This window comes from Urechidicola sp. KH5 (assembly GCF_054661455.1).
On record NZ_BAAFSW010000002.1, the window covers coordinates 57,672 to 115,342 of the forward strand.

At 34.0% G+C, this 57,671-nt stretch carries 58 protein-coding genes, 1 tRNA gene and 1 pseudogene (2 of these 60 cut by a window edge); 43 read left to right on the forward strand and 17 right to left on the reverse strand.

The window, feature by feature from the left end:
• The 3 genes in view from ACYQ5R_RS04815 to ACYQ5R_RS04825 are tightly spaced (at most 11 nt apart) and all read left to right on the forward strand, a layout consistent with a single transcriptional unit that may run on beyond the window.
• A protein-coding gene (locus ACYQ5R_RS04815) for an RpiB/LacA/LacB family sugar-phosphate isomerase (RefSeq protein ID WP_460189787.1) crosses the window boundary here: on the forward strand, positions 1-211 show its 3' end. 224 nt of this gene lie to the left of the window's left edge; only the last 211 of its 435 coding nucleotides appear in the window; its start codon lies beyond the left edge, outside the window; its stop codon occupies positions 209-211.
• A gap of 4 nt (positions 212-215) precedes the next feature.
• Positions 216-1,139, forward strand: coding sequence for a cation diffusion facilitator family transporter (locus ACYQ5R_RS04820; RefSeq protein WP_460189788.1), 924 nt, complete (start codon positions 216-218; stop codon positions 1,137-1,139).
• Between the two features lie 11 nt (positions 1,140-1,150).
• Positions 1,151-1,588: a GNAT family N-acetyltransferase gene (locus ACYQ5R_RS04825; protein WP_460189789.1), complete on the forward strand. Its 438-nt coding sequence runs from the start codon at positions 1,151-1,153 to the stop codon at positions 1,586-1,588.
• Positions 1,589-1,633: 45 nt separating this feature from the next.
• Here ACYQ5R_RS04825 and ACYQ5R_RS04830 read toward each other — a convergent pair whose 3' ends face one another.
• The 3 genes from ACYQ5R_RS04830 to ACYQ5R_RS04840 form a co-directional block, all read right to left on the reverse strand.
• On the reverse strand, positions 1,634-2,128 hold the full coding sequence (locus ACYQ5R_RS04830; protein WP_460189790.1) for a glycine zipper family protein: 495 nt from the start codon (positions 2,126-2,128) through the stop codon (positions 1,634-1,636).
• Positions 2,129-2,140: 12 nt separating this feature from the next.
• Entirely contained in the window at positions 2,141-2,620 is a 480-nt protein-coding gene (locus tag ACYQ5R_RS04835) for a nuclear transport factor 2 family protein (RefSeq protein WP_460189791.1), read from the reverse strand.
• 142 nt (positions 2,621-2,762) lie between these two features.
• Positions 2,763-3,452, reverse strand: a complete 690-nt coding sequence (locus ACYQ5R_RS04840; protein ID WP_460189792.1) for a T9SS type A sorting domain-containing protein — start codon at positions 3,450-3,452, stop codon at positions 2,763-2,765.
• 206 nt (positions 3,453-3,658) lie between these two features.
• On the opposite strand from ACYQ5R_RS04840, the gene recA reads away from it, so the two are divergent.
• Together recA and ACYQ5R_RS04850 are read left to right on the forward strand one after the other, a co-directional pair.
• The gene (gene recA, locus ACYQ5R_RS04845) at positions 3,659-4,663 is read left to right on the forward strand and encodes a recombinase RecA (RefSeq protein WP_460189793.1); all 1,005 of its coding nucleotides are present in this window, start codon (positions 3,659-3,661) and stop codon (positions 4,661-4,663) included.
• A 20-nt stretch (positions 4,664-4,683) separates the two neighbouring features.
• Positions 4,684-5,631, forward strand: coding sequence for an ABC transporter ATP-binding protein (locus tag ACYQ5R_RS04850; RefSeq protein WP_460189794.1), 948 nt, complete (start codon positions 4,684-4,686; stop codon positions 5,629-5,631).
• Here ACYQ5R_RS04850 and dut read toward each other — a convergent pair.
• Positions 5,615-6,049, reverse strand: coding sequence for a dUTP diphosphatase (gene dut, locus ACYQ5R_RS04855; protein WP_460189795.1), 435 nt, complete (start codon positions 6,047-6,049; stop codon positions 5,615-5,617). The two genes, ACYQ5R_RS04850 and dut, sit on opposite strands and share 17 nt — an antisense overlap.
• Positions 6,046-7,500: an oligosaccharide flippase family protein gene (locus ACYQ5R_RS04860; RefSeq protein WP_460189796.1), complete on the reverse strand. Its 1,455-nt coding sequence runs from the start codon at positions 7,498-7,500 to the stop codon at positions 6,046-6,048. The genes dut and ACYQ5R_RS04860 overlap by 4 nt, the downstream gene beginning before the upstream one ends.
• 89 nt (positions 7,501-7,589) lie before the next feature.
• Between ACYQ5R_RS04860 and ACYQ5R_RS04865 the strand changes: the two genes are divergently transcribed.
• Together ACYQ5R_RS04865 and ACYQ5R_RS04870 are read left to right on the forward strand one after the other, a co-directional pair.
• Positions 7,590-8,585 (forward strand): NAD(P)H-dependent glycerol-3-phosphate dehydrogenase, encoded by a 996-nt coding sequence (locus ACYQ5R_RS04865; RefSeq protein WP_460189797.1) that lies wholly within the window; start codon positions 7,590-7,592, stop codon positions 8,583-8,585.
• Between the two features lie 4 nt (positions 8,586-8,589).
• Entirely contained in the window at positions 8,590-9,435 is an 846-nt protein-coding gene (locus tag ACYQ5R_RS04870; protein WP_460189798.1) for a sulfotransferase, read from the forward strand.
• Here ACYQ5R_RS04870 and ACYQ5R_RS04875 read toward each other — a convergent pair.
• The gene (locus ACYQ5R_RS04875; protein ID WP_460189799.1) at positions 9,427-9,822 is read right to left on the reverse strand and encodes a hypothetical protein; all 396 of its coding nucleotides are present in this window, start codon (positions 9,820-9,822) and stop codon (positions 9,427-9,429) included. The genes ACYQ5R_RS04870 and ACYQ5R_RS04875 overlap by 9 nt on opposite strands.
• Before the next feature lie 35 nt (positions 9,823-9,857).
• A complete protein-coding gene (gene pheS, locus ACYQ5R_RS04880) occupies positions 9,858-10,877 on the reverse strand; it encodes a phenylalanine--tRNA ligase subunit alpha (protein WP_460189800.1) in 1,020 nt (339 codons plus the stop codon).
• 192 nt (positions 10,878-11,069) lie between these two features.
• Here pheS and gdhA point away from each other — a divergent pair, with 192 nt between their 5' ends.
• On the forward strand, positions 11,070-12,413 hold the full coding sequence (gdhA, locus tag ACYQ5R_RS04885; RefSeq protein ID WP_460189801.1) for an NADP-specific glutamate dehydrogenase: 1,344 nt from the start codon (positions 11,070-11,072) through the stop codon (positions 12,411-12,413).
• 64 nt (positions 12,414-12,477) lie between these two features.
• Here gdhA and ACYQ5R_RS04890 read toward each other — a convergent pair whose 3' ends face one another.
• Positions 12,478-12,873 carry a hypothetical protein gene (locus tag ACYQ5R_RS04890; protein ID WP_460189802.1) on the reverse strand — a complete coding sequence of 132 codons (396 nt, stop codon included), beginning with the start codon at positions 12,871-12,873 and terminating at the stop codon, positions 12,478-12,480.
• A gap of 70 nt (positions 12,874-12,943) precedes the next feature.
• Here ACYQ5R_RS04890 and dinB point away from each other — a divergent pair, with 70 nt between their 5' ends.
• The 4 genes from dinB to ACYQ5R_RS04910 are packed head-to-tail and all read left to right on the forward strand — an operon-like array spanning position 12,944 to position 16,038.
• Positions 12,944-14,035: a DNA polymerase IV gene (dinB, locus tag ACYQ5R_RS04895; RefSeq protein ID WP_460189803.1), complete on the forward strand. Its 1,092-nt coding sequence runs from the start codon at positions 12,944-12,946 to the stop codon at positions 14,033-14,035.
• 2 nt (positions 14,036-14,037) lie between these two features.
• Positions 14,038-14,487 (forward strand): GNAT family N-acetyltransferase, encoded by a 450-nt coding sequence (locus tag ACYQ5R_RS04900; protein WP_460189804.1) that lies wholly within the window; start codon positions 14,038-14,040, stop codon positions 14,485-14,487.
• Positions 14,488-15,588, forward strand: coding sequence for an NAD(P)/FAD-dependent oxidoreductase (locus ACYQ5R_RS04905; RefSeq protein ID WP_460189805.1), 1,101 nt, complete (start codon positions 14,488-14,490; stop codon positions 15,586-15,588). It abuts the gene before it with no gap.
• Between the two features lie 3 nt (positions 15,589-15,591).
• A complete protein-coding gene (locus ACYQ5R_RS04910; RefSeq protein WP_460189806.1) occupies positions 15,592-16,038 on the forward strand; it encodes a 3-oxoacyl-ACP synthase in 447 nt (148 codons plus the stop codon).
• A 38-nt stretch (positions 16,039-16,076) separates the two neighbouring features.
• On the opposite strand, the gene ACYQ5R_RS04915 is transcribed toward ACYQ5R_RS04910, so the two are convergent.
• Complete coding sequence (locus tag ACYQ5R_RS04915) at positions 16,077-18,233, reverse strand: prolyl oligopeptidase family serine peptidase (RefSeq protein WP_460189807.1); 2,157 nt, start codon at positions 18,231-18,233, stop codon at positions 16,077-16,079.
• A gap of 123 nt (positions 18,234-18,356) precedes the next feature.
• Here ACYQ5R_RS04915 and trxA point away from each other — a divergent pair, with 123 nt between their 5' ends.
• Positions 18,357-18,716, forward strand: coding sequence for a thioredoxin (gene trxA, locus ACYQ5R_RS04920; RefSeq protein ID WP_460189808.1), 360 nt, complete (start codon positions 18,357-18,359; stop codon positions 18,714-18,716).
• Positions 18,717-18,828: 112 nt separating this feature from the next.
• Positions 18,829-20,100, forward strand: a complete 1,272-nt coding sequence (gene dcm, locus ACYQ5R_RS04925; protein WP_460189809.1) for a DNA (cytosine-5-)-methyltransferase — start codon at positions 18,829-18,831, stop codon at positions 20,098-20,100.
• On the opposite strand, the gene ACYQ5R_RS04930 is transcribed toward dcm, so the two are convergent.
• Positions 20,046-20,756, reverse strand: coding sequence for a PmeII family type II restriction endonuclease (locus tag ACYQ5R_RS04930; protein ID WP_460189810.1), 711 nt, complete (start codon positions 20,754-20,756; stop codon positions 20,046-20,048). The genes dcm and ACYQ5R_RS04930 overlap by 55 nt on opposite strands.
• A gap of 97 nt (positions 20,757-20,853) precedes the next feature.
• Here ACYQ5R_RS04930 and ACYQ5R_RS04935 point away from each other — a divergent pair, with 97 nt between their 5' ends.
• Positions 20,854-22,809 carry a YgiQ family radical SAM protein gene (locus tag ACYQ5R_RS04935; RefSeq protein WP_460189811.1) on the forward strand — a complete coding sequence of 652 codons (1,956 nt, stop codon included), beginning with the start codon at positions 20,854-20,856 and terminating at the stop codon, positions 22,807-22,809.
• 65 nt (positions 22,810-22,874) lie between these two features.
• Here the strand turns inward: ACYQ5R_RS04935 and ACYQ5R_RS04940 are convergent.
• Together ACYQ5R_RS04940 and ACYQ5R_RS04945 are read right to left on the reverse strand one after the other, a co-directional pair.
• Positions 22,875-23,261, reverse strand: a pseudogene (locus ACYQ5R_RS04940) (GNAT family N-acetyltransferase); the annotation flags it as partial.
• Positions 23,262-23,359: 98 nt separating this feature from the next.
• A complete protein-coding gene (locus tag ACYQ5R_RS04945; protein WP_460189812.1) occupies positions 23,360-24,349 on the reverse strand; it encodes an aspartate-semialdehyde dehydrogenase in 990 nt (329 codons plus the stop codon).
• Between the two features lie 206 nt (positions 24,350-24,555).
• Here ACYQ5R_RS04945 and trhO point away from each other — a divergent pair, with 206 nt between their 5' ends.
• From trhO to ACYQ5R_RS04990, 9 genes are all read left to right on the forward strand, one after another.
• Positions 24,556-25,587: an oxygen-dependent tRNA uridine(34) hydroxylase TrhO gene (trhO, locus tag ACYQ5R_RS04950; RefSeq protein WP_460189813.1), complete on the forward strand. Its 1,032-nt coding sequence runs from the start codon at positions 24,556-24,558 to the stop codon at positions 25,585-25,587.
• A gap of 566 nt (positions 25,588-26,153) precedes the next feature.
• Positions 26,154-26,381 carry a ferredoxin gene (locus ACYQ5R_RS04955; protein WP_460189814.1) on the forward strand — a complete coding sequence of 76 codons (228 nt, stop codon included), beginning with the start codon at positions 26,154-26,156 and terminating at the stop codon, positions 26,379-26,381.
• Positions 26,382-26,493: 112 nt separating this feature from the next.
• Positions 26,494-27,810, forward strand: coding sequence for a PSP1 domain-containing protein (locus tag ACYQ5R_RS04960; RefSeq protein WP_460189815.1), 1,317 nt, complete (start codon positions 26,494-26,496; stop codon positions 27,808-27,810).
• 16 nt (positions 27,811-27,826) lie between these two features.
• On the forward strand, positions 27,827-28,285 hold the full coding sequence (locus tag ACYQ5R_RS04965; protein WP_460189816.1) for a gliding motility lipoprotein GldH: 459 nt from the start codon (positions 27,827-27,829) through the stop codon (positions 28,283-28,285).
• A gap of 9 nt (positions 28,286-28,294) precedes the next feature.
• A complete protein-coding gene (locus ACYQ5R_RS04970; RefSeq protein WP_460189817.1) occupies positions 28,295-30,625 on the forward strand; it encodes a transglycosylase domain-containing protein in 2,331 nt (776 codons plus the stop codon).
• Between the two features lie 15 nt (positions 30,626-30,640).
• Positions 30,641-32,455 carry an AMP-binding protein gene (locus ACYQ5R_RS04975; RefSeq protein WP_460189818.1) on the forward strand — a complete coding sequence of 605 codons (1,815 nt, stop codon included), beginning with the start codon at positions 30,641-30,643 and terminating at the stop codon, positions 32,453-32,455.
• Entirely contained in the window at positions 32,452-33,210 is a 759-nt protein-coding gene (locus ACYQ5R_RS04980) for an exodeoxyribonuclease III (protein WP_460189819.1), read from the forward strand. The genes ACYQ5R_RS04975 and ACYQ5R_RS04980 overlap by 4 nt, the downstream gene beginning before the upstream one ends.
• A 9-nt stretch (positions 33,211-33,219) precedes the next feature.
• Positions 33,220-34,764, forward strand: coding sequence for a lytic transglycosylase domain-containing protein (locus ACYQ5R_RS04985; protein ID WP_460189820.1), 1,545 nt, complete (start codon positions 33,220-33,222; stop codon positions 34,762-34,764).
• Between the two features lie 4 nt (positions 34,765-34,768).
• On the forward strand, positions 34,769-35,743 hold the full coding sequence (locus ACYQ5R_RS04990; protein WP_460189821.1) for a DUF4837 family protein: 975 nt from the start codon (positions 34,769-34,771) through the stop codon (positions 35,741-35,743).
• A 50-nt stretch (positions 35,744-35,793) separates the two neighbouring features.
• Here the strand turns inward: ACYQ5R_RS04990 and ACYQ5R_RS04995 are convergent, their stop codons facing one another.
• A complete protein-coding gene (locus ACYQ5R_RS04995) occupies positions 35,794-37,479 on the reverse strand; it encodes a glutamine--tRNA ligase/YqeY domain fusion protein (protein ID WP_460189822.1) in 1,686 nt (561 codons plus the stop codon).
• 90 nt (positions 37,480-37,569) lie between these two features.
• On the opposite strand from ACYQ5R_RS04995, the gene ACYQ5R_RS05000 reads away from it, so the two are divergent.
• The 5 genes from ACYQ5R_RS05000 to ACYQ5R_RS05020 all read left to right on the forward strand — a co-directional run bounded on the left by ACYQ5R_RS05000 (position 37,570) and on the right by ACYQ5R_RS05020 (position 41,066).
• The gene (locus tag ACYQ5R_RS05000; protein WP_460189823.1) at positions 37,570-37,785 is read left to right on the forward strand and encodes a zinc ribbon domain-containing protein; all 216 of its coding nucleotides are present in this window, start codon (positions 37,570-37,572) and stop codon (positions 37,783-37,785) included.
• Between the two features lies 1 nt (position 37,786).
• Positions 37,787-38,149 (forward strand): dihydroneopterin aldolase, encoded by a 363-nt coding sequence (folB, locus tag ACYQ5R_RS05005; protein WP_460189824.1) that lies wholly within the window; start codon positions 37,787-37,789, stop codon positions 38,147-38,149.
• Positions 38,150-38,195: 46 nt separating this feature from the next.
• A tRNA-Cys gene (locus tag ACYQ5R_RS05010) sits at positions 38,196-38,269 on the forward strand.
• 88 nt (positions 38,270-38,357) lie between these two features.
• A complete protein-coding gene (locus ACYQ5R_RS05015) occupies positions 38,358-39,209 on the forward strand; it encodes an MBL fold metallo-hydrolase (RefSeq protein WP_460189825.1) in 852 nt (283 codons plus the stop codon).
• A 12-nt stretch (positions 39,210-39,221) separates the two neighbouring features.
• Entirely contained in the window at positions 39,222-41,066 is a 1,845-nt protein-coding gene (locus tag ACYQ5R_RS05020) for a M1 family metallopeptidase (protein ID WP_460189826.1), read from the forward strand.
• Positions 41,067-41,114: 48 nt separating this feature from the next.
• Here the strand turns inward: ACYQ5R_RS05020 and ACYQ5R_RS05025 are convergent, their stop codons facing one another.
• On the reverse strand, positions 41,115-41,783 hold the full coding sequence (locus ACYQ5R_RS05025; protein ID WP_460189827.1) for a LysE family translocator: 669 nt from the start codon (positions 41,781-41,783) through the stop codon (positions 41,115-41,117).
• 15 nt (positions 41,784-41,798) lie between these two features.
• The gene (locus ACYQ5R_RS05030) at positions 41,799-42,836 is read right to left on the reverse strand and encodes a 2Fe-2S iron-sulfur cluster-binding protein (protein ID WP_460189828.1); all 1,038 of its coding nucleotides are present in this window, start codon (positions 42,834-42,836) and stop codon (positions 41,799-41,801) included.
• 100 nt (positions 42,837-42,936) lie between these two features.
• Here ACYQ5R_RS05030 and ACYQ5R_RS05035 point away from each other — a divergent pair, with 100 nt between their 5' ends.
• From ACYQ5R_RS05035 to ACYQ5R_RS05100, 14 genes are all read left to right on the forward strand, one after another.
• On the forward strand, positions 42,937-44,409 hold the full coding sequence (locus tag ACYQ5R_RS05035; RefSeq protein WP_460189829.1) for a DUF5687 family protein: 1,473 nt from the start codon (positions 42,937-42,939) through the stop codon (positions 44,407-44,409).
• 9 nt (positions 44,410-44,418) lie between these two features.
• Positions 44,419-45,120: an ABC transporter ATP-binding protein gene (locus ACYQ5R_RS05040; RefSeq protein ID WP_460189830.1), complete on the forward strand. Its 702-nt coding sequence runs from the start codon at positions 44,419-44,421 to the stop codon at positions 45,118-45,120.
• Positions 45,121-45,219: 99 nt separating this feature from the next.
• On the forward strand, positions 45,220-47,409 hold the full coding sequence (gene porW, locus ACYQ5R_RS05045; RefSeq protein WP_460189831.1) for a type IX secretion system periplasmic lipoprotein PorW/SprE: 2,190 nt from the start codon (positions 45,220-45,222) through the stop codon (positions 47,407-47,409).
• Between the two features lie 11 nt (positions 47,410-47,420).
• Positions 47,421-47,825 (forward strand): bactofilin family protein, encoded by a 405-nt coding sequence (locus tag ACYQ5R_RS05050; protein ID WP_460189832.1) that lies wholly within the window; start codon positions 47,421-47,423, stop codon positions 47,823-47,825.
• Positions 47,794-48,015, forward strand: a complete 222-nt coding sequence (locus tag ACYQ5R_RS05055; RefSeq protein ID WP_460189833.1) for an AtpZ/AtpI family protein — start codon at positions 47,794-47,796, stop codon at positions 48,013-48,015. The genes ACYQ5R_RS05050 and ACYQ5R_RS05055 overlap by 32 nt, the downstream gene beginning before the upstream one ends.
• A gap of 1 nt (position 48,016) precedes the next feature.
• Complete coding sequence (locus ACYQ5R_RS05060) at positions 48,017-48,442, forward strand: DUF6168 family protein (protein WP_460189834.1); 426 nt, start codon at positions 48,017-48,019, stop codon at positions 48,440-48,442.
• 67 nt (positions 48,443-48,509) lie between these two features.
• The gene (gene atpB, locus ACYQ5R_RS05065; RefSeq protein ID WP_460189835.1) at positions 48,510-49,595 is read left to right on the forward strand and encodes a F0F1 ATP synthase subunit A; all 1,086 of its coding nucleotides are present in this window, start codon (positions 48,510-48,512) and stop codon (positions 49,593-49,595) included.
• Positions 49,596-49,627: 32 nt separating this feature from the next.
• Positions 49,628-49,819, forward strand: coding sequence for an ATP synthase F0 subunit C (gene atpE / locus ACYQ5R_RS05070; protein ID WP_460189836.1), 192 nt, complete (start codon positions 49,628-49,630; stop codon positions 49,817-49,819).
• 85 nt (positions 49,820-49,904) lie between these two features.
• A complete protein-coding gene (locus tag ACYQ5R_RS05075) occupies positions 49,905-50,405 on the forward strand; it encodes a F0F1 ATP synthase subunit B (RefSeq protein WP_460189837.1) in 501 nt (166 codons plus the stop codon).
• Between the two features lie 9 nt (positions 50,406-50,414).
• Entirely contained in the window at positions 50,415-50,948 is a 534-nt protein-coding gene (atpH, locus tag ACYQ5R_RS05080) for an ATP synthase F1 subunit delta (protein WP_460189838.1), read from the forward strand.
• A 40-nt stretch (positions 50,949-50,988) separates the two neighbouring features.
• The gene (atpA, locus tag ACYQ5R_RS05085; RefSeq protein WP_460189839.1) at positions 50,989-52,566 is read left to right on the forward strand and encodes a F0F1 ATP synthase subunit alpha; all 1,578 of its coding nucleotides are present in this window, start codon (positions 50,989-50,991) and stop codon (positions 52,564-52,566) included.
• Positions 52,567-52,619: 53 nt separating this feature from the next.
• Positions 52,620-53,480, forward strand: a complete 861-nt coding sequence (atpG, locus tag ACYQ5R_RS05090) for an ATP synthase F1 subunit gamma (RefSeq protein ID WP_460189840.1) — start codon at positions 52,620-52,622, stop codon at positions 53,478-53,480.
• A 128-nt stretch (positions 53,481-53,608) separates the two neighbouring features.
• Positions 53,609-54,568, forward strand: a complete 960-nt coding sequence (locus ACYQ5R_RS05095) for a hypothetical protein (protein WP_460189841.1) — start codon at positions 53,609-53,611, stop codon at positions 54,566-54,568.
• Positions 54,569-54,697: 129 nt separating this feature from the next.
• Positions 54,698-55,837 carry a DUF5929 domain-containing protein gene (locus tag ACYQ5R_RS05100; protein ID WP_460189842.1) on the forward strand — a complete coding sequence of 380 codons (1,140 nt, stop codon included), beginning with the start codon at positions 54,698-54,700 and terminating at the stop codon, positions 55,835-55,837.
• A gap of 31 nt (positions 55,838-55,868) precedes the next feature.
• On the opposite strand, the gene amaB is transcribed toward ACYQ5R_RS05100, so the two are convergent.
• Positions 55,869-57,404 carry an L-piperidine-6-carboxylate dehydrogenase gene (gene amaB, locus ACYQ5R_RS05105; protein WP_460189843.1) on the reverse strand — a complete coding sequence of 512 codons (1,536 nt, stop codon included), beginning with the start codon at positions 57,402-57,404 and terminating at the stop codon, positions 55,869-55,871.
• Positions 57,405-57,518: 114 nt separating this feature from the next.
• On the reverse strand, positions 57,519-57,671 hold the 3' portion of the coding sequence (locus ACYQ5R_RS05110) for an outer membrane beta-barrel protein (RefSeq protein WP_460189844.1). The gene runs 1,224 nt beyond the window's last position; only the last 153 of its 1,377 coding nucleotides appear in the window; its start codon lies off the right edge, out of view; it ends in the stop codon at positions 57,519-57,521.

Consider the following 57,671-nt stretch of genomic DNA (forward strand, 5'->3'; position numbering starts at 1 on the left):
TAATAAATACCCTAATGTAAGAGCTGGTTTGTGTTGGACAAAAGAGATTGTAGAGTTGATAAGATTACATAATAATGCTAATATATTATGTATACCAGCAAGATTTACTGCAATACCACAAGCTCTAGAAATGGTAAAAACATTTCTGGCAACAGAGTTTGAAGGTGGTAGACATCAAGGACGTGTAGATAAAATTCCGATTAGTTGTTAAAATTATGAGTGCGCAGCATTCACATACTCATCATCATTCGCATGCGCATAATAAATTATCGGGTAAAAAATTATTTTACTCCATTGTTTTAAATATTGTTATTACTGTTTCGCAAGTTATTGGAGGACTTGTTTCAGGTAGTCTTTCTTTACTTTCTGATGCCTTACATAATTTTAGCGATGTACTTTCTTTAATTATAAGTTATATAGCTAATAAATTAGCTAGAAAAGATGCCTCATCAAATAAAACTTTTGGTTATAAACGCGCCGAAATTTTAGCTGCATTTGTAAATGCAGCAACTTTAATGGTCGTAGCAGTATTACTTATTTTTGAAGCTATTAAACGTTTTAAAATTCCAGAAGAAATAGATTCTAATTTAGTTATTTGGTTATCTATTGTTGCAATTATAGGAAACGGAATAAGTGTTTTAATGGTTCGACCAGAAGCTGACAAAAACATGAATATGAAATCAGCTTACCTCCATTTATTTACAGATATGATGGCCAGTGTTGCTGTTTTAATTGGAGGCTTACTTATGAAGTATTATCAAATTTATTTGGTTGATACCATTTTAACAATTGCGATTGTAATTTATTTAGTGGTTGTTGGATATAAATTGTTAATAGATTCCGTGCGTGTTTTAATGCTATTTACTCCAGTTGATTTAGATATTAATAAAATTGTAAGCGCTGTAAATAAAATTAAAGGTGTAAAAAACATGCATCATGTGCATTTATGGCAGTTAAATGAAGAAGAATTGCATTTAGAAGCTCATATTGATTTTGAGTCAGATATTAAATTATCTGAATTTGACACTATTTTGGTTGAAATAGAAAGATTATTATTTAATGATTATGGTATTAATCATAGCAATATTCAACCTGAATATAAAAAGCACGATGAGAAAGATATTATTGTTCAAGATTAAATACATAAACATTGAATTTTAAAGTAAAGAAGTTTAACGAACTAACCATATCAGAATTGTACGATATTTTACGATTAAGAAGTGAAGTATTTGTGATTGAACAAGACTGTGTGTATCAAGATATAGATCATAAAGATCAAAAAGCATTACATGTATTTGCTAAAAAAGATGAAGAGGTAATTGCATATACAAGATTATTTGCTCCAGGAGACTATTTTGATAATGCTAGTATTGGTAGGGTAGTGGTACAAGAAAATTGCAGAAAAGATGGTGCGGGTCATCTTTTGATGCAAGAGAGTATTAAAGCGATTAATGAACATTATAACACCACTAATATTACCATTAGTGCGCAAACCTATCTAGAAAAATTTTATAATTCTCATGGATTTAATCAAATAGGAGATGGGTATTTAGAAGATGGTATTCCGCATATTAGAATGACAACATAAAAAAAGGCGAGTAATTTACTCGCCTTTATATTTCTACATTTAAGTTTATTTAACCGTATACCCTTTACCTTCCATACATACGGAAAATGCCCTAATATAATCAGCTTTTAACTGTGTAGATTTTTGCTCTGCAGCCTGATTATTAGCAGCTTGTTTTTGCGAATCTGAAGCTCTTTTAGCTCTTCTACCTCTAGCTGCACCAACAATAGCTCCAATTGCTGCACCTTCACCAGCATCTCCGGCAATAGCTCCAATTGCTGCACCACCTGCCGCTCCTCTTGCCGCTCCTCTTACAGCACTACCATCTGCAGATGTATCAACTTCAGCAGCTGTAACTTTTGGTGGATTTAAAGGATCGTAATTTGTTTGTTGAATAGCCCATTTATAACAAGCAGATTCATCGAGGTCTTGGGTAGCTTGATCTTGATCGTTAGATGGAAAAATATAAACGTTTAAACTTTTAGCAATACTTTGAGATTGTATAGTTTGAAATCCTAAGAATACGAATACTACTGCTCCAATTATATGTATTTTTTTCATGGTGGTGTTTTTTTAATTAAATGAATAACCTAACTGTTGTAAAATATCAGCCTCATTATAAAACGTATAGCTCTTAGAAATTTTACCATCTTCTATTTGGTAGATAGTATTTGCCCAAACGGTAACTTCACTTTTATCGTTTTTGAAAACAATATTTAGTTGGGCCCAATTTGAAACCCAATCGCCTTGGTTTTCACCATTTGGTACAGTAATACCAACACTTCTAGATTTTTCGTAATTAATACTTTCGTAAATGTTTTGTGAATTGAATTTCCAACTAATTAAAGCATCTGATTTGTTAATTGAGTCATCAATTCTTGGACCATAACCCATGTAGTCATCAGCTAAAAAAGAGGCCATTTTTTCATAATCCATTCCTTCAACTGCTTGTACATAATTGTCAATTAAATTTGTATTGGCAGTATTATTAACAGGCTGATTACAACCAATAATGATAATAACAAAAGCAAAAAGTATAAGTATCTTTTTCATGAGATTAAATTTAATAATGCTACAAGATATTTATTTTATTCAAAGGTAGCAAGAGTTATAATTGGATAATACGTCATGTTATGTCGTAAACAAGCAAAAACAGATCACTTAAAATACGAGGGATTTAATAATTTATAAGAAGTTAGTTTTTAATAAATTTAATGGTTTTATAACCTTCAATTTCTACAAAGTATAATCCTTTAGTTAAATCTTGAATATCTAAATGGTTATTACTATGATCTAAAATTTTATTTTTTACAACTTGACCTGTAACTGTAGATATTTTTGCGTTGGTTTTCTCTTCTAGATTTTTGAAATATATGATACTATTTGTTGGGTTTGGGTATAAGCTTATTTCATATGCTAGTTCTTGATTATTAAGTTGTAATACAAAATTATTCCATAAAGTTAAAACTATTCCACCACCACACCAATTATTCTCAACAACCCATCCAGTCAATGGAACCGATGGAGTATCAGAGGTATTAGAAAAAGCAATTACATTAAAATTAGGGGTAAATACTAACCAACGACCAGTAGCGCCATCAAAATCTGCATCCCAATATATTTGAAAATCTATATCTGGAGCTGATGGTTGCGGTACAAAATCATCAGGGTCTCCTAGAGGAATCAAAATGTCACTTCGCCACAATGAAAAATTATTATCCTTACTCTCATATTGAGGTTTTCCATCTTGAGTTCCATTTTGTTCAAATTCTACAGACCCATTATCGCAATTATTATTGTTAGCATAAGCTAGATATACTTCTTGAGCATTAGTTTCATAAATAAAAATAACCGTAAAAAATAGAAATAGTAGTTTTTTAAGCATAGCATTTAGGATTGAATTAATAACTACAATTTATAAAATATGATGGTTATAAATGTCTGACTTTCAAATAATTTAATAAATTGTAGCTAATACTTAATAAACTGCACCCAACAGTTGAGATAAGTATTGAACTAAAGAAGACTTAGAACAATCTTTTTTGTACCTTTAACCGTTCAAAATTTTAACAATAAAAAGTATAGAGAATAATGGCAGCAGATAAGGAAAAAGCAGCAAAATTGAAGGCGTTACAGCTTACTTTAGACAAACTTGATAAGACATACGGAAAAGGTTCTGTTATGAAAATGGGTGATGTAGCTCATGAACATGTAGAAGCCATATCTTCTGGCTCTTTAGGTTTAGATGTTGCTTTAGGGGTTGGAGGGTATCCAAGAGGTAGAATAATTGAAATTTATGGTCCGGAATCTTCAGGTAAAACCACCTTAACCATACATGCTATTGCAGAAGCTCAAAAAGCTGGAGGTATAGCTGCATTTATTGATGCAGAGCACGCTTTTGATCGTTTTTATGCTGAGAATTTAGGTGTAGATATTGATAACTTAATTATCTCTCAACCAGATTACGGTGAGCAGGCTTTAGAAATTGCAGAGAACCTTATTCGCTCTGGTGCTATTGATATTGTTGTAATTGATTCTGTTGCTGCATTAACTCCAAAAAGTGAGATTGAAGGAGAAATGGGAGACTCAAAAATGGGATTACACGCACGTTTAATGTCTCAAGCTTTAAGAAAATTAACAAGTACTATTGCTAAAACCAACTGTACGGTAATTTTCATAAACCAGTTACGTGAAAAAATTGGGGTTATGTTTGGTAACCCAGAAACTACAACCGGTGGTAACGCTCTTAAATTTTATGCTTCTGTAAGATTGGATATTAGAAGACGTACTCAAATTAAAGATGGAGATCAGGTTATTGGTAACAGTACTAAAGTTAAAATTGTTAAGAACAAAGTGGCGCCTCCTTTCCAAATATGTGAATTTGATATTATGTACGGAGAAGGGATATCTAAATCAGGTGAAATTTTGGATTTAGGAGTTGATTACGGTATTATCAAAAAGAGCGGATCTTGGTTTAGCTATGGCGAAACTAAATTAGGTCAGGGTAGAGATGCTGTAAAAGGCTTGATTAAAGATAATCCAGATCTTGCAGAAGAATTAGAAGAAAAAATAAAAGCTGCGATTGCTGAAAAGTAATAGTTAAACTTCTTTAGAATATGTTAGAGGTACAAAATATTTCCTATTCTTACGAGGCCTCTAAGCAAACTTTATTTGATATAAGCTTTAAAGCAAACAGGGGCGATTATATCGCCCTTGTTGGTGAAAGTGGGTGTGGTAAAAGTACATTACTAGAAATAATATACGGATTAATTCATGTTGAAAAAGGTGAAGTATTTTGGGATAAAACTAAATTATTAGGGCCTAATTTTTACTTAATCCCAGGAGAGCATTTTATGAAATACTTGCCGCAAGATTTTAATTTAATGCCCTATATAACCGTTGAAGAAAATGTAGGAAAACACCTTTCATATCGCGACCCTAAAAGACAATCAAGAATAGATGAGCTTCTCGAAGTTGTTGACATGACGGCTTTTAAAAAAACGAAAGTTAAAAACTTAAGTTATGGTCAGAAGCAACGTATTGCTATAGCAAAAGTACTGGCTAAATTGCCAGAGGTAGTTTTGCTTGATGAACCTTTTAGCAATATTGACAACTTTAGAAAAAACAAGTTAAGACGGAATTTGTTTAATTATTTAAAATCTAAAAATATTCTGACATTTGTGGCTACTCACGACGCTACTGATGCATTGTCTTTTGCAGATCAAATATTAGTAATGAAGGATGGTGAAATAGTTACACAGGACACTCCAAACAATTTATTCTCGGATCCACCTAATGCGTATTCTGCTGCTTTGTTTGATGAGGTAAATAAAGTGCCTTCACAGCTATTAGATAGTAATTCAAAGGAAGAATTATTGTTTTATCCACATCAAATAAAAGTAAATGAGAAAGCAAAGAATAAAGCGACTGTCGTACAAAGTTACTTTAAAGGCACACATTATTTAATTGAAGCCACTTTTAATTCTATGACAATATATTTCAATCATCATAAATCACTGGAAAAGGATGTTGTAGTTGATATAGAATTTATTGCACCCCTGTAGAACCAAATCCACCAGCACCACGTTCAGTTTCATTCAGCGTTTCTACTTCTACCCATTCGGCTCTTTCGTGTTTTGCAATCACCAATTGTGCAATTCGCTCACCATCATTAATTGTAAATGGTTCGTTCGAAAGATTTACTAATATAACACCAACCTCCCCTCTATAATCAGCATCAACAGTACCTGGGGCATTTAGAACCGTAATTCCTTTTTTAGCAGCTAACCCACTTCGAGGCCTCACTTGTGCTTCATAACCTACAGGTAACGCAAAGAACAATCCAGTAGGAATAATAGCTCTTTCAAGAGGGTTTAAAACAACCGCTTTATCAAGATTAGCCTTTAAATCCATTCCGGCAGATGCAATGGTTTCATAGTTTGGTAAAGCGTGCTTAGATTTATTTATGATGCTAATTTTCATGTTTTCAATATCGATTTTAATTCCTTCTTTTCAGAGAGCAAAATAATAATTATAAATACTAATACAGCACCTGATGCAACAATTAAATTATCTCTAAACGCATCCATAAATAATAGTGCACTTAACCCACCAGTAAGCAATAAATATTTTGAAACGCTCAATATGTTATACGGAACTTCATAATACTTTTTTCCTACTAAATAGGAGATAATTGCCATACTACTATAAGCCACTAAAGTGGCCCATGCAGCTACCATATATCCGTATTTTGGCAGTAATAAAATGTTTAAAACAATGGTTATTAAAGCGCCAATAATTGAAAAATACATTCCAAATCTTGTCTTATCTGTAAGCTTATACCATACAGCTACATTATGATAAATACCTAGAAATAAATTAGCCATTAATACAATAGGCACAATAGCTAAAGCATCCCAATAATTGCTATTAATCAAGTGTTTGAACAAGTCTAAATAGCCAACAACGCCAATAATTACAAGACCACCAATAATTACAAAATATTTTAAGATTAGCGCATAAGTTTTTTGAGCGTTTTCCTTTTTAGCGTTATTAAAAAAGAAAGGTTCTGCACCCAATTTAAATGCCATAACATAAAGATTCATAAAGATGGCAATTTTATAGCAGGCTGCATATACCCCCATTTCGTGGTCACCAATAAGTCTTTTGATTAAAAATTTATCTAAATTTTCATTAATAATATAAGCAACTCCAGCTATAGCAATTGGCCATCCATATCGCAACATTCTTTTTAGAAGCGAAATATCAAAAGAGAATTTAAACTTAAATAATAGAGGTAATACAAGTAAGAAACTAAAAGCGCTTCCGAATATGTTAGCAATAAAAATATTGTTTACCAATGGTGTATTTTCATAATGTTCAGAAATCCATGAAGCAACCGTTGCACCAGAATTTATTCTATCTGGGTAATACACAAGCGATAACAATGTTATTGCAACAATTATAGCTACGTTTAATAGTTTTATTACCGCATATTTTATAGGTTGATTAGATGCTCTTAAATATGCAAATGGTATCATAGCTAGCGTATCTAATGCCATAACCCCTAAAAATAGTTTTAACCGCTGCCGATTGTTTCCAAAATCAAAAAGTACCAAAAACTGATCAAAAAATAGAATTGTAACAGTTACAAAAACACCAACAGAAACTAATGTTGTAACAAAAGCAGTACTGATAACAACATCTTTTTTATCGGAATCAGCATAAAATCTAAAAAATGCTGTTTCCATTCCAAAGGTTAACAAAACCGCAAACAAACTTGCCCAAATATAAAAATCGGCATTTACCGCATAACTCGTAGTTTCTAATGCATCGGTATGAACACGTACAAGCAGAAAATTAATGACCCTAGGCAAAACTGCAGCCATCCCATAAATTATGGTGTCTTTAAAAAATCTTTTTAATGTACTCAAGTGATAATATTCAGTAGTTACAAATATATAAATTCACTAAAAGAAACCGTGAAAAATAGTATTTTTGAATTTCAAACAACGAAATAGAAATGAGCAATATTCCAAAAATTGCTGTCTTTGGCGGAGGTAGTTGGGCAACAGCCATTGTAAAAATGCTATGTGAAAACTTAGGTAAAGTTGGTTGGTATATGCGAAGCGAGTCTAGTCTTGAATATATTAAACAAAACCAACACAACCCTAAATACTTGAGTTCTGTCGAATTTGATGTAAATCAGTTATATCTATCAAATGATATAAACGAAATGGTAGTATATGCAGATTATTTAATTATTGTAATTCCATCTGCTTTTGTAAAAGAAGAATTAGATAAAATAACAATTCCACTAGAGAATAAAGTGCTTTTTTCGGCTATTAAAGGAATCATACCGAGTTCAGGTTTGATTGTTGGCGAACACTTTCACGATATAATGAAAGTGTCTTTTGAAAATATTGGTGTTATAACTGGTCCATGCCATGCAGAGGAGGTGGCTTTAGAACGCTTATCATATCTAACACTTGCATGTCAAGACGAATCTAAAGCAACTATTTTAGGCAAATGTCTAAGCTCCAATTACATCAATACAATAACTTCTGATGATATTATTGGAACTGAGTATGCAGCTATGTTAAAAAATATTTATGCTATTGCTGCTGGAATTGCTCATGGTTTAGGATATGGAGACAATTTCCAATCGGTCTTAATGTCAAACGCAATTAGAGAAATGAAGCGCTATATTAAGAAGGTTCATAAGATGAAACGAAATATCAATAATTCGGCTTATCTAGGAGATTTATTGGTAACAGGTTATTCCGTTTTTAGTAGAAATAGAATGTTTGGAAACATGATTGGTAAGGGTTACACTGTTAAATCGGCCAAGTTCGAGATGGTAATGGTAGCTGAAGGATATTATGCAACCAAAAGCGCCTACGAAATCAATAAAAAGAATGGAGCTAGAACGCCAATTATTGATGCCACTTACCGAATATTATACGAAGGAAGAAGACCAAAGGCACAATTCAAAAAATTAACGGAATTACTTGATTAATTAAATGATCGCCCCAAACAACTTTCTTGACATCGAAATTTACTTTCATCTTGGTGTAGAAAGAACAGGTACCAAATACCTTCAAAAATCTATTTTTCCATTTTATGAAGGAATTCACTTCATAAATAAAGATAGATATCATAGAGCCAAAGAAATTATTACGAGGCGAGAATATAAACGTTATCTCGTTTCTATGGAACTCAATCTAAGCCCAATGTTTGAGGAGTATGTTAGTGATTTTGCAAAGAATTTCCCGCATGCCAAATGCATAATGGTCATAAGGCGTCAAGATGAATGGCTACTGTCTCATTATAAAAGAATAATCAAAAATGGTGAACAAAAGACGTTTAAAGAGTTTTTAAATCTCGAAACAGAAGAAAGTGTTTACAAGCGAAATGATTTATTGTATATGGATAAGATTCAAATTTTGGAATCTCATTTTAATAATAAGCCACTATACATACTTTATGACACTTTAGATGCAAACCCTATTGCTTATTTAAAGGAGATTGCAACGTTTGTAAAGGTTCCATTTAACCCTAGAACTGTTGATTTAAAAAAGCGCCACGTTTCTTATAATAAAAAACAGTTAAAAGCTATTAAATGGGTTAGAAAATATGTGAATATTGATCGAAGAAAACCTTCTAATTCAAAAGTGCTAAACTTGTTTCATAGAATTTATGTTGACCTTATAAGATACATTGTAATTTATGGTACTTATTTAATTCCCGGAAAAGCATCAGAAGAGAAGGCGTTAGTTAGTACTAGTGAATTAAAAGAGATCCGTGATTTTTATCAGAAAGATTGGGAAGCAACCAAAAACTACGTAAAGAAATCTAAATTACTTTAAAAGAATTCCTTTTTTATCCAAATCTTTTATCAAGCGTAAAACACTATCTTTAATGGTGTTTTTAGCAAAGACAAACGTTTTATCTTGTAACGCATTATCTGCAAAGAAAGACACTTGAAAAGTGTTATTTAATTTGAATAGCTCAGGCTGTACCAGCTCAACTTTAGCAAAAGAATTAGCAGGTAAATTCTCTATTTTATGACGCATTTTAGATGTTACCGTTTCTCCATCTTGACCATGAGAAACAATCAGTACCATTTCTATTGCAGAGTCTCTATTATTAATTAGATATACATTCCAATCATCTGTTTTATAGATTTCGTTGTATTCTTTTACCATTGCCATGGCTATTCCAGTAACTTCAGGAATTTCAATGTCTTTTTTCATAAACCCTTAAAGACTTTTTAACTTTAGACTTTAGTCTAGAGAACAGATTTAAACTGCTCTAAGAAACGCACGTCGTTTTCATAAAACATTCTAATATCTGGTATTTGATATAATAGCATTGCAATACGCTCTATACCCATACCAAAAGCATAACCAGAATATTTTTCAGGATCTATATTGGCATTCTTTAATACGTTAGGATCTACCATACCACAACCCATAATTTCTAACCAACCAGTACCTTTAGTAATTTTATAATCTACTTCGGTCTCTAAGCCCCAGTAAATATCTACTTCAGCACTTGGTTCAGTAAATGGAAAATAAGACGGACGCAATCTAATTTTAGACTTACCAAACATCTCTTTAGTAAAGTATAATAAAGTCTGCTTTAAATCAGCAAACGAAACATCAGTATCAATATACAATCCTTCAACTTGGTGAAAAATACAATGTGCTCTCGCAGAAATATCTTCATTTCTAAACACACGTCCAGGAGAAATAGTTCTAATAGGAGGCTCATTCGCTTCCATATATCTTACCTGCACAGAGCTAGTATGTGTACGTAATAAAATATCTGGATTTTGTTCAATAAAAAATGTATCCTGCATATCTCGTGCAGGGTGGTATTCTGGTAAGTTTAAAGCAGTAAAATTATGCCAATCATCTTCAATCTCAGGCCCTTCAGAAACAGTAAAACCAATTTTGGAAAACACCTCAATAATACGGTTTCTAACCAAAGATATAGGATGACGAGAACCGAGTTCAATTGGTTCAGAAGGCCTAGTTAAGTCACCATATTTGGCTTCGCTTCCTGCCGTGTCCTCTAAAGACTCGTTTAGAGTTTTAACTTTATCTGTCGCTACAGTACGCAAACGATTTAAAGCTTGCCCTAAATCCTTTTTCATAGAAGCATCTACATTTTTAAATTCAGCAAACAAATCTTTTAAAATTCCTTTGCTACCTAAATATTTAATTCTGAATGCCTCAATCTCTTCTTTAGTGGCAGCATTAAATGCCTGAACATCACCAATTAATTCCGTTACTTTATCTAACATACACCGTTTGAAATTAGACCGCAAATTTACATTTTTTTACTGATTAACATCAATAAACTTTGTATTGAAAATGGTCAAAAAAATAGCTGTAAAAAAGTAGTAATAAAATGGTTCGAAAAGGACCTCAAAATATCAAATTAATTATATTTGCACTATAAATTATAAAAATAGCAAAAAAGCATATTCAATATTATGGAAAAAATAATTTCAGACTTTATGGATGAGGTTCGTGCTCGTAACCAGCACCAACCAGAATTTTTACAAGCTGTGCAAGAAGTTGCAGAAACTGTAATTCCATATATCGCGAAGCACGATATTTATTATGGTAAGAATATTCTATTGAGAATGGTTGAGCCAGAGCGTGCTATTACTTTTCGTGTGCCTTGGGTAGACGATAAAGGAGAGATTCATGTAAACCGTGGTTATAGAATTCAGATGAACTCTGCAATTGGTCCTTATAAAGGAGGATTGCGTTTTCACCCATCTGTAAATATGAGTATCCTAAAATTCTTAGCTTTTGAGCAAGTATTTAAAAATTCTCTAACAACACTACCTATGGGTGGTGGTAAAGGTGGTTCAGATTTTGATCCCAAAGGGAAGTCTGATGACGAAATAATGCGTTTTTGTCACAGCTTTATGGCAGAACTTTGCCGTCATATTGGACCAAATACAGATGTTCCAGCTGGAGATATTGGAGTTGGGGCTCGTGAAATTGGTTTCCTATTTGGTATGTATAAAAAAATGAGAAATGAGTTTACAGGAGTATTAACAGGTAAAGGACGTTCTTGGGGTGGTTCATTAATTCGCCCTGAAGCCACAGGATATGGTACGGTGTATTTTGCACAAAGCATGTTATCGACTAAAAGAGATAGTTTTAAAGGTAAAACAGTGGTTATTTCTGGTTCAGGTAACGTTGCACAATTTGCGGCAGAAAAGGCAACTCAATTAGGAGGTAAGGTAATTACGCTATCTGATTCTTCCGGATATATTATAGATAACGACGGAATTGATGCTGAAAAATTAGCACACGTTATGTATCTAAAGAATGAAAAACGAGCTCGTATTTCTGAATATGTTGAGAAGTATCCGTCAGCAACTTTTGTAAAAGGCGAGAAACCATGGTCTGTTAATTGTGATGTTGCTTTACCATGTGCAACTCAAAACGAGTTAGATGGCGAATCGGCGAAGGCTTTATTAGAACATGGTTGCATTTGTGTCGCAGAAGGAGCGAATATGCCATCGACACCAGAAGCAATTCACGAATTCCATGAAGCAAAAATATTATTTGCACCAGGTAAGGCATCTAATGCTGGTGGTGTTGCAACATCCGGTTTAGAGATGTCTCAAAACTCATTACGTATTTCTTGGACAAGAGAAGAGGTTGATGAAAGGCTTAAGGGAATTATGTCTGATATCCACGATTCTTGTATAGAATTTGGTAAAGAAGAAGACGGATTCATAAACTACGTAAAAGGAGCAAATATTGCTGGCTTCGTAAAAGTAGCAGATGCTATGCTAGCGCAAGGAGTAGTATAAAACTTTTTTAATTCAAATACATCAAAAAAGGCTGATACAAATTAATAGTATCAGCCTTTTGCTTTTATTTTAAACCTACAAGCTTAAGTGCTTTTTCTAAGAGTTCAGGATTGTTTTTAATGTAATCCATTACTTTTTGAACCATTTCGGGGTTATCTTTTACATATTGAATTACCTTATCCATGGCGTTAGGATTATTTTTAATCACCTCAGCCATTTTTTCCTTAGTATCTGGATTTTTTTTAAGATAATCGATTGCTTTTGATCGCAATTCTGGGTTATTCACTATTTGTTCTTTCACCATTTTTTGTACATCGGGTGAATCAAATAGAGCTTTCATTTGTTCTGTATCTGTTTGCTTTGAAAGAGATGAAGAACTAATTTTTGGAATGGATTGGGCATGAGAATTCATAAACCCAAAAGCCATTAAAAAGCAACAAATGAACAGAGTTTTTTTCATAGTTTAAATTTTATAATTAGGTTGTTAAAGATACGAAATAATTGTACACAATTAAATTATCTTTGAATACTTGGATTCAAACAATACATATCGCAAAATAATTCATGTAGATATGGATGCTTTCTATGCCTCTGTTGAGCAATTAGATAATCCAGAGCTTAGAAATAAGCCTTTAGCTGTTGGTGGAGGCAGTGAGCGGGGTGTAGTTTCTGCCGCGAGTTATGAGGCGCGAAAATTTGGTGTACGATCTGCCATGAGCGGAGTGTTAGCAAGAAAGAAATGCCCGCATTTGATTTTTGTAAAACCTAGATTCAATCGATACAAAGAAATTTCTAAACAAATTAGAAGTATTTTTTTTGAGTATACAGATTTAGTGGAGCCTTTATCTTTAGACGAAGCCTATTTAGATGTAACTCAAAACAAAATGGGAAACCCATCAGCATCCTTAATTGCAGAAGAAATTCGAATCAAAATTTTTGACAAATTACAATTGAGAGCCTCTGCGGGAATCTCATATAATAAGTTTTTGGCCAAAATAGCTTCAGACATAAATAAACCTAACGGACAAAAAACGATTCCTCCAGAAGAGGCTTTAGAGTTTTTAGAAAACCTTCCTATTCAAAAGTTTTACGGTATAGGTAAGGTAACCGCCACTAAAATGTATAACCTAGGAATTTTTACAGGTAAAGAGCTCAAAGAAAAGTCAGAAGAGTTTTTAACTGAACACTTTAAAAAGTCTGGTACACATTACTATGAAATCGTTCGAGGTATACATAATAGTAAGGTAAAACCGGATCGTATTCCAAAGTCGGTAGCAGCAGAACATACGTTTCATACCAATCTAACTTCAGAAGTATTTATGTTGGAGCGTTTAGATCAAATTGCAGACGAGCTTGAACGAAGACTTGAGAAATCAAAACTAGCAGGGAAAACAGTGACATTAAAAATTAAATACAGCGATTTTACTACTCAAACAAGAAGTAAAACATTGCCGTATTTTGTAAAAGACAAAAGCATGTTGTTAGATACCGTGAAAGAATTATTGTATCAAGAACGCATGAAAAATTCCGTACGTTTGTTAGGTATTTCGGTTACTAATTTAAATGTAAACACAAAGCAAAAAGAAGAGGTGTTAGACGTGCAATTAAAGTTAGAGTTTTAACAATGATTAGAGTAGAAAGAACAAATTCTAAAAGCGATGACTTTGTAAAACTTGTATCTGAATTAAATGCTCATTTAAAAATTATGGATGGAGATGAGCATGAGTTTTACATGCAATTCAACAACATAGATGTTTTAAACAATGTGGTTGTATTGTACGAAAACTCCAATGTTGTTGCCTGTGGAGCGCTCAAATGGTATAACGATGAAATTGCCGAACTAAAACGCATGTATGTTAAAAAAGATGCACGAAGAAAAGGCTATGCGGGTATGGTATTAAAAGAATTGGAAGTTTGGTCTAAAGAATTGGGGTATAAAAAATGTATGTTAGAAACAGGAAAACGCATGAGCGATGCCGTTGCTTTTTATGTAAGTAACCAATATGTGCGTATACCAAATTTCGGACAGTATAAACACAAAGGCGATAGTATTTGTTTTGAAAAAACGATATAAATGAATTATAGTTATTGGGAAATAAAATCTTGGTTTAGCGATATTGATTTTGCGATTATTGGTAGTGGCATTGTTGGTTTGTCTACAGCATATCAGTTAAAAAAGAAATATCCGAATAGCAACATTATCATTTTAGAAAAAGGTCAATTACCTCAAGGAGCAAGTACAAAAAATGCTGGATTCGCTTGTTTTGGGAGCTTATCTGAAATTGTAAGTGATTTAGAAAACCATTCAATTGCAGAAGTTGTTGATTTGGTTCAAAAACGTTGGGTGGGATTAAATTTGCTAAGAGATACGCTTGGTGATGACGCTCTGAGATTGCAGCAATTTGGAGGATACGAATTGTTTTTGGACTCAGAATCTTTTGATAAGAATAAGGAACAATTAATTGCGATAAACAGCTATTTAAAACCAATTTTTAAATCTGATGTATTTGGTATACAACCTAATAATTTTGGATTTGAAAATATACATGATCAACTTGTTTTTAATCAGTTTGAGGGTCAGTTAGATACTGGCGCAATGATGCAAGCTTTGATTCGAAAAGTACAGTCTTTGGGAGTTAAAATCTTAAACAATGCTGAGGTGAATTATATTGACGATTTTGGAACTGTACAATTGGCAAACGATTTTTCTTTTTACGCTGATAAAATTATACTTGCAACTAATGGGTTTTCTTCTGAATTCTTACCAGAAGATGTGCAACCTGCAAGAGCTCAAGTTTTAATAACTGAACCCATAAAAGATTTAAAAATTAAGGGAACTTTTCATTTGGATGAAGGGTATTATTATTTTAGAAATATTAATAACCGTATTCTATTTGGGGGAGGGAGAAACCTAGACAAAAAAGGTGAAGAAACTTCAGAATTTGGAACAACTCATCTGATTCAAAATAAATTAAAAGAGCTATTAAAAGATGTTATTTTACCTAATCAAGAAGTCGCTATTGAACACACTTGGAGCGGTATTATGGGAGTAGGCAATCAAAAGAGCGCTTTGGTAAAGCAGGTTTCCAATAATGTGTACTGTGGCATTCGATTAGGAGGAATGGGTGTTGCTATTGGCAGTAGCATCGGTAAAGAAGTTGCAGATTTAATTTAATTAATGGAGCTAAAACAACGGTTATATAATTATTGCCAACAGTTTGTTCAAACTAAACTTGATACGCTTGAAAGACGAATAGATTCTCTTAAAGGAGATTTAAATTCGGAAACAAAAAGTTCGGCTGGAGATAAGCACGAAACAGGTAGAGCTATGTTGCAATTAGAAATGGAAAAATCAGGTGCTCAACTTCAAGAAGCTTTACAAATGAAAGGGCAATTAGAGCGCATAAACCTTGAGGCTTCTGAGGTCGTTCGTTTAGGTAGTTTAGTGCAAACTAACACAGCAGCATATTTTATAGCAATCAGTGCAGGTCAAATTGCAGTAGACGGTAATTTATTTTTCGCCGTTTCTGCAAATTCTCCAATAGGTAAAGAACTTCTTGGCAGGGCAGTTAATGATGAATTCTCTTTTGCCGAAAGGAAGATTAGAATTAAAAAGATAGCATAAAAAACCCGCTCATATGAACGGGTTTTTAGTTTCATAATTTATCCTTTTATTTTTTCATTTGATGCTTCTGGTAATTCATCAAACCCCATGTTTTTAAGGGTAAAACTAAAGATGTCTGCATACTGTTCAATGGTTTTAGAAACTGGAGTTCCGGCACCATGACCAGCATCTGTTTCAATTCTAATTAAAGTAGGATTATCGCCACTTTGCTTTGCTTGTAATTCTGCTGCGAATTTAAAACTATGTGCAGGAACTACTCTATCATCATGATCTCCAGTAGTTACCAATGTTGCAGGATATGTCACCCCTTCTTTCACATTATGAACAGGAGAATAGCCTTTTAAATATTCAAACATTTCTTTATTGTCTTCTGCCGTTCCGTAGTCATACGCCCAACCAGCACCAGCGGTAAAGGTGTGGTAGCGCAACATGTCCATAACGCCAACTGCAGGTAAAGCCACCTTCATTAATTCTGGTCTCTGCGTCATGGTTGCCCCAACTAATAAACCTCCATTAGAACCCCCTCTTATAGCTAAGTAATCAGAAGAAGTATAGTTTTCAGCAATTAAATATACAGCCGCCGCTATAAAGTCATCAAATACATTTTGCTTTTGCATTTTTGTTCCAGCAACATGCCATTTTTTACCGTATTCTCCACCTCCTCTAAGATTAGGTACAGCATATACACCTCCCATTTCCATCCAAACAGCATTAGCAATACTAAAGCTAGGGTTCAAACTAACATTAAACCCTCCATAACCATAAAGAATGGTTGGATTTTTTCCATTTAATTCAAGTCCCTTTTTAAAGGTAATTATCATTGGAACTTTTGTTCCGTCTTTTGATGTGTAAAAAACTTGTTTGCTCTCATAATCACTACTTTTAAAGTCAATGGCAGGTTCCCAATACAATTCAGAATCGCCAGTTTCTACATTGTATTTATAAATACTAGACGGGGTACTGTAGTTTGTAAAGGAATAGTAGTCTATTTTCGCATCTTTTTTACCGCCAAAACCACCAGCATTTCCTATTCCAGGTAATTTCACATCTCTTATAAATTTTCCATTGTAATCGTATTGTTTTACTCTAGAAACAGCATCAACCATATATTCAGTAAAAAAGTATCCGCCACCAGTTGAAGGAGAAAGTACATGCTCTGTTTCTGGAATGAAATCAACCCAATTTTCTGGTGTAGGGTTGGCAACATCAACAGTTACTATTCTCATATTTGGAGCATCTAAATCAGTAACGATATAAAGCTTTGACCCTACGTTGTCAATAACATAAGAGTTGTTGTCAGTATTGTTCACTATAGCTTTAAATCCGCTTTTCTTTTTCTTTAAATCTTTAATAAACATTTTAGTGCCATATGTGGATACTCTAGCATATAATAAAAGATATCTATTATCTTCAGTTACGCTTGCTGAAACATATCTATGTTTTTCTGCATCTGTACCACCATAAATCAAAACATCCTTTTTTTGAGATGTGCCTAATTTGTGATAATATACTTTGTGTTGATCTGTTTTAGCAGATAATTCACTTCCCTTAGGTTTGTCATAACTTGAATAGTAGAACCCTTCATTTTTGTACCAAGACACACCGCTAAATTTTACATCTACCAAGGTGTCTTCAACAATTTCTTTAGTTTCGGCATTCATAACAATAATCTTTCGCCAATCAGAGCCCCCTTCTGAAATTGAGTAGGCAGCGAGCTTTCCACTTTTTGAAAACGACAATCCAGCTAGAGATACAGTACCATCTTCTGAAAAAGTATTTGGATCTAGAAACACTTCAGGTTCTTCATCTCCTTTTCTTCGATACACTACATATTGGTTTTGTAGCCCATTGTTTTTGTATGAATAGGTATAATCACCTTCTGTAAATGGCGCACCAATTTTCTCGTAATTCCATAGTTTTTCTAAACGTTCTTTTACTTCATTTCTATATGGAATGTTATCAAGGAAATCAAAAGTCACTTTATTTTGACGTTTGACCCAATTACCCGTTTCTTCAGACATATCGTCTTCTAACCATCTATATGGGTCTTTTACTTTCGTTCCAAAATAATCAGTAACGGTGTCAACTTGCTTAGTTGTAGGGTATTCTATATTGTTCAATTGTTCTTTGTTTTGGTTGGTAGAGCAAGAGATTGTTAAAATCCCTAAGGCCAACATTGGTAAAACTGTTTTCATTTGTTTGAATTTTACTCAAAAATAATGAAAATTATAGAGTAAGTAGTTAGTAACATTCGTGACAATTGGCTCTGTAAGAAAGTAGTATTTTTGTCGTCAAAAGAGTGGTTAAAAAAGACAGATATGACAGAGTTATTGACACAACAAACCTTTTTTGATAAAGTGTTTGACTACAGTAAAAACAAAGATTGGAAATTTGAAGGCGATAAACCTGCAATTGTAGATTTCTATGCAGATTGGTGCGGACCATGTAAAATGATAGCGCCAATTTTAGAAGAACTTTCAGAAGACTATAAAGGCAAAGTTGATATTTACAAAGTAGATACAGAAGCAGAAAGAGAATTGTCTGCGGCATTTGCAATTCGAAGCATTCCTTCTATGTTGTTTATTCCTAAAGACGGTCAGCCACAAATGGCACAAGGCGCTTTACCTAAAGTAGAATTAGAGCGTATTATTAAAGAAGTATTAGGTGTAGAGAAGTAATTCTACAGAATTTAAAGAATTAAAAAAATATCTCTTTTAAAATAATTAAAGGGATATTTTTTTATTAAAAAATTGAGACTATATTTGTAACCATTGTGTAAGGTTGTATAATATGGTTACTAAAGATTATTATTCGTTAAATGAAGTATCTCAAATACTTGGAAAAAGTAAAGAAACTTTAAGACGCTGGGATAGAGAAGGCAAATTTATTGCTGTAAGAGAGCCTATTAGCCAATACCGAATATACAAAAAAGACCAAATAAATGAGTTGTTAAATCAACTTTCAATTGATTATCAAGACACAGTAGATAATTTTGTAAAGCCACTGAAGAAATATTCTGTTTTAGAGTTATTTGCTGGGGCTGGAGGGTTAGCAGTTGGTCTTGAAAAATCAGGAATTGAATGTGTAGCACTAAATGAAATTGATAAATGGGCGTGCCATACCTTAAGAAAGAATAGACCAAAGTGGAATGTTTTAGAAGGAGATATAAGAGATTTTGATTTTTCTAATTATCAAGATAAAGTAGATATTGTTACTGGAGGTTTTCCGTGTCAAGCATTTAGTTATGCTGGTAAAAAGTTAGGGTTAGAAGATGCAAGAGGCACTTTATTTTATGAGTTTGCAAGGGTGGTAAAAGAAGTGAACCCACTAATTTGTGTTGGAGAAAATGTTAAAGGTCTATTATCTCATGATAAAGGAAAAACCTTACAGGGTATGATTTCTATTTTAGATGAAATTGGTTATAATGTTGTTCCTGTTAAAGTTTTGAAAGCATTAAACTATAGGGTACCACAAAAAAGAGAGCGATTGATTTTGGTTGGTGTTAGAAAGGATATAAACCTTATGTATGAATATCCTTTACCACACAATAAAATATATAATTTAAAAGACGCCTTAAAAAAAGGAGAGTTATATGATAAAGATGTTCCAGAATCTTTGGGTTCATCTTATCCAGAGCATAAAAAGAAAGTACTTGATTTGGTGCCTCCAAAAGGTTATTGGAGAGATTTACCCTTAAATATTCAAAAAGACTATATGGGTAAAAGTTTTTATCTGGGAGGAGGTAAAACAGGAATGGCTAGAAGAATTGGTTGGGATGAACCATGCTTAACTTTAACTTGCAGTCCTGCGCAAAAACAAACAGAGAGATGTCATCCAGAAGAAACAAGACCATTTACAGTGAGAGAATATGCTAGAATTCAAACTTTTCCTGATAATTGGATTTTTGAAGGCTCAGTTTCTCAACAGTATAAGCAAATTGGTAATGCTGTTCCTTGTAACCTAGGTCAAGAAATAGGATACTCTTTAATAAAATTTTTAAATGAATATTACTTAAAAGAAAATAAAGTTGAATCTTCTATTTCTTTAGCTAAATCTGTATAACCTTTAATAAAAAAATCTTCAGTATCTAAGTTCAAAATCATTGAATCTAAATTTGAAACGAGTTTATCATAAAAACCAGAATAACCGGTTATTCTATACCAAAACTCTTTACCAATAATTACTGGGTATTGTGAATCTATTTTTTTATAGTGCTGACTCAACTGTTTTTCTTCTCCATACAGCACGCCTAAAATTAAATCTGAATTATTAAGATTCATAGAATTTGTTCTGGCCAAGTTTGTAACTGTTGTAAATTTTTGTAAAATAGGCTTAACATCTTCAGAGTTAATAGTATTTGGTCCAGATTTAAGCTGACACCATTTTTTACGATTGTCTACTTTATCAACAAACTCAATATCCATTCCTTTTATTAAAGAGCCTTCTGCTAAATTTAGCTCGACAAACATATTTTGTATGCGAGTACCAAAAGAAGTGTTTATTGAAGTTCCTAAAATTCTTGGGTAATAAAGAGCTTTTGCGATTCCTAATGCAGTGAAATCATCTTCAAGTATTTTTGACAAATACTTAACTATAATCGGATTTATTTTATACGATTTTAGTTTAGAGTGTATTTTTAAAGAATTGATTTTGTGGTTTTCAAAGATTGACTCTTCAAAATATTTAGTTACAATGTTGATTAGGTCTTTTTCATTCATAATTCAAATATATACTTTTAAATTTTAGGATTTACTAAAAGAAAGGTGCTTATGATTGCGTTGTTTACAGTCCTTAATTATTCCCTACCTTTGCGGCATGCAAACACCTAAGTTATCAGACTGGTTACCTACTACAAATCGCGAAGTAAAAATTCGTGGATGGGAAGAGTTAGATGTGATCCTGTTTAGTGGAGACGCTTATGTAGATCATCCATCTTTCGGTCCTGCTGTAATAGGTAGAATTTTAGAAAGCTATGGCTTACGTGTTGCCATTGTGCCACAACCTAGTGTGCACGATAACCTGCAAGACTTTACCAAACTAGGTACGCCTCGACTGTTTTTTGCAGTTACCGGTGGTTGTATGGACCCAATGGTATCAAACTATACCGCGAGTAAAAAAAGAAGAGATAAAGATGCTTATACTCCTAATGGAGACAAAGGGTTTAGACCAGATTATGCCACATCAGTCTATTCTAAGATTTTAAAAGAAAAGTTTCCTGATGTTCCTGTGGTTATTGGAGGAATTGAGGCTTCTTTGCGAAGAGTTACGCATTACGATTATTGGAGCGATCAATTAAAACCTACCATTTTAAAAGATTCAAATGCTGACTTGTTAGTGTATGGTATGGGAGAGCAACCTCTCAGAGAACTGGTTGAGCTGTTGCAAAAAGGAGTGCCTTTTGAAAGTATTAAAACCATTAAACAAACAGCTGTTTTAATTGATAAGCACGAGAAAGTTCCTAAGAATAAAAAGTGGAAAGATGTAACGATCAATTCTCATGAGGCCTGTTTAGCAGATAAAAAGACCTTTGCCTCAAATTTTAAGGTGATCGAGCAAGAGTCGAATAAACTCTATGCACGTCGAATTTTTCAAGAAGTAGGAGATGAGGTGTTGATGATTAATCCTCCTTTTCCAACAATGACAGAAGAGGAAATTGATGGGTCTTTTGATTTGCCTTATACTCGATTACCACACCCAAAATATGACAAACGTGGACCTATCCCAGCTTTTGAAATGATTAAATTCTCTATTAACATTCATAGAGGATGTTTTGGAGGATGTAGTTTCTGTACCATTTCGGCACATCAAGGAAAATTTATTGCAAGTAGAAGTCAAGAGTCGGTTTTAAAAGAGGTAGATAAGGTGGCCAACATGCCGGATTTTAAAGGTTATTTATCAGATATTGGTGGGCCTTCTGCTAACATGTATAAAATGAAAGGAAAGATTCAATCGATTTGTGATCGTTGTGTAGCTCCTTCTTGTATTTCACCGGTTATTTGTAGTAACCTTGACACATCTCACAAGCCTTTAACACAATTGTATCAGGCTGTTGATAAGCACCCAAAAGTAAAAAAATCATTTATTGGCAGCGGTATTAGGCACGATATGTTGGTGCCTGAATTCAATAAGAATGCTGATGCAAAAGAGTTAGATGATTATACAGAAGAGGTTATGAGCAAACATGTTTCTGGGCGTTTAAAAGTAGCTCCTGAGCACACATCTGATCCTGTATTAAAATTAATGCGAAAACCTTCTTTTAAGTATTTCCATAAGTTTAAAGATCGTTTTGATCGTATCAATAAAAAGCGAAAATTAAATCTTCAATTAATTCCATATTTTATTTCTAGTCATCCTGCTTGTGAGCCAGAAGACATGGCAAATTTGGCTGCTGAAACGAAAGACATGGGCTTTCAATTAGAGCAAGTACAAGGGTTTACTCCAACACCTATGACGGTTGCTACTGTAATTTATTACAGCGGGTACCACCCATATACTCTGGAGAAAATTAATACTCCAAAAACAAAAAAAGAAAAAGAAGAGCAGCATAAATTCTTCTTTTGGTATAAAAAAGAAAACCGCAAATGGATTAAAGACACTTTAACTAATCTTGGTAGAAATGATTTGTTAAAGGTGTTGCTTCCAGAAAACACTTCTTGGCGTAAAAATAAACCAGGTAAGACCAAACACACTTTTGATGACGCTATTCCTTCTAAAAAAGGAAAAGGAGGTAAAAACAAAAAGTACCGAAGTGTAATGAAGAAGCGCAGATAGAGCGTTGTCTGTACACTCCACTCATAATAATTAGAACCTTCGTTTAATTGCATCCCAACGGATGGATACAGAGAGTTCCCAATTGTATTGGTTTTTTCAGTTTCTAAGAAAAATCCACAAGCATCGGTATCCTTTACCAATTGCTTTGCTTGCTCAATTAATCCTTTTGAAACACCTTTTCCTCGGGCACCGACACTAACAAATAGATCGTTTAACAACCATAGTTTTTGCATACGTGTTGACGAAAATAAAGGATATAATTGTGTAAATCCTACGAGAGTTCCAGTTGAATCTTCTGCGACATAAATAATAGAGTCATTATTTTCAAATCGATTTGACAAGAATTCCCTAGCGTTTTTAACATCTGACGCTTTGCGATAAAAAACGCGATAGCCATCAAAGAGCTCACTCAATTGAGATAGGTCTTCAAGCGTTGCTTTTCTATATTTCATATGATGGTAATTTTGGTTAAAAGAAAACCCTCTTGAAAAATTCAAAAGGGTTTAATAGTATTCTGTTGCTCTGAAATTATTTCAGAGTATTTTTTTAATTACACCAGTTCATTTGCCACTAAATATTCTGCAATTTGTACTGTATTTGTTGCTGCGCCTTTTCTCAGGTTATCAGCTACAATCCAAAGATTTAAAGTATTAGGTTGCGATTCGTCTCTTCTAATTCTTCCAACAAACACTTCGTCTTTATCATTTGCATATACCGGCATCGGATACGTATTTGTATCTAAATTATCTTGCACAACAACGCCTGGGAATTCATGTAACAGTCTTCTCACATCCGCCAAATCAAAATCGTTTTCAAACTCAACATTAACAGATTCAGAGTGACCACCAGCGGTAGGAATTCTTACTGCTGTAGCAGTTACAGAAAAACTTTCATCACGTAAGATTTTTTTAGGCTCTTTTACCAATTTCATTTCTTCTTTGGTATACCCATTATCCATAAAGATATCACAATGAGGTATCGCGTTTCTATTTATTGGATAATGATAAGCCATTTCACCTTCAACACCATTCATTTCATTTTTTAATTGCTGCACTGCTTTTACACCGGTACCAGAAACAGATTGATAGGTAGAAACGATTAGACGTTTCATTTTGTAGGCATCGTGCAACGGAGATAAAGCCATTACTAACTGAATAGTAGAACAGTTTGGATTTGCAATAATCATGTCTTCTTTGCTCAACACATCTCCATTAATTTCTGGAACTACCAATTTTTTGGTAGGATCCATTCTCCATGCAGATGAATTGTCTACAACTTTACAACCTGTTTCAGCAAATTTTGGAGCCCACTCTAAAGATGTGTCGCCACCTGCCGAAAATAAAGCGATATCTGGTTGCATAGCTACAGCATCTTCTAAAGTAACTACGGTATAATCACTTCCTTTATACGGTAATTTTTTACCCGCAGATCTTGCAGATGCAACAGGAATTAATTCCGTAATTGGAAAATTACGCTCCTCTAAAACTCTTAACATAACTGTGCCAACCATACCTGTAGCACCAACAACAGCAACTCTCATTTTGTGTTTTTTTAATTTTGCGATGCAAAGATTAGAATTTTTAAGCATTCAAAAAGGTTTTAGAGAATTTTATTCAAAATTTTTCATATTGTTAAATAGTTAACAAATTAACTCTTAAGTAGCACATTTTTCAAAGAAAACTCCTGAAAATCAATCGATGTGATGTATCTTTGCACGAAATTTTTGTTTAACTAAATTGGTATAGCATGCAACTGTACAATAAGTTAAGCGCAAAAGAGCGCGCTGAATTAATAGATAAAGCGGGAAAAGACCGTTTGACCATTTCTTTCTATCAATATTTTAAGATAGAAAACCCTCAAATTTTTAGAGACCACCTTTTTATAGTGTGGGACAAACTTGAAGTACTCGGAAGAATATATGTTTCTTACGAAGGTATCAATGCACAACTTTCGGTACCTGCCGAGAACTTTAATGAATTCAAAGAGCACTTAGATAGCATCACGTTTTTAAAAGATGTACGTTTAAACATTGCTGTTGAGCAAGACAATAAGTCGTTTTTAAAACTAAAGGTTAAAGTTAGAAATAAGATTGTAGCAGATGGTTTAAATGACGACACTTTTGATGTAACCGACATAGGGGTGCATTTAAATGCTGATGAGTTTAACAAAATGTTGGCAGACCCTAATACAGTTTGCGTAGATATGCGTAACCACTATGAGAGTGAAATTGGTCATTTTGACGGTGCAGTTACACCAGATGTTGACACCTTTAGAGATTCTTTAGATATTATAGAAGAAGATTTAAAAGACAATAAAGAAGACAAAAACTTACTAATGTATTGTACTGGAGGTATTCGTTGTGAAAAGGCGAGTGCTTACTACAAGCATAAGGGGTTTAAGAATGTATTTCAGTTAGAAGGAGGTATCATTAATTACGTGCGTCAGGTAAACGAACAAGGTTTAGAGAATAAATTCAAAGGAAAGAACTTTGTGTTTGATCATCGTAGAGCTGAAAGAATTTCTGAGGATGTAATTTCTAATTGTCATCAATGTGGTGAACCTTGCGACACTCATGTTAATTGTGATAACGAAGCATGTCATTTGTTGTTCATTCAATGTGAATCTTGTCAAGAAAAAATGAACACTTGCTGTTCAGAAGCATGTAAAGAGGTGGCCGCCTTGCCTTATGAAGAACAAAAAGCTTTGAGAAAAGGAAAAGGAAACAGCAACAAAATATTTAAGAAAGGTCGCTCAGAAGCACTGAAATTTAAAAACTAGCAAGATGGAGAAGATAGAATTAATGGCACCTGCAGGGAATTTCGAATCGTTGCAAGCGGCATTAGATAGTGGTGCAGACTGGATTTTGCAGTAGAGCACTGTAAAATGTAACCAAAGTAATCAAGTGTTAAAAAGAAGTTATTGATGATTATTAAGTAGGCACCGATACAAAATAGAAAGTAAAATATTGGATTACGGAATTATAAAAAGTCTACAATCGTGGTTTTTGAAGTGTTTATTATTTGAGGTAAAAATTAGGATTAAGGAATAAAGATTTATGTAGTCATGAAACATAAAAAAGGTGTATTTAAGTACAATTATGCATTATTTTCCAATGCCAAAAATTAGTAATTCTAAAATCGAAGCATATAATTAACTATTGGAGATACGATTTTAATTACAGGTCCTGCAACTGGAGTTAAGGCACTTGAAGTAACAGAAATGTTTGCAAATGACCAAAAAGGGTCAAAAGCACAAAAAGGTGACTCAGTAACTACACCAAAAGAATTTAGAATTCGCCCATCTGATAAGCTTTATAAAATCTTTGAAAACAAAGTATAGGCTTAATGGTTGTTATTACCTTACAAAAAGCAAAATATACAGGCTGTAACTATTGTGTACAATTGGCACCTGGTCAATTTCAAATGTCAAGAAAAGACGGCAAATCTGTATTGTTGCATTCTAAAGAGAAAAATGTTTTTACGATTAAATCTCTAGATGAAAACATCTATTACGACAGCAAAAAAGCACAAGATGCTTGCCCTGTAAAAATTATAGATGTTAAGCAGGTTTAATTTTTCAGTAACCCTCTTTCTTTTTTCATATCTTTACCAATTAGAGATAATAAATAGTTGAATCCCTAATGTCTTAAATACGTTGTGTTTAGACATTTAATAATATATAAATATGGGCTGTACAAGTTGCTCAACTGATACCAACGGCGTACCAAAAGGCTGTAAAAGTAATGGTAGCTGCGCCACTGGAAGTTGTGATAAATTAACAGTTTTCGATTGGCTTTCTAATATGACTTTACCTACAGGTCAAGCACCTTTTAACATTGTTGAGGTACGGTTTAAAAACGGTAGAAAGCACTTTTATAAAAGCGAAAAACTTCAAATAATTATGGGAGACGTGGTTGCTGTTGAAGGTAATCCAGGTCATGATGTTGGTACCGTTTCTTTAACTGGGGAGTTGGTGCGAATTCAAATGCGTAAAAAGAAAATAACAGAAGATAGTGATCAGGTTAAGAAAATTTACCGCAAAGCTTCTCAAAAAGACATAGATGTTTGGCAGAAGGCTAGAGAAAAAGAAATTGAAACGCAAAGAAGAGGTAGAGAAATCATCTTGCGTTTAGGTCTTAAAATGAAATTATCTGATGTAGAATATCAAGGCGATGGCAATAAGGCTACGTTTTACTATACCGCAGACGATCGAGTAGATTTCCGTCAATTAATTAAAGATTTGGCTAGTGCTTTTCGCATTCGTGTTGAAATGAAACAAGTGGGACTGCGTCAAGAGGCTGCTCGTTTGGGTGGCGTTGGTTCTTGTGGTAGAGAGCTGTGTTGTTCAACTTGGTTAACTGATTTTAGAAAGGTAAATACTGGTGCAGCGCGTTACCAACAGCTTTCTTTAAACCCACAAAAACTTTCAGGACAATGTGGTAAATTAAAGTGTTGTTTAAACTTTGAATTAGACACCTATCTAGATGCTCTAAAGCATTTTCCTAAAAAAGATACCATTCTAAAAACGGAAAAAGGAGATGCTGTATTTGTGAAGATGGATATCTTTAAAGAAGAGTTCTGGTACACTTATAAAGACGAATCTTTTAAGTGGTATAAGTTAGATCTTGATCAGCTAAATGAAATTATTGAAATGAATAAAGGAGGAGAAGTAATTTCATCTCTAGAAGATTTTGAACTAGAAGCCAATGATGATTCTAAACTTAGCTTTGAAAATGTTGTAGGTCAAGATAGCTTAACGAGATTTGATCAACCAAAGCGCAAGAAAAAAAGAAGAACCCCTAGAAATAAAAAGCAAGGATCTAAGCCTTTAAATCAAGGGCAAAATCAGAAACAACGTTCATCGAAGCAGAAGCCTAAACCTCAGCAAAAAAAACAAGGGCCCAAAGCTTCTGGAGAGGGTAAAAAGCCAAATCAGAAAAGAAGAAACAATAATAGAAACAGAAATAGAAAACCAAATAACAAAAACAACAATGCTGAATAGAATTTTGTATTTGTTAATGCTAGTAGTTATAGTAGGGTGCGATAGCAATCGTACTTATGACAGTTATGTTTCTGTAAAAAACAATTGTTGGCTGCAAGAAGACGAGGTTACTTTTGATATTCCGATAACAGATACCATTCAGAGGCAGCATGTTTTTATTAATATTAGAAACAACAAAGATTATGAGTTTAGTAACCTGTATTTAATAGCCTCTATGCAATTTCCAGAGGGCATGACTGTTGTTGACACGCTTGAGTATGAAATGACAGATAAGCAGGGATATTTTTTAGGCTCCGGATATACTGATATTAAAGAAAACAAATTATTTTATAAAGAAAACGTTGTGTTTCCAACTTCTGGAAATTACATTTTTAAAGTGGCACATGCTATGCGTAAAAATGGCAATATTCACGGTTTAGATTCGTTAAAAGGTATCACCGATATTGGCTTGCGAATAGAATCTGTAACACCTTAAATTTCAAAAATGACAAAAAAGAAAAAAGCAAAAGCCATCACCACCGATTTTAGATTTTATGTAGTTTGGTTTTGGAGAATCTTTTTAGGAGGATTATTCTTAGCCATCTTGCCATTTATATTGGCTTCAGTTGGAGCCTTGGGCTATATGCCAACCTTTGAAGATTTAGAGAACCCAGAAAACAATTTGGCTACTGAGATTATTTCTATTGATGGAAAAACACTTGGTAAATATGCTTACGAGAATAGAACACCGGTTCAATACAAAGATTTGCCGCAAAACTTAATTGATGCATTGGTTGCCACAGAAGATGAGCGTTTTTACGAACATGCAGGAATCGATTTTAAGGCTACAGGTAGAGCAATAGCTAAACTTGGAAAAGACGGAGGAGGTAGTACCACAACACAGCAGCTAGCGAAGTTGTTATTTCACGGTGAGGGCTCTAAAAATGCCATAGAACGTGTTTTTCAAAAAGTAAAAGAATACGTAATTGCTGTTCGATTAGAGCGTCAGTATACAAAGGCCGAAATTCTTACCATGTATTTAAATAAATATGATTTTTTATTTAGTGCTGTTGGAATTCGTTCGGCATCTAGAATATACTTTGGCAAAGAACCTAAAGATTTAAAGTTAGAAGAATCTGCTGTTTTGGTTGCGATGCTTAAAAACCCGAGACAGTACAACCCGAAAAGAGAAGTTTCAAAAAATAAATCTCTTAGTAGAAGGAATGTGGTCTTATTTCAAATGGCCAAAAATGAATTTATTACCCAAGAGGTAAAAGATTCTTTGCAGCAATTGCCAATAAAATTAGATTGGACCCCAGAGAGCCATAGCGATGGGTATGCTACCTATTTTAGAGAATCGTTACGAGACTATATGAAAGGTTGGATTAAAAACAATCCTAAACTAGATGGATCAAGGTATAATTTACATAGAGATGGGTTAAAAATCTATGTGACAATTGATTCTAGAATGCAACAATACGCAGAAGAAGCAATGCAGGAGCATATGGCTAATTTGCAACGTGTATTCGACAAAGAGCAAAAACGAAATCCAACTGCTCCGTTTTCTGAAATCGAACCAGAAGATGTAGATCGTATTTTAGATCAAGCGATGCGAAGATCAGACAGATGGCGAAGGTTAAAAGCTGTTGGAAAATCGGAAAAAGAAATCAAAGAAATTTTCAAGAAAAAGACAGACATGTCTATTTTTACTTGGAAAGGAGATGTAGACACAATCATGAGTCCGTACGACTCAATTCGCTATTACAAGCATTTCTTAAGAGCAGGCTTAATGTCTGTAGAACCACAATCTGGTCATATTAAAGCTTGGGTTGGCGGTATCAATTATAAGCACTTTCAGTTTGATGCTGTAAAACAACAAAAGCGTCAAGTAGGCTCTACATTTAAACCATTTGTTTATGCAACAGCCATCAACCAATTAAAAAGATCGCCTTGCGATAGTTTACCAAATACGCCATATACAATTTCAAAAGAGAAATATGGAATGCCAGATGATTGGGCTCCAAAAAACTCAGGTGAAGAGTATGGAGGAATGATGACCTTAGAGCGCGCATTGGCTAAGTCTATTAACGTAATTACTGCAAGACTAATAGATGAAGTACACCCTCGAAATGTAGCGAGATTTGCTAAAAGATTAGGTGTAGATAGTCGTATTCCTGAGGTGCCTGCAATTGCGCTTGGATCTGTTGATTTGAGCTTATATGAAATGGTTGGGGCATATTCTACATTTGCGAATAAAGGCTTGCATGTAGATCAAATGATGATTCTACGAATTGAAGATAAAAATGGAACAATTTTAGAACAATTTGTGCCTGAAACAGAAGAGGTAATGAGTGAAGAATCTGCTTATGTAACCATTAACCTGTTAGAGGGTGTTACTAAGTTTGGTTCAGGAGTTCGATTAAGAGGTAACTATGGTAAATATCCAGACAATGTATCTACCGGTTACCCCTATGAATTTACAAATCCAATTGCTGGAAAAACTGGAACAACTCAAAATCATTCAGATGGGTGGTTTATGGGAATCGTTCCAAATTTAGCAACTGGTGTTTGGGTTGGCGGCGAAGATAGATCTACGCACTTCGCAGAAATAGCGCAAGGTCAAGGAGCAACTATGGCATTGCCAATTTGGGCAATATACCATAAGAAATTATATGCAAATAAAGAGATTGGCATAAGTGACGGAGAGTTTGAAAAACCAGAAAACATTAGTATTCGTATTGATTGTGATGGATCTGATTTAGTAGATGAAGAAGGCGAAGACGGTGAGGTAAAACCAAAAGAAAAGGAACCAGAAGAAGAGGAAATAGAATTTTAAAATTGCTAAAAGATAATGGAAGGTTGGAATCCAACAGAAAATATAATTAACAATAGTAATATTGCAAAAATGATGCGTAAGCATCATTTTGCTTCTTATACAGACTTGTACTCCTGGTCTGTTTCAAATAAAGAATTGTTTTGGACAGAAACGGTAAACAACTTACAGATTAAGTTACACCATCCGTATCAATCCATTTTAAATATAAGTGAAGGCGTTACAAAGGCGAAATGGTTAGACGGAGCTAAACTAAATATTATTGATTCTTGTTTTCAAAATTCGGATGAAGCTACAGCAATTGTATTTCAAAAACCAAATCAAGAACTCCAAAAGGTAACGCAAAAGGAACTAGAGTTTTTGGTAAATCAGATTGCAAATGGCTTAAGAGAAGCAGGTGTAAATGAAGGCGATTGTATAGGTATTGATATGCCTATGACACTCGAGGCTGTTGCGATCTATTTAGGAGCAATTAAAGCAGGTGTAAAAGTTGCAACCGTTGCAGATAGTTTTGCCCCAAAAGAAATAGCCGTTAGGTTAGCACTATCACAACCCAAATTGGTTTTTACCCAAGATGTTATGGTGCGTACCTTTAAGCACATTTCGTTGTATGATAAAGTAGTTCAGGCAGGAGCCGCTAAAATTGTTGTACTGCCGGTTCAAGACAGTCCTAGTATTAGAAATCAAGATGTTTTATGGAATGCATTTCTTTCAACAAACAAAGAGTTTGAATCTGTAAAACAGTCTCCAGAGGATCATATTACTATTTTATTTTCATCTGGAACAACTGGTGAGCCTAAGGCCATTCCGTGGAATCATACAACACCTATTAAAGGAGCGGCAGATGGATATTACCATCAAGACATTCATCAGAACGATGTGGTTTGTTGGCCAACCAATTTAGGATGGATGATGGGACCATGGTTGGTTTTTGCAGCATTAATAAACAAGGCAAGTATAGCTTTGTATTATGATGCGCCTTTAACCTCTGATTTTGGAAGGTTTATTCAAAATGCAAAAGTTACTATGTTAGGGGTTATTCCTAGTATTGTAAAGCATTGGAAAAATACACAATGTATGGAGCCATTTGATTGGAATGCCATCAAATGTTTTAGCTCTACGGGTGAAGTTTCTAACCCAACAGAAATGAATTATTTGATGCATTTGGCTAACAATAAACCTGTAATCGAATATTGTGGTGGAACAGAGATTGGAGGCGGTTACATAACAAGCACTATAGTACAACCAAATCTAGCAAGTACATTTTCTACACCTGCTCTAGGCAGTGATTTTTTACTATTAGGTGAGAATGAGGAGGAAGCTAAACAAGGCGAAGTGTTTTTGATTCCTCCTATTATGGGACTTTCAACAGCACTATTAAATAGAGACCATCACAAAGTATATTATCAATATACACCTGAATATAAAACTCAATTAAGAAGACATGGTGATGAGCTATTAGAGCTAGAAAACGGCTACTATAAAATGTTAGGAAGAGTGGATGATGCCATGAATTTAGGTGGAATAAAAGTTAGCGCAACACAAATTGAAGCGGTATTACAACCTTTGGATTTTTTGAAAGAGGCCGCAGCAATTGCTGTTCCTCCAAAAGAAGGCGGTCCATCATTATTGGTTATTTACTATGTACCATCTAATCAAGATTTATCCAAAGAAGAGTATTTAAAACAAATGCAAAAGTCTGTTAGAGGAGCATTAAACCCACTTTTTAAGGTGTTTGATTGCGTACCTATTAAACAACTTCCTAGAACGGCATCAAACAAAGTAATGCGACGTAAATTACGCGATGATTATAACAAACTATATAGAGAATGAATATAATTTCCTATAACGTAAATGGAATAAGAGCAGCCTTAAAAAAAGGTTTTGCTGAATGGTTAGAAGCAGCAAATCCCGATGTGCTTTGCATACAAGAAACTAAGGCGCAAAAAGAACAAGTAGATTTAAGTGTGTTTGAGAACTTAGGGTATATATACAACTATTGGTTTTCTGCACAGAAAAAAGGGTACAGTGGTGTTGCTGTTTTATGCAAGAAAGAACCAAATCATATTGAATATGGTACAGGAATTGAAACTATGGATTTTGAAGGGCGAAACCTAAGAGTAGATTATGATGATGTTTCTATTATGAGTCTGTATTTGCCATCTGGCACCAATGATGCTCGTTTGAGTTTTAAGTTTCAATACATGGATGAGTTTCAGGAGTATGTTACGGAACTAAGAAAGGAAATTCCGAACCTCATAATTTGCGGAGACTATAATATTTGTCATGAGGCAATTGACATTCACAACCCAAAAATGAAAGGAGTTTCGGGCTTTTTACCTGAAGAACGCGAATGGATTGGAGGCTTTATAGATAGCGGATTTATAGATACGTTTAGACATTTTAATAAAGAGCCAGATCATTACACTTGGTGGAGCTATAGAGCCAATGCAAGAGCTAATAATAAAGGTTGGCGTATTGATTATTGTATGGCTAGCCAACTACTTGAAAATAGATTAAAGAGAGCATATATTTTACCTGAGGCAAAACATTCAGATCATTGTCCTTTAGGTGTAGAAATAGATTAATAAGAATACATGATTAAGAAGTTATATGTAGTAGGAGCCCTATTATTAGGATTAAATTTGGTAGGGCAAGAGACAACCAAAACATCCTTAAAAGATGTTTTGGTACAGAGTATGGATTCTTTAAAGGCCGATATGTTTTTAGCCAATGAAAAGTATTTAGACTCCTTTGTTCTAAAGGAATATGTAGAGGTAACTTTAATGGATAGTTTGTGGTTAAAAGAGATGTATAATTCTCCGTTACATGATAACGCTTCGTTTCTTTTAGATAAAGAAGAACTGACGAATGAAGACTTACCCGAACTCTCTACAGAATTATTAAAAGAGCGACTTGAAGCAATAGATGCAGAAACACCATTTTATATCGCCTACAACCCGGGGCTAGAGCGTATAATAAAAGGGTATTTAAAAAACAGAAAGAAATCTTTAGCTGTTTTGATGGGGAGAGCTGAATACTATTTTCCAATGTTTGAAGAGCACCTAGATAAATACGACCTACCGCTAGAAATAAAGTATTTAGCCATTGTGGAATCTGCTTTGAGACCACGTGTTAAATCAAGGGTTGGAGCTACAGGATTATGGCAATTTATGTATCAAACCGGTAAACAGTTTGACTTAGACGTAAGCTCTTATGTAGATGAAAGAATGGACCCAATTAGAGCAACAGAAGCTGCATGTAAATACTTATCAGTTTTATATAAGATTTTTGGTGATTGGGATTTAGCATTAGCTGCTTACAATTCTGGACCAGGCAATGTAAATAAAGCTATAAGAAGATCTGGGGGCTATAAGAACTATTGGAATATAAGGCCATATTTACCAAGAGAAACAGCAGGTTATGTTCCTGCTTTTTACGCAAATTTATACATATTTAAATACGCAGAAGAACACGGCTTAAAAGCGGAAAAAGCCAAAGTGAAATTATTTGAAACAGATACCTTACACATTAAAAAGCAGGTTACGTTTGAGCACTTGGCAAACTTTTTAGATATCGAAGTTGAAATGCTTCAATTTCTAAATCCTCAGTATAAACTAGATATTATTCCTTATAAAAAAGATAAGAATTATTACGTGCGATTGCCGTTGTATAATGTTGGTCAATTTACAAGCAACGAGCAAGAATTATATGCTTATGTAGATGCTCAAGAAGCAGAGAGAGAAACACCCCTTCCAGAATATGTAGAAATGGGAGATCGCATAAGATACCGAGTAGTAAGTGGAGATTATTTAGGAAAGATTGCAGAACGTTATGGAGTATCGGTAAGCTCGATAAAAAAATGGAATGGATTAAAATCTAATAATTTAAGAGTAGGTCAGCGATTGACCATTTATCCTAGAAAAGTTGCAGTTGCACAATCTAGTGCACCTTCAAAAAAACAAACGACAAAGACACCAAAAGGCTCATACGATACTTACACAGTAAAGAAAGGAGAATCTCTTTGGACTATTTCTAAAAAATATGATAAGGTTACTGTGCAGAACTTAAAAGAATGGAATAATATTTGGACTGCAAATTCGCTGAAACCCGGAATGAAAATAAAAATTTATAAATTGTAGTAGGATGAGAAAAATAACGTTACTTCTTGCGGCTGTATTTTTAGTGGTTGCATGTGGAAAAAAAAGTGATAGACCTACATTGGTTGCCTCTAATGGAATGATGAATCAAATTCTATTAGTGATGAATGTAGATATGTATATGGGCGCACCTGGTAAAGCCATGAAAGAAGTTGCAAACGAACCTGTATTTGGATTGCCACAAGACGAGCCTCATTTTAATCTAACCCAAATACCATTAAATGCGTTTAAAAACACGTTTTTATCGCAACGTAATGTGCTAATAACAAAAGTGCAAGATTCTGCATATATTGAGGTTAAACGCAATATTTATGCTGAACCACAAACCATTATCACAATTGCTTCTCCTTCAGAAGATAAATTAGTAGGAGACATTATTAAGTATAAGCAAGAGATTTTACAGACATTTAAAAAAGATGATTTAAGGGCATTACAATACAAACTAGCGAGTAAATCATACCCTAAGAATAGTTTTAAAACATTAGACAATATTGGAATTGAAATGCAGATTCCTAGAAAATATCGCTTGGTAGATGATGCAGGAGACTTTTTATGGTTACGCCAGCATTTAAAAAACGGTCAAAGTATGAATTTGATTGCTTATGAATTACCAATTAGAACAGAGGCAGATTTAGAAGGAGCAAACATTAATAGCGCTAGAGATTCTATTGGTGCAATTCATATACCTGGATCACTTGAAGACTCTCATTATATTACTGAAGTGGCATATACACCTAAAACGGTTTTAACCTCATTGGCCGGAAAGAAAGCTTATGAAACTCGTGGCAAGTGGGAGGTAAAAAATGATTTTATGGCAGGGCCTCTATTAAACTACACTGTGGTTGATAGAGCTAATAATCGTTTAATTGTTGTAGAAGGGTTTACGTATGCCCCTGGAGCAGATAAAAGAGACTATATGTTTGAAATTGAAGCTACGCTAAAGACCTTAAAAGTGAAATAAAAACATACTATTATAAAATGAAAAATCCGCAGTTCACTCTGCGGATTTTTTTATTTCTTATTTTCAACTTTGGCCCAAGTATCTCGTAAGCCAACAGTTTTATTAAATACTAGTTTGGCTGAATTAGAATCAGGGTCTACACAGAAATAACCTTTACGTTGAAACTGGAATCTATCTCCGTGATTTGCACTTTGTAAACTCGGTTCAACCTTGGCTGTAATAACTTCTAAAGAACTTGGATTTACAAAATCTAAAAAGTCTTTGTCTTTGTGTCCATCAGGAGCTTCATCCATAAATAATCTATCATACAAGCGCACTTCTGCAGGAACGGCATGTTCAGCTGAAACCCAATGTAATGTTCCCTTTACTTTGCGTTTACTCGCCTCTGATCCACTACCACTTCTTGAATTTGGATCATAGGTACAATGTACTTCAGTAATGTTTCCATTCGCATCTTTAATACAGCTTTCAGCTTTAATAATATAGGCATTCTTTAATCGCACCTCCTTGCCCAATTTTAGTCTAAAGAACTTCTTGTTTGCTTCTTCTCTAAAATCTTCTCTCTCAATGTAAATTTCTCTTGAAAAAGGTACTGCTCTTGAACCAAAACCTTCTTCATAATCGTTATAACCTGCGTCTAAAATCTCTTCTTTTCCTTCAGGATAGTTTGTAATAACAACCTTTAAAGGATCTAGAACTGCCATCACTCTTGGCGCTGTTTTATTTAGATGATCCTTTATGCAAAACTCTAATAAGGCAACATCTGTTATAGCATCTCTTTTTGCAATACCAGATACATCGCTAAAGTTTCGAATTGATTCTGGAGTATAACCTCTTCTTCTTAATCCAGAGATTGTTGGCATTCTCGGATCATCCCAACCATTTACAATACCTTGATCGACAAGTTGTAATAACTTACGTTTGCTCATAACGGTATAGCTCAAGTTTCTTCGAGCAAATTCGCGCTGTTTTGGACGAACTTTTTCTGTATCTATAACTTGATCTAAATACCAATCATATAAATCTCTATGGCTTTTAAATTCTAATGTACAGAACGAATGTGATACCTGTTCGATATAATCAGACTCGCCGTGAGTCCAGTCATACATTGGGAAAATACACCAATCAGTTCCTGTTCTATGATGTGCTTTTTTAACAACTCTATACATGATAGGGTCACGCATGTGCATGTTGTTGTGAGCCATATCAATTTTAGCTCTAAGCACAACACTACCCTCATCGAACTCACCATTTTTCATTTTTTCGAAAAGTGCTAAATTCTCTTCAACTGGTCTATCCCTAAACGGACTGTTAGAACCAGGTTCGGTTGGTGTACCTTTTTGAGTTGCAATTTCATCAGAACTTTGCTCATCTATATAAGCTTTCCCTTCTTTTATAAATTCAATAGTCCAATCGTATAATTGCTGAAAATAATCAGAAGAATACAGTTCTTGATCCCAATTAAAACCTAACCATTGTATATCGCGCTTTATTGCATCAACATATTCTTGCTCTTCTTTGGCAGGATTGGTATCGTCGAAACGCAAATTTACAGGTGCATTATAACGCTCACCAAGACCAAAATTTAAACATATAGAAGCTGCATGACCAATGTGCAAATAACCATTTGGTTCAGGTGGAAATCTAAAACGAAGTTTATCTTTATCAAATCCGTTTGCTAAATCGTCTTCAACGATTTGCTCAATAAAATTCAGTGATTTTTTTTCGTCGCTCATACCTCTTAATTGAACCGCAAAATTATTGATTTTTTTGGCATTATACCTACTAAAAAGAGTGAATTGCTATATTTGATAAAAATTAAAATCATGAGTACACCTGCGTTAAATTATACCTGTCCTAAGTGTGGCTGTAAGACCTACGAAATTGGTCAAATGCGCGCAACTGGCGGAACGTTATCTAAGATATTTGATGTGCAGACAGAAAAGTTTACTTCTGTAACCTGTGGACAGTGTAGATATACAGAATTCTACAAGGCGCCAACAAGTGCTTTGAGTAATATTTTTGATTTCTTTACGGGTTGATATGGGAGTAATAAAAGTTGAAAATATTAAGCTATACGCTTATCATGGTTGTTTAGAAGAAGAGGCTCAAATAGGATCTGATTATCGTGTAGATGTGAAAGTAAATTGCGATTTAACTGAGTCTTCGAAATCTGATGAACTACAGGATACTGCAGATTACGTGCATATTAATAAGATTGTAAAAGAAGAAATGACCATACGTTCTAAATTATTAGAGCATGTTGTTGAGCGGATTTTACAAAGAATTCTCAAAGAAATCTTGATTGTTACAAAAGCAAAAGTGGCCGTTTCTAAAATTAACCCACCTATTGGTGGAAATGTAGAAATGGTAACTGTTATTAGAAAGAAAAAAAGGAAAGGCTAAAATAGTTGGTAGAATAGTAAAATTAACTAAATTTGCACACCTTATTGGCGTCGTGGCCGAGTGGCTAGGCAGAGCTCTGCAAAAGCTTGTACAGCGGTTCGAATCCGCTCGACGCCTCCAAAACCATCTTGGAATTTCAAGATGGTTTTTTATTTTTTAACGATAAAAATCTCAAAAAATCGTCATATTTGCGTATCTATCTCTAAGAATGACTATTTATCCTATTGATACTGGCAATTTTAAACTTGATGGAGGCGCGATGTTTGGCGTGGTTCCTAAAAGTTTATGGCAACGCACAAACCCTGCAGATGAAAACAATCTGATTGACCTGACGGCAAGATGTATGCTGATTGAAGACGGTAATAGGCTTATATTAATAGACACAGGTATGGGCAATAAGCAATCAGACAAGTTTTTTGGGTATTACTTTTTATCTGGAAATGTCGATCTAGACGGTTCATTGCATAAAGAAGGTTTTCATAGAGATGATATAACGGATGTTTATTTAACACATTTGCATTTTGATCATTGCGGTGGTGCCATTCAATGGAATAAAGATAAAACAGGCTATGAACCTGCATTTAAAAATGCCACTTATTGGAGCAATCAAAATCATTGGGATTGGGCTGTAAATCCGAACCCTAGAGAAAAAGCATCCTTCTTAAAGGAAAACATATTGCCAATTCAAGAAAGTGGCCAACTTAATTTTATTCAAACAGATTTGTTGAATTCTCAACAAATGGTTGGTTTTGATACGATTTATGTTGATGGTCACACGGAAAAACAAATGCTACCTAAAATAAATTACCAAGACAAGACCATTGTATTTATGGCAGATTTGCTGCCTACAATTGGGCATATCCCTTTACCTTATGTTATGGGGTATGATACAAGACCTTTATTGACGATGCAGGAAAAGAAGAGTTTCTTAGAAGAAGCGGCAAACAAGGAGTATTTTTTGTTTCTAGAGCATGATGCGTATACAGAACTATGTACAGTTCAACATACCGACAAAGGAGTACGATTAAAAGAAAAATTTAAGTTTTCGGACATATTTTAATACAAACAATAAATGATTAAACAAATAACAATCTCGCTGTTTTTATTAGTAGCACTATTGCTTAATGCACAAAAAACTGCTTATTGGCAACAGCATGTAGATTATACCATGGAGATAGATGTTGATGTAGAAAATTACCAATACTTAGGTAAACAAAAATTGGTATATACTAATAATTCACCTGATGATTTAGAAACTATTTTTTACCATCTTTTTTTTAACGCTTTTCAACCAAATAGCCAAATGGATATTAGGTTACATCATATTGATGATCCAGATAAGCGTATGGTAGAAAATGTTGGTTCTAAATACGCGCCTAAATATGAATCTCGAATTGCGAAGCTGCAACCAAATGAAATTGGGTATCAAAAAATTAAAGCTTTAAAGCAAAATGGAATTCCAATTAAGTTTGAGATAATCGGCACTATTTTAAAAGCAACTCTAAATACCCCTATTAAATCGGGTGATAAGGCAACCTTTGAAATGGAGTGGGAATGTCAGGTGCCTGTTCAAATAAGACGTTCTGGAAGAAATAATAAAGAAGATGTGGCATTGTCAATGACGCAATGGTATCCTAAAATTGCGGAGTATGATTTTGAAGGTTGGAACACTAGAGAATATATCGCTAGAGAGTTTCACGGAGTTTGGGGTGATTATGATGTAACCATTTATATTGATAAAAATTATACTATTGGAGGTACGGGTTATCTTCAAAACCCACAAGAAGTAGGACATGGTTATGAAAATCCTGAAAAGAAATTAAAGCAACCAGATACTGATAAATTAAAATGGCATTTTACTGCGCCAAATGTGCACGACTTTGCTTGGGCTGCAGATCCAGAATATATTCATGACGTCTACAAAACAACCGATGGAGTTGATTTGCATTTTTTCTATAAGAACGATGAGAAGCTTGTTGAAAACTGGAAAAAATTACAACCAAAAACTGCAGAGTTGCTGGCATATTTTAATAAACATGTTGGCGCTTATCCATACAAGCAATACTCTGTAATACAAGGAGGCGATGGTGGTATGGAATATGCGATGTGTACCTTGATTACTGGTAAACGCTCATTTAATAGTTTAGTGGGTGTTACGGCGCATGAATTAGCACATTCTTGGTTTCAATTTGTATTGGCTACCAATGAGGCAAAACACGAATGGATGGATGAAGGATTCACTTCTTATATAGAAGGTTTGGCAACCAACAAAGTGATGGAAAGAAAAAGTACGAACCCTTCTTCTGGAGCTTATAAGAGATATATTGCTTTAGCAAATTCTGGAAAGGAGCAGGCGCTTACAACTTTTGCTGACCACTACGATTATAACAGTGCATACGGTGCCTCTGCCTATAGTAAAGGGTCTGTGTTTTTAGCACAACTTATTTATGTAATAGGCAAGGAAAACCAAGAGAAAACAATCTTAAAATATTATAATGATTTTAAATTTAAGCACCCTACTCCAAACGATATTAAGCGCTCCGCAGAAAAGGTGTCTGGTATTCAGTTAGATTGGTATTTAAACCACTTTACAAAATCAACCAATACAATTGATTATGGAATTAAAGTGCTTAGCAATAAAATGATAACACTTGAGAAGGTGGGTAAAATGCCAATGCCTATTGATGTTACAGTAACTTATAAAGATGGAACAAAAGAAGATTTCTATATTCCTTTGACCATGATGTACGGTCAAAAACCAACAGACGCTAAGGTGTTAAGGTCTTGGTCTTGGGTAGAACCGAGCTATAGCTTTGAAGCTTCAAAAGAGATTCAATCGGTAGAAATAGACCCTTCTCAAATGATGGCAGATGTAGATAGAACAAATAACACAATCGAAGTTGCCGGCAGCAAATAAGTCATGAATCTCTAAATTTAAAAGGCAAGCTCATCAGCTCGCCTTTTTTTATTGAACTTGTTCAATAATATTGTCTAAATTCATTTGATCTTGAGGAATGAAACCTTTAGAAACCAATACAACTCCAAATATGATTAATGCGATGCCCATTCCTTTTTTTATTCTTATAACAACTTGATGGGTAAGTTTAGATTTTAATTGCTTTGCTAACAAAATTTTACCTAAATCTGTAATAAAATAGGTTATTATAATAGCTGCAAAAAAAGTGAAAATACGTTGCTCATCCATTTCAAGAGAAGGCCCTATACTTACCACCATTAATAACCAAAATGCTAAAACGCCAACATTTATAAAATTTAGAAAGAACCCTTTAAAAAACAAGCCTAAATAGTTTTTTTGACCTGGTATTATTACAGGATTACTTCCTTCTATTGCAGTTTGCTTTTTTAGAAACATACCGGTACCATAAAGAATAAGAATTGCTCCACCAATAAAGAACAAATTTGGATCGTCCTTAATTTTAGACAAGAACTGATGGCTGCCATAATATGCAAAGAGAATAAATACTACATCTGCTAGTATGACTCCTAAATCAAATACTATAGCTGCTCTTGCTCCTTTTAAAATGCTCGTTTGGATGAGCATAAAAAAAACAGGACCAATCATAAAAGCTAGTCCAAATCCTATAGGAAATGCTTTAATTATATCCTCAATCATATCCCAAAGATATGATTAAACATCATCAAAATCAATGGTAACCTTTGGCGTTGTTGGATGTGCCTGACAAGTTAAAATCAATCCTTCAGCTACTTCACTATCTGTTAAGATCTCATTTCTATGCATAGACGCCTCACCCTCTGTTACACGGGCCAAACAACTACTGCAAATTCCTCCTTGGCAAGAATAAGGAGCATCTATATCTTCTTTTAATGCGGCCGTTAAAATCATCTCTTTTTGAGACATCATAAAGCTTTGCTCTTCTTCGTCTAATACCACTTTTATTTCTGAATTACCTTCTGGTATATGACTCGTATCTACCTCTTCTACTGGTGTTGAGAACAATTCGTACAATATATTTTCCTTTTCCAATCCATTAGCCTCAAACACGTCAGATGCCGCATGAATCATTGCTTCTGGCCCACATAGAAATACTTTAGAAATAGATAGGCTAGACAATTGACTGTTTAGCAAATGGTTCAAATTAGAACTATCTATTCTGCCATGTGTTGCATTTGAAACTTCTTCTCTACTAAAAAAGTAATGAATTTGAAATTTATTGTTGTTAGCTGCTAAAGCATCAATTTCATTTTTAAAAATGGTGTCTGCTTGAGTTTTGTTGCAATAGATTAAATGCATGCTGTTGCCATTCTCAATTGCAGTTTTAATCATTGATAAAACTGGCGTAATACCACTACCTGCTGCAACTGCTAAATATGTTTCGTTTGAGGCAGGGCTTAGGACAAATCGTCCTTCTGGCGCTCCAACTTCTAAAATGTCTCCTTCTGCTAACTCTTCATTTGCATAAACCGAAAACAATCCTCCTTCTACTGCCTTTATAGCTACTTTTAGTTCACCACTACTTGGACTTGAACAAATAGAATAAGCTCTTCTAACTTCTTCTCCATTAAGTGTAGCTTTAATTGTAACGTACTGTCCTGCAGCAAACACAAAAGCGTCTTTTAAATTTGCAGGTACTTCAAAAGTAACGGAAACAGCATTAGCCGTTTCTTTAATAATTTGTTTAATGCGTAATGAATGAAACTGCGCCATAGTTAAAATTTTGGATGCAAAAGTAAGAAACACTCGAATTTAAATTGTAACATTTAACTAACTTTGTGTACTAATAGCAACGAAAAAGAACTACTAAACTATGATCAAACGATTTGTTGCTCTAGAATGGAAAGAATTTTTTAGAGCCTCTTACTTTCAAAAAGGACTAGTAATTAAAATTTTATTAGTGCTTGCCACCCTTTATTTTAGTGCAATTGCCATATTTATGGGTATTGGGATGTACTTTATTTTTGAAAAACTTATAGAAGGTGTAGACCCAAATATTAGTGTAAATAATTACCTCATTTATTGGTTTCTGGTAAATATAATAATGCGATATTTCTTGCAGCAATTACCTGTTATGAACATCAAACCTTTTATGATTATACCCATTAAGAGAAATGTGGTTATTCATTATTTATTGGGTAAAACAGCCATTTCATTTTTTAATTTTTTATCACTCTTCATATTCTTACCATATGCTATAGTGTTATTGAATAAAGGCTATGAGCCCTTAAATGTAAGTATGTGGTTGCTATCTGTAATGTTTATTACTTACTCAATTAACTACATGAATTTCTTAATCAACAAAAGCAACAAATATTTTTATGCAATGGTGCCGTTGTTATTGGGAGCTGTAGGTTTAGAAGTGTATGATATTTTCAAAGTATCTGAAGTATTTGGCACTGTGTTTAACGGTATGTATAACAATGCCTACACAGTACTAATTACATTGGCAATAATGTTATTGTTTTATGTATTGGCTTTTAGAAATATTAGAGGAGGTTTTTATTTAGACGCATCAGTAAAAGAAAAAGCAGAAAAAATTAGAGCTACAAATTTATCGTTCTTAGATAGATTTGGGTCTATGTCAGTCTTTTTAAAGAATGATGTAAAATTAATCATGAGAAATGCGCGACCTAAACAAGTCATGTTAATGTCTTTTCTATTCTTGTTTTATGGACTTATTTTTTATACGCAAGACATTTATTTAGAGCAACCTTGGGTGTTAGCATTTGCTTCAATGTTTGTAACAGGCGGATTTTTAATGACCTTTGGTCAAATGGTGCCGTCTTGGGATAGTGAGTATTATAAAATGCTTATGAGTCAGAATATTCCTTATAGACAATACTTAAATTCTAAATGGTATTTAATGTTGGTGGCTACTGTTATTTCATTTATTCTAAGCACACCTTATATATATTTTGGATGGGATATTTTTGGAATGATTGCAGCTGGAGCACTCTTTAATATTGGTTTAAACACATTTATAACCTTGTTTGGTGGCGCCTTAAATAGAGTGCCTGTTGAGCTAAACGTTAAAGCGAAAGCATTTAGTAACACTCAAGGGTTTAACCCAACACAACTGTTAATTGCTTTGCCTAAAATAGTATTGCCAATGTTGTTGTTTTATTTACCTTATATATTTATAAGTTTTGAAGCAGGATTATGGGTGTTAGCAGGAAGTGGAGTTGTTGGCATTTTATTTAAGAATGTGTTCTTAAATTTTATTGAATCGATTTATCAAAAAGGAAAATATAAAACCATCGCAGCATTTGGCGAAAAGAAATAAAAATTGAATATGATTACTGTAAATAATTTATCAAAAAAATATAAAGACGTAACCGTTTTAAATATTAATAGCTTAGATATTCCTAAAGGCCAGAGCTTCGGATTGGTTGGAAATAATGGAGCAGGAAAAACGACGTTGTTTAGTTTGCTTTTAGATTTAATACAACCAAGTAGCGGGTATATTAAGAACAACGAAGTGATGGTGCACGAAAGCGAGGACTGGAAACCATTTACTGCTGCTTTTATTGACGAAAGTTTTTTAATTGGCTACTTAACAGCGGAGGAATACTTTTATTTTATCGGTGAATTAAGAGGACAGGATAAGGCAACGGTAGATAATTTTCTAGTTCAGTTTGCTGAGATTTTCAATGATGAAATTTTAGGAAAGAAAAAATATCTAAGAGATCTTTCAAAAGGAAACCAAAAGAAAGTAGGTATTGTTGCTGCTTTAATTGGGAATCCAGAAGTAATTATTTTAGATGAGCCATTTGCCAATCTAGATCCTACAACTCAAATTAGATTAAAGAAGATGTTAAAATCTTTAGTTAGAGATAAAGATAAAACGGTACTTATATCTAGCCACGACTTAGGGCATGTTACAGAGGTGTGTGAGCGTATTGTAGTATTGGAAAAAGGAGAGCTCGTTAAAGACATTCGAACATCAGACGAAACTCTTAGAGAATTAGAGGCGCATTTTGCCATGGAGGCTTAGTTTTATAAAGGGTCTAGGTGTCGATATTATTTGTATTTTTACCCACTTACAACAATAAGTGTTATACAATTTAGTTACAACAGTACAAATTAATACCGATTGAAATCTGGCTACTCCATATTTGCAACTTTACTAGTAGTTTTAGTAGTAATTAGCTGTTCTAGAACCAAAGATGCAGCTTTAAATAGAGGCTTTCATGCTATGAATACTAAGTACAATATTTTGTACAATGGGCATTTAGCTTATGATGAGGGCTTAAAAACTCTTAGTGATAATTACGAAGACGATTATTGGCAAATTCTACCAATAGAACCACTAAAGGTAGAAGAATTTGCAATGCCTGGGATGCAAGGAGGTGGTGCAAATTCAAACGCTTCTTTTGAAAAAGCCGAAGAAAAAGCGGTAAAAGCAGTTCAAAAGCACGGGATGAATATTGCAGGTAAAGAACGCAATGCTCAGATTGATGATGCCTATATGCTTTTAGGTAAATCGAGGTATTATTCTCAACGATTTGTGCCGGCGCTTGAAGCCTTTAATTATATCATTAAGCATTACCCAAGTGCCAATTTAAATGCAGAAGCAAGAATTTGGAGAGCTAAAACGCTTATGCGTATTAATAGTGAGGAATTAGGTTGGCAAATCCTAGATTTAATGTTAGGAAAAGAGGAGTTGTATGAGCCGCAAATTATTGAACAAGCTCATACTGCTATTGCTATGATATATACGCAAATGGACAGCACATATCTGGTAAAACATCATCTTAAAAAGGCAATTCGTACCGACTTTAATAAAGAACAAACAGCAAGAAATCATTTTATTTTAGGTCAGCTATATAGTCAAGAAGGACATCGTGATTCGGCAAATGCGGTTTTTCAGCATATTATTGATATGAAACGTATACCTTATAAGTATCAAATTCATGCTGAAATTGAAAAAGCAAAGAATATAACAGATGACACAGATATATTAGCTTTAAATGCTCATTTAAGAGATTTGATAAATGATAGGGATAATAGACCTTATTTAGATGAATTGTATTATCAAGCTGGTTTGGTCTATGAATATCAAAAGCAACCTCATATTGCTGAAGAGAACTACAGAAAGTCTGTTAAAGCTAAAAATGCCAAACAGTTTCAAAGAGGACTTTCTTATGAGAAGTTAGGAGATATTAGTTTTGACAAAGCCGATTTTGTAACTGCAGGAGCTTATTACGACAGTGTATTGTCAATACCTCAAGAAAGAAATACAAAACGTATTAGAGGTTTAGAGCGTAAACGTAAGAATCTTGACCAAGTTATAGAAAACGAAAAAGTTGCATATGAGACTGATAGTATCTTAGGGTTAGTTGCTATGAGCGAAGATGAGCAGCGTGCTTATTTTCAATCCTATGTAGATATGCTTAAAGCTCAAAAAGAATTAGAAGAACAGCGAAATGAAGCTATAGCAAACTCTGGTTTTGCTGGCTTTGAAGAAGAAGAAAATTTGACCTCTAGCAATGGTAAATGGTATTTTTATAATACGCAGCTTTCAGGCTTTGGTCAACAAAAGTTTTTTCAAATTTGGGGAAATCGTTCGTTAGAAGACAATTGGAGATATACTGATAAAAGTTTCTTAAACGCAAATAATGAAACGGAAGAAGCAATTGCTGTGGTACAGTTAGATGAATCAGAAAAGTACGATGTTGAGACGTATTTAAATATGATTCCGACAGACCCACAGGAATTAGATAGCTTATCTACAACTAGAAATGAAGCCTATTACAATTTAGGATTAATTTATAAAGAACAGTTTAAAGAATCAGACTTGGCCATTGATCGTTTTGAGAGTTTATTAACGTTTAAGCCAAAGGAGCGCTATGTGCTGCCAGCCAAATATCATTTGTATAAGTTGTATGAAGAAACAGGTAGCTCAAAACAAGAGATAATGGCAACGGATATTACATCTAAATATAGCGACTCTAAATATGCTAAAATGATTTCTAATCCTAATCAGGCTGTAGAAATGGGGCAAGCTGAGTTAACGCCAGAAGATGTATACGAAGAGTTGTATTGCGATTATGAGGCAGCGGCATATCAATTGGTGTTAGAAAGATCTGATAAAGCCATTGAACAGTATCAAGAAGAAAAAATATTGCCAAAGTTTGAATTACTTCGTGCATTTGCTATAGGAAAAGTACAAGGCCCAACAGCCTTTAAAGAAGCCTTAGAATTTATTGCTTTAAATTACTCGAATACCGAAGAGGGTAAAAAAGCAACTGAAGTTATTTCAACCATTAACGCAAACAATTAAAACCCCATAATATGTTTACAGAGAAAAAAGCAAATGAATCTAAGACTATTTCAGAACGAAATATAGTATCTAAGAACACGATTATCAAAGGTGATATAGAATCTGAAGGAGATTTTAGAATAGACGGTACAGTAGAAGGAACAATTAAAACTTCTGGTAGAATAATAGTTGGAGCTTCCGGTAAAATCATTGGAACAATTACTTGTGCCAATGCTGATTTCGAGGGTAGTTTCGAAGGAAAAATTATGGTGACTAATTTACTTACCTTAAAATCCTCTGCAAAAATTGAAGGTGAAGTTCATATACAAAAACTATCTGTAGAACCAGGAGCCACTTTTGATGCAACATGTAGCATGAAATCAGGTGTTAAAGACTTGACCTTAAATGAAAATAAAAAAACCGGACAAACAGCCTAATAAATTTATACAGTTAACCGGTACTGGCTTGCAAATGGGCCTAACCATTTATTTAGCAGTATACGTTGGTAAAAAATTAGATGAAGCTTACCCGTCTGAAAAACGTTGGTTTACAATGATATTTACCTTAGTAGGTGTTATTGTAGCACTTGTTAGTCTTATTATTCAAGTGAATCGGATTAATAAATAGTATGGCTTTTTCTATTACAAAGCGCTTGATTTGGTTTTTAATCTTATTAACTGTAGTCTTTGCAATTCATTTAGGGGGACTTTATTTTCTAAAATTATCCTTTTGGAATAACCAGATTGTATTATCGTATACATTAAACTATTTAATTGCAGCTATTATAATGGTTGGCTTATTCGTTGTGAGAAGAAAGCACAAAGACAATTTAGGTTATTTATATATGGTTGGTAGCCTTCTAAAATTTGCATTATTTTTTTTGGTTTTTTACCCTCTATATAAATCAGATGGCAATATGAGTAAGGAAGAGTTTTTTACTTTTTTTATCCCATATTTTACTTGTCTGATTTTAGAGACTTTAACTTTAATTAAACTTCTCAATTTTTTAGATAATTACGCTTCAAAAAAACCTGAAAACAAACAGTTGAAATAGTTTTTTGTTTTTAAGATAAAAACATACCTTTGCACCGATTTTTAAGACACTCAATTATTTGTGTAAAATGCAAAGAAATTATTTAGTTACTTTACTTACCGCAATTGCCTTATTGTTTTCAGTATCAAATGTTGCGGCAAAAGAAAAATCAACAACTGCTGAAAGTGGTGATGCTGATTTAAAAACGGAGATTAAGGAGTATATTGACCATCACCTTCAAGATTCATACGATTTTAGTTTGTATTCTTATACAACTGATGAGGGAGAACACAAGTACATTGGTTTTCCATTACCTGTAATTTTGATCGATGGAGGCTTAAAAGTATTCTCTTCATCTAAATTTCACCATGGCGAAACGCTTGCTGAAGTGGATGGTAATTACTACAAACTTTACCACGGTAAAATATATAAAACAGATGCAGAAGGCACCATTTTGTATGATGAAGCACATCATCCGACCAATGAGAAGCCATTAGATTTTTCATTTACAAAAAATGTTTTCTTCATTTTATTTGTCGCTCTTTTAATGTTCTTTATGTTTAAAAAAATGGCAAAGAACTATCAAAAGAATGCATTGCCATCAGGTATAGGAAGAATTCTAGAGCCTATCGTCTTATATGTTAGAGATGATATTGCAATTCCAAATATTGGAGAGAAGTATTATAAAAAATATATGAGTTATTTATTAACGATTTTCTTTTTCGTTTGGATAATTAACTTATTAGGTCTTACTCCTCTTGGAGTAAATGTTACCAATAACATTGCTGTAACATTTGCATTGGCCTTATTAACATATTTGATTACAACTTTTACAGCGAATAAGAATTATTGGAAACATATATTCTGGATGCCAGATGTGCCAGTGTTCATGAAAATAGTTTTAGCACCAATTGAGTTATTGGGAACTATCATTAAGCCGTTTTCATTAATGATTCGTTTATACGCCAATATTACTGCGGGGCACGTAGTATTAATGAGTATTATAGGTATGATGTTTATTTTCAAAAGTTGGATTGGTAGTCCGTTATCTTTCGGGTTAGCTTTCGCACTTTCGTTATTAGAGCTTCTAGTAGCTGCTTTACAAGCGTATATTTTTACAATGTTATCAGCTTTGTATTTCGGTTCAGCAGTAGAAGAACATCACGACCACTAAAATTTGAATGTTTAATTTATAAATATACTATTATGACAGGTTTAAATTTCGTAGGAGCAGGTTTGATCGTAATCGGTGCTGGTTTAGGTATCGGTAAGATTGGTGGTTCAGCAATGGACGCTATCGCTCGTCAACCAGAAGCTTCTGGAAAAATCCAAACAGCTATGCTTATTGCAGCAGCACTTATTGAAGGTATTGGATTCGCAGCGTTATTCGCAGCTTAATAACATTTTATCAGCAACTAGAACGGTTGGTTTTAGTTGCTGGTTTTAAACATTAAAAAAAGAACATCGTTTTTAGATATAAATCATGGAGAAATTAATTGAACAGTTTTCGTTAGGGTTGTTTTTTTGGCAATTATTACTTTTTGTAGGATTGGTATTGTTGTTAAAAAAATATGCTTGGAAGCCAATTTTAAACGCAGTTAGCGAGCGTGAAGAAGGAATTAAAAACGCTTTAGAATCAGCAGAAAATGCGCGTGAAGAAATGCAGCAATTACAAGCTGATAACGATCGTATTTTAAAAGAAGCACGTGCAGAGCGCGATGCCATGATGAAAGACGCTCGTCAAATGAAAGATACTATTATTGCTGAGGCTAAAGAAGAAGCTTCTGCTGAGGCTTCTAAAATCATTACTCAAGCACAGGCAACAATTCAAGCAGAAAAGCAAGCTGCAATTGCGGACTTAAAAGGTCAAGTAGCTGAGATTTCAATTGAAATTGCTGAGAAGGTGGTAAAGAAAGAATTAGCGAACGATAAAGACCAAGCGGCTTTAGTAGAGCAATTATTAAAAGACGTTACATTAAGTTAATAAAGTAGCATGAGTAATAGAGCAGCAATAAGATATGCAAAAGCAGTGCTAAGTTTAGCTCAAGAGCAAAACAATGCAGAAGAAACTTACGCAAGTATGCAAGTAGTGGCTTCTACCATTGCTGATAATGCTGAGTTAGGTGCTATGTTAAATAGTGCTGTAATCAAAGCTCAAGTTAAAAAGAGTGCTTTGTTAGCAATTTTTGAAAAGAATGTAAATAGCTTAACTACACAATTAATAGACTTATTAATTACAAATAAACGTGTTGAGGCATTAGAAGCTGTTGCATTAAATTATATTAAAATGTTTGATGATGCTAGTGGTAAGCAAGTAGCTTATGTAACTACTGCAACAGAATTGTCTGCAGCATTAAACAAACAAGTATTGGCCAAAGTAAAAGAATTAACAGGTAAAGAAGCTTTATTAGAAGCATCTGTTGATCCAGCAATTATTGGTGGATTTATTTTACGTGTTGGCGATGTGCAGTACGATGCAAGTATTGCAAATAAGTTAAGTGAAATTAAGCGTTCACTTAACGCATAAAAATTATTAAAGAAGAATTTAGTTTTTAAAAACAAATAAAATGGCAGCAATAAAACCAGCTGAAGTTTCAGCAATTTTAAAGCAACAATTATCAGGATTTGATGGTGCAGCTTCATTAAATGAAGTTGGTACTGTGTTAGAAATTGGTGATGGTATTGCCCGTGTTTACGGTCTTTCAAATGTTCAATACGGAGAGTTAGTTGAATTTGAAGGAGGTTTAGAGGGTATTGTACTTAACCTTGAAGAAGATAATGTAGGGGTTGTATTATTAGGCCCATCTACTGGTGTAAAAGAAGGTGCGACTGTTAAACGTACAGAGCGTATTGCATCTTTAAATGTTGGTGAAGGAATTGTTGGACGTGTTGTTGATACGTTAGGTAATCCAATAGATGGTAAAGGTCCTATTCAAGGCGAAACTTTTGAAATGCCTCTAGAGCGTAAAGCTCCTGGTGTAGTTTTCCGTGAGCCTGTAACTGAGCCAATGCAAACAGGTGTTAAAGCAATTGATGCTATGATTCCTGTAGGTAGAGGTCAGCGTGAGTTAATCATTGGAGACCGTCAAACAGGTAAGTCCACAGTAGCAATTGATACAATTATTAACCAGAAAGAATTTTTTGATGCTGGAGAGCCTGTATACTGTATCTATGTAGCTGTTGGTCAAAAAGCATCAACGGTAGCCGGTATTGTTGCATTATTAGAAGAAAAAGGAGCTTTGGCTTACACTACTATTGTAGCTGCTAACGCATCAGACCCTGCTCCAATGCAGGTATATGCTCCAATGGCAGGTGCTGCGATTGGTGAGTATTTTAGAGATACTGGTCGTCCAGCATTAATTGTGTATGATGATTTATCTAAACAAGCAGTTGCTTACCGTGAGGTATCATTATTATTAAGAAGACCTCCAGGACGTGAGGCATACCCAGGTGACGTATTCTACTTACACTCTCGTTTATTAGAGCGTGCTGCAAAAGTAATTAACGACGATACGATTGCTGCAGATATGAATGATGTTCCTGATTCATTAAAAGGAAAAGTAAAAGGTGGTGGTTCTTTAACAGCATTACCAATTATTGAAACACAAGCGGGAGACGTTTCTGCTTATATTCCAACCAACGTAATTTCTATTACAGATGGTCAGATTTTCTTAGAGTCAGATTTATTTAACTCAGGTGTTCGTCCTGCAATTAACGTAGGTATTTCGGTATCTCGTGTAGGTGGTTCGGCTCAGATTAAATCCATGAAGAAGGTGTCTGGAACGTTAAAATTAGATCAAGCACAGTTCCGTGAATTAGAAGCATTTGCTAAGTTTGGTTCTGATCTTGATGCTGCTACTATGAATGTAATTTCAAAGGGTCAGCGTAACGTAGAGATCTTAAAGCAAGCGCAAGCTAGCCCAATGACTGTAGAAGATCAAACAGCTATTATTTATGCAGGTTCAAACAACTTATTAAAAGATGTTCCTGTAAATAAAGTAAAAGAGTTTGAGGCAAACTACATCGCGTATTTAAATACAAAACACAGAGATACATTAGATACAATTAAAGCTGGTAAATTAACAGATGAGGTTGTTGATGTATTGAGAAGTGCAGCGAAAGAAATTTCAGCACAATACGCTTAATTTTAAAATGAGAATCCATTAGGATTCTCATAATTAAAGTTCATATAAAAGATATGGCAAATTTAAAAGAAATACGTAACAGAATTACTTCTATCGGCTCAACGATGCAGATTACTAGTGCCATGAAAATGGTATCAGCTGCAAAGTTGAAAAAAGCGCAAGATGCAATTACGCAAATGCGCCCATATGCCGATAAATTAACAGAATTGTTACAAAGTCTTAGTGCAACTTTAGATGCTGACGCTGGAGGAGTATTTTCTGAAGAGCGCCAAGTATCGAAAGCCTTATTAATTGTTATAACATCTAATAGAGGTTTATGTGGTGGTTTTAACTCATCTGTAGTTAAAGAAACTCGTAATCACATTGCTAATACTTTTGGCAATGCGCAAGTAGATGTTCTTGCATTAGGTAAAAAAGGAGGCGAGTTATTATCTAAAGAGTTAAAAGTTATTGAAACTAATACAGCTATTTTTGATGACTTAACTTTTGATAATGTTGCTGAAATTGCACAACGCGTTATGGACCTTTATGTAGAAGGCGCTTATGACAAAGTAGAGATTGTTTACAATCAATTTAAAAACGCAGCTACACAAATCACACAAGTAGAACAGTTTTTACCTATCGCTGCCATTGATGGTGAAACTGATGCAAATGCTGATTATATTTTCGAACCAGAAAAAACAGCGATTGTTTTAGAATTGATTCCTAAATCTTTAAAAACTCAGTTGTACAAGGCTGTAAGAGATTCTTTTGCATCTGAGCATGGTGCGCGTATGACTGCAATGCATAAGGCAACTGATAATGCTAGTGAATTACGTGATGAGTTATTATTAACGTACAACAAAGCGCGTCAAGCTGCAATTACTGGCGAAATCTTAGAGATTGTTGGTGGTGCAGAAGCCTTAAATAATTAATAAATGCTATTAGTTAATTAGATACAATTTCTAAAAATAGTATGAAATATATAAAACCCGCTTTTAAAGCGGGTTTTCTTTTGGCACAATAATTGAAATTGGGCAGTTATAACCAAAATAGATATACTATGAAAGCATTAAAATTACTTTTAGTTACCATTGTTGCGAGTGTTGTGGTTTCTTGCTCAAACGATGATTATATTTACGATAATCCTGGAACTCCTATATCTCTGGAAACTCTTTTATCTAATTATGAATTGTGGTATGTAGATATTCATAGTACAACAGGTTCGGGGTCTGTTCCTTTCATGGAGTTGGCTTTTACAATGTCTTATAGAAGTGGCAGGCTATATGCAAACAACAATTTAGTTGGTATTGGTTCGAATGGCAGCGGTTTTGGAATACAAGTGGGTAATTATACTACCTACGATGTTTACAGTAGCACATTAACAATCAATCACGATATAGATGGTGTTGTTGATTTTGAAGTACGCCAACTTAATGATAATGAAATTTCATTATACGATCGATATGAAAATGTAACCTATTATTTACAAGGTTATCAAAGAAGTACTTTTGATTACGATCAGGTATTTTATGACAATATAGAGTATTTCTTACAAGAGTATTATGGGTGGGGAAAAACCTATAGAAGCGATGGACCAATGCATGATTTTGATTATGAAAATTATTTAGCATTTACGCCAGAAAATACCACAACATTTTATTCTTCTGAAGACCCGTTAGGTATCGACATATATGATGTTGTATGGGATTATGTAGGCGGCTATGAGGTGTATGATATTGAAGGGTATGACAATTTGAAGTATTTAACATTTGATTATGATTTAGGATACAATGAAGAGTTCGAATTGGTCGTTATAAATGACGGAACAATAGAGTTGTTTCATATAAACTCTGGAGTTACTTATCAATTTGAAGGGAGAGATTTGATCATTATTCTGAAGGAAGGAAAGCAACAAGATGTTAAAAATTCTAAAAATGTGAGACCACCTGTAAGTAACGCTCTACACAAGCGTACTAAAGTGAAAAGAAAAACAGTAAAGAGAGAAAGTTATTTAAAATAAAGTTTGGTTAGTTGATTTTTGGTTGGCTACTTATAGCCAATTAAATGAGCCGCCCGCTCGGGCGGCTTTTCTATTTTATATGTTTTTGAACCAATAATATTTTATACTTTTAAAAATCAACTAAACAATATGATAAATAAGCGTCTTCTGATTAAAAAGCTACTTACTCACACAGATGAGAATAGTTTTTACGATAAGAAATTACGCTTAGATTTAAGCTCTAAGGTGGGTAAAGCAAAATTTGTGAAACATATATGCGCTTTGTCTAACTCAAATCCTGAAAACAACTCGTATATTATTGTAGGTATAGAGGATAGAACCAATAAAATTGTAGGGGTTGATTTTTACGATGATAGTCGCATTCAGAACCTAGTAAATGCTTATTTGGTTAACCCTCCAAAGGTTAATTATGAGAATATTGGCTTTCCAAAATTACAGAAACATAAGGTAATTGGTTTGGTAACAATATTCCCATCAGCTAAGGTTACTACATTTAAAAAGAACGCTTGGAAATACCCAAGGCACTCTGTTTTTATTAGAAGGGGCAGTAATTCAATGCCAGTAAACCAACGATTTGAATTAGCACATACCAATAAAGAAATTGTTGAGTCTTTAGAAAAAAGTGCAAGTAACAATATTGAATTAACACTTGATGGTGTTTTTGATTTTTTTAGAAATCATGATGTAGAGTTTGACCCTCAGTATAAAGTTTTTAAGGAGCAATTTGTGCTTTGTTGGGCAGGGTCGAAAAAGAATGTTGGTGATAAGACGTTTTACTCAAGAGTAGATATAGAACTAATTAATGAACAAGTACGTATTTTCTATTCCGCTCTAGATGAAGTTAAGATTACATATAACGAATCTTCTTTTATTATAACAGAGTATGTAAAACTAGGTATCAATGAACAATTCGAGTATTTCCCGTTAGAAAAAACAGTTATTCATTTTAAAGACAACGGTAAACACGGTATTGTTTCGGAATTATTGTTTGAACCACCCGCATATGATAAAAAAGTCTTACATCATATATATAACAGTAATAATGCTTTGTTAGAAAAAATAAAAAAAGAACAACCATTAAATAAAACGGAAATTAAAGATGTAAAGAACTTTCCAACCACGTATCTTATTTGTTCTTTAAATGGTTTTGTAGAAGCAAAAGATAAATTAAAAGAAGCCAAACTCTTTCTAAGGGCATTAGAAGATAAAACAGCATACATACAGTATAAAGACGCTATTCGCATCTTAAGAAAGATAAAATACCAATAAAAAACGCTCCATTTGGAGCGTTTTTAAAAATTTATAAATCAAATTTGATTCCTTGAGCTAAGGGTAAATTCGTAGTATAGTTTATAGTATTGGTTTGACGTCTCATGTAAATTTTCCATGCATCAGAACCAGATTCTCTACCGCCACCAGTGTCTTTTTCACCACCAAAGGCGCCACCAATTTCTGCACCAGATGTTCCTATGTTAACATTTGCAATTCCGCAATCTGAACCAGTAGCCGATAAGAAACGTTCTGCTTCTCTTAAGTTATTGGTCATTATCGCAGAAGACAAACCTTGCTTAACACCATTTTGAATTTCGATAGCATTCTCTACTTCACCTGAATATTTAATGAGATACAAAATAGGTGCAAACGTTTCGTGTTGTACAATTTCAAATTCGTTTGAAGCTTCAGCAATTGCAGGTTTTACATAACACCCACTTTCGTATCCTTCACCCTTTAATACACCTCCTTCAACTAACACAGAACCTCCTTCAACTTCTACTTGTTTAAGCGCACTTAAATACATGTTAACGGCATCTTTATCAATTAATGGACCTACATGATTATTTTCATCTAAAGGATTACCAATACGCAATTGCTTATATGCATCAGCTACAGCATTTTTTACTTGATCATATATGCTTTCATGAATAATCAAACGTCTTGTAGAAGTGCATCTTTGACCTGCTGTACCACAAGCTCCGAAAACAGCTCCAATTACGGTCATTTTAATATCAGCATCTGGCGTAACAATTATAGCGTTATTACCACCTAATTCTAAAAGAGATTTACCTAACCTACCAGCAACAGCTTTGGCAACAATTTTACCCATTCTTGTAGAGCCTGTAGCAGATACTAGTGGCACTCTAGTGTCATTACTTAAATACTCCCCAACCGTGTAATCTCCATTTACCAAACACGAAATACCTTCAGGCATATTATTCTCTTTTAAAACTTCTGCAATTATATTTTGACAGGCCACACTGCAAAGCGGTGTTTTCTCAGATGGTTTCCAAACACAAACATCCCCACAAATCCATGCTAAAGCAGTATTCCAGCTCCATACAGCAACAGGAAAGTTAAAAGCAGAGATAATACCTACAACTCCTAAAGGATGGTATTGCTCATACATTCTATGCCCTGGTCTTTCTGAGTGCATTGTAAGCCCATGCAATTGCCTCGATAATCCAACCGCAAAATCGCAGATATCAATCATTTCTTGAACTTCACCTAAGCCTTCTTGAAGAGATTTCCCCATTTCGTATGAAACCAATTCTCCCAAAGGCTGTTTTAATTTACGTAATTTATCTCCAAACTGTCGCACCAATTCGCCACGTTGCGGCGCTGGCATAGATTTAAATGTTTTAAAAGCATTTGTGGCAGATTGCATTACTTTTTCATAATCTTCTTTGGTAGCTGAACTGACTTTACCTATTGATTGTCCGTCGACTGGAGAATTTGAATCAATTACGTCTCCATTACCAAAATTTTCAACACCTGTAGAAACGCCATGATTTAAGTCTTTAAGACCTAAAAGAGCGAGTGTATTTTGAATGTTTTTCATGTGATTTTTTTATATTTTCTTTTGCCATAAAGGTACTAATTATAAAAACAAAAACCGCTTGAAAAGCTTCAAGCGGTTTTAAGGAATTGGCACAGGTGCCAATCAACTAACCAACTAAAATTTGTAATTAATTCCAGTGTAGACTCCAATAACATAAGGTTCAAAATTTTGAGTAGCTGAAAAGGTATTGGTTTGTAGTTTCAGCATTGGAGCTACGTTTATAAAAAGTTTTCTATTGATTAAATAATCGAAGTCTAATCCAAAGTT

Bases quoted from the DNA above. Each gene is read 5' to 3' on its own strand.
- ACYQ5R_RS04935 (WP_460189811.1), top strand. From the start codon at position 20,854: ATGCAAACACCTAAGTTATCAGACTGGTTACCTACTACAAATCGCGAA.
- atpE (WP_460189836.1), top strand. From the start codon at position 49,628: ATGACAGGTTTAAATTTCGTAGGAGCAGGTTTGATCGTAATCGGTGCT.
- ACYQ5R_RS05035 (WP_460189829.1), top strand. From the start codon at position 42,937: ATGATCAAACGATTTGTTGCTCTAGAATGGAAAGAATTTTTTAGAGCC.
- ACYQ5R_RS04820 (WP_460189788.1), top strand. From the start codon at position 216: ATGAGTGCGCAGCATTCACATACTCATCATCATTCGCATGCGCATAAT.
- trhO (WP_460189813.1), top strand. From the start codon at position 24,556: ATGCAACTGTACAATAAGTTAAGCGCAAAAGAGCGCGCTGAATTAATA.
- ACYQ5R_RS05040 (WP_460189830.1), top strand. From the start codon at position 44,419: ATGATTACTGTAAATAATTTATCAAAAAAATATAAAGACGTAACCGTT.
- ACYQ5R_RS05060 (WP_460189834.1), top strand. From the start codon at position 48,017: ATGGCTTTTTCTATTACAAAGCGCTTGATTTGGTTTTTAATCTTATTA.
- ACYQ5R_RS04995 (WP_460189822.1), bottom strand. From the start codon at position 37,479: ATGAGCGACGAAAAAAAATCACTGAATTTTATTGAGCAAATCGTTGAA.
- ACYQ5R_RS04960 (WP_460189815.1), top strand. From the start codon at position 26,494: ATGGGCTGTACAAGTTGCTCAACTGATACCAACGGCGTACCAAAAGGC.
- ACYQ5R_RS04990 (WP_460189821.1), top strand. From the start codon at position 34,769: ATGAGAAAAATAACGTTACTTCTTGCGGCTGTATTTTTAGTGGTTGCA.
- dcm (WP_460189809.1), top strand. From the start codon at position 18,829: ATGGTTACTAAAGATTATTATTCGTTAAATGAAGTATCTCAAATACTT.
- ACYQ5R_RS04830 (WP_460189790.1), bottom strand. From the start codon at position 2,128: ATGAAAAAAATACATATAATTGGAGCAGTAGTATTCGTATTCTTAGGA.
- ACYQ5R_RS04915 (WP_460189807.1), bottom strand. From the start codon at position 18,233: ATGAAAACAGTTTTACCAATGTTGGCCTTAGGGATTTTAACAATCTCT.
- ACYQ5R_RS04870 (WP_460189798.1), top strand. From the start codon at position 8,590: ATGATCGCCCCAAACAACTTTCTTGACATCGAAATTTACTTTCATCTT.
- ACYQ5R_RS05075 (WP_460189837.1), top strand. From the start codon at position 49,905: ATGGAGAAATTAATTGAACAGTTTTCGTTAGGGTTGTTTTTTTGGCAA.
- folB (WP_460189824.1), top strand. From the start codon at position 37,787: ATGGGAGTAATAAAAGTTGAAAATATTAAGCTATACGCTTATCATGGT.
- ACYQ5R_RS04835 (WP_460189791.1), bottom strand. From the start codon at position 2,620: ATGAAAAAGATACTTATACTTTTTGCTTTTGTTATTATCATTATTGGT.
- ACYQ5R_RS05055 (WP_460189833.1), top strand. From the start codon at position 47,794: ATGAAAATAAAAAAACCGGACAAACAGCCTAATAAATTTATACAGTTA.
- ACYQ5R_RS04850 (WP_460189794.1), top strand. From the start codon at position 4,684: ATGTTAGAGGTACAAAATATTTCCTATTCTTACGAGGCCTCTAAGCAA.
- ACYQ5R_RS04970 (WP_460189817.1), top strand. From the start codon at position 28,295: ATGACAAAAAAGAAAAAAGCAAAAGCCATCACCACCGATTTTAGATTT.
- ACYQ5R_RS05025 (WP_460189827.1), bottom strand. From the start codon at position 41,783: ATGATTGAGGATATAATTAAAGCATTTCCTATAGGATTTGGACTAGCT.
- ACYQ5R_RS04905 (WP_460189805.1), top strand. From the start codon at position 14,488: ATGAATTATAGTTATTGGGAAATAAAATCTTGGTTTAGCGATATTGAT.
- amaB (WP_460189843.1), bottom strand. From the start codon at position 57,404: ATGAAAAACATTCAAAATACACTCGCTCTTTTAGGTCTTAAAGACTTA.
- gdhA (WP_460189801.1), top strand. From the start codon at position 11,070: ATGGAAAAAATAATTTCAGACTTTATGGATGAGGTTCGTGCTCGTAAC.
- atpG (WP_460189840.1), top strand. From the start codon at position 52,620: ATGGCAAATTTAAAAGAAATACGTAACAGAATTACTTCTATCGGCTCA.
- ACYQ5R_RS04900 (WP_460189804.1), top strand. From the start codon at position 14,038: ATGATTAGAGTAGAAAGAACAAATTCTAAAAGCGATGACTTTGTAAAA.
- pheS (WP_460189800.1), bottom strand. From the start codon at position 10,877: ATGTTAGATAAAGTAACGGAATTAATTGGTGATGTTCAGGCATTTAAT.
- ACYQ5R_RS04910 (WP_460189806.1), top strand. From the start codon at position 15,592: ATGGAGCTAAAACAACGGTTATATAATTATTGCCAACAGTTTGTTCAA.
- ACYQ5R_RS04840 (WP_460189792.1), bottom strand. From the start codon at position 3,452: ATGCTTAAAAAACTACTATTTCTATTTTTTACGGTTATTTTTATTTAT.
- ACYQ5R_RS04930 (WP_460189810.1), bottom strand. From the start codon at position 20,756: ATGAATGAAAAAGACCTAATCAACATTGTAACTAAATATTTTGAAGAG.
- ACYQ5R_RS05030 (WP_460189828.1), bottom strand. From the start codon at position 42,836: ATGGCGCAGTTTCATTCATTACGCATTAAACAAATTATTAAAGAAACG.
- ACYQ5R_RS05020 (WP_460189826.1), top strand. From the start codon at position 39,222: ATGATTAAACAAATAACAATCTCGCTGTTTTTATTAGTAGCACTATTG.
- ACYQ5R_RS05100 (WP_460189842.1), top strand. From the start codon at position 54,698: ATGATAAATAAGCGTCTTCTGATTAAAAAGCTACTTACTCACACAGAT.
- ACYQ5R_RS04975 (WP_460189818.1), top strand. From the start codon at position 30,641: ATGGAAGGTTGGAATCCAACAGAAAATATAATTAACAATAGTAATATT.
- atpH (WP_460189838.1), top strand. From the start codon at position 50,415: ATGAGTAATAGAGCAGCAATAAGATATGCAAAAGCAGTGCTAAGTTTA.
- ACYQ5R_RS05050 (WP_460189832.1), top strand. From the start codon at position 47,421: ATGTTTACAGAGAAAAAAGCAAATGAATCTAAGACTATTTCAGAACGA.
- ACYQ5R_RS04945 (WP_460189812.1), bottom strand. From the start codon at position 24,349: ATGAGAGTTGCTGTTGTTGGTGCTACAGGTATGGTTGGCACAGTTATG.
- ACYQ5R_RS05015 (WP_460189825.1), top strand. From the start codon at position 38,358: ATGACTATTTATCCTATTGATACTGGCAATTTTAAACTTGATGGAGGC.
- atpA (WP_460189839.1), top strand. From the start codon at position 50,989: ATGGCAGCAATAAAACCAGCTGAAGTTTCAGCAATTTTAAAGCAACAA.
- ACYQ5R_RS05095 (WP_460189841.1), top strand. From the start codon at position 53,609: ATGAAAGCATTAAAATTACTTTTAGTTACCATTGTTGCGAGTGTTGTG.
- dut (WP_460189795.1), bottom strand. From the start codon at position 6,049: ATGAAAATTAGCATCATAAATAAATCTAAGCACGCTTTACCAAACTAT.
- ACYQ5R_RS04865 (WP_460189797.1), top strand. From the start codon at position 7,590: ATGAGCAATATTCCAAAAATTGCTGTCTTTGGCGGAGGTAGTTGGGCA.
- ACYQ5R_RS04875 (WP_460189799.1), bottom strand. From the start codon at position 9,822: ATGAAAAAAGACATTGAAATTCCTGAAGTTACTGGAATAGCCATGGCA.
- ACYQ5R_RS04955 (WP_460189814.1), top strand. From the start codon at position 26,154: ATGGTTGTTATTACCTTACAAAAAGCAAAATATACAGGCTGTAACTAT.
- ACYQ5R_RS04985 (WP_460189820.1), top strand. From the start codon at position 33,220: ATGATTAAGAAGTTATATGTAGTAGGAGCCCTATTATTAGGATTAAAT.
- ACYQ5R_RS04965 (WP_460189816.1), top strand. From the start codon at position 27,827: ATGCTAGTAGTTATAGTAGGGTGCGATAGCAATCGTACTTATGACAGT.
- atpB (WP_460189835.1), top strand. From the start codon at position 48,510: ATGCAAAGAAATTATTTAGTTACTTTACTTACCGCAATTGCCTTATTG.
- ACYQ5R_RS04980 (WP_460189819.1), top strand. From the start codon at position 32,452: ATGAATATAATTTCCTATAACGTAAATGGAATAAGAGCAGCCTTAAAA.
- ACYQ5R_RS05000 (WP_460189823.1), top strand. From the start codon at position 37,570: ATGAGTACACCTGCGTTAAATTATACCTGTCCTAAGTGTGGCTGTAAG.
- ACYQ5R_RS04890 (WP_460189802.1), bottom strand. From the start codon at position 12,873: ATGAAAAAAACTCTGTTCATTTGTTGCTTTTTAATGGCTTTTGGGTTT.
- trxA (WP_460189808.1), top strand. From the start codon at position 18,357: ATGACAGAGTTATTGACACAACAAACCTTTTTTGATAAAGTGTTTGAC.
- recA (WP_460189793.1), top strand. From the start codon at position 3,659: ATGGCAGCAGATAAGGAAAAAGCAGCAAAATTGAAGGCGTTACAGCTT.